Origin of the sequence: Streptomyces sp. NPDC127197, from assembly GCF_042672405.1 — a bacterium.
Taxonomy (GTDB): domain Bacteria; phylum Actinomycetota; class Actinomycetes; order Streptomycetales; family Streptomycetaceae; genus Streptomyces; species Streptomyces flavusporus.
In genome coordinates, this window is the sequence record NZ_JBHXVG010000004.1 from 400,394 (window position 1) to 452,413 (window position 52,020).

The following is a 52,020-nucleotide window of genomic DNA, read 5'->3' on the forward strand; positions in this document are numbered from 1 at the left end:
CGCGGCCGCCGGGCCGGGGGGTCCCGCCATGTTCTTCCTCGGGGCCCCCTTCGCCGCGGCCGCCAACTCCCCTCGCCACAACCCCGGGGGCCCGGCGGGGCCGCGCGCCCCGCCCGGCCGGTCAGCCGAGGGCCTTGTCCAGGTTGAAGGCCGCACTGATCAGGGAGAGATGCGTGAACGCCTGCGGGAAATTGCCCTGTTGCTCGCCCGTGTGGCTGATCTCCTCGGCGTACAGGCCCAGATGGTTGGCGTAGGTGAGCATCTTCTCGAACGCCAGCCGCGCCTCCTCCACCCGTCCGGCGCGGACCATCGCCTCGACGTACCAGAACGAGCAGATGGAGAACGTCCCCTCGTCGCCGCGCATACCGTCGGGGCTGGCCTGCGGGTCGTAGCGGTAGACCAGGGAGTCGGACACCAGCTCGTTGGTGAGGGCGTCCAGGGTGGACAGCCACTTGGGATCGGTGGGCGCGATGAACTTCGACAGCGGCATCATCAGCACGGCCGCGTCGAGCACCTCGCCGCCCTCGTGCTGGACGAAGGCCTGGCGCTGCTCGGACCAGCCGCGGCGCATGATCCGGCGGTAGATCGTGTCGCGGCACTGCCGCCACCGGGGGAGATCGGCGGGCAGTCCGCGCCGGTTGGCCATCCGGATGGCCCGTTCGATCGCCACCCAGCACATCAGCCGCGAGTACAGGAAGTCCTTGCGGCCGCCGCGGGTCTCCCAGATGCCCTCGTCCGGCTGGTCCCAGTGGCAGCACACCCAGTCGACCAGCGCGCAGACGTCGTCCCACTGGCCGCTGGAGATGGGCTGCGCCCACTTGTCGTACAGGTAGATCGAGTCGATGAGCGCGCCGTAGATGTCGAGCTGGAGCTGCTCGGCGGCGTCATTGCCGACCCGCACCGGCGCGGAGCCCTCGTACCCTTCCAGATGGTCGAGCTCGCGCTCGGGCAGGTCGGTGCGCCCGTCGATGCCGTACATGATCTGCAGCGGGCCGGCGTGGCAGCCGGCGCCCGGACTGATGTGCCGGGTCACGAACTTCATGAACGCCTCGGCCTCGCCGGTGAAGCCCAGCCTCAGCAGCGCGTACACGCAGAAGGCGGCGTCGCGCACCCAGACGTACCGGTAGTCCCAGTTGCGTTCGCCGCCGAGCTGTTCGGGCAGGCTCGTCGTCGGCGCCGCCACGATCGCGCCGGTGGGCGCGTAGGTGAGCAACTTCAGGGTGAGCGCGGAGCGGTGCACCATCTCCCGCCAGCGGCCCCGGTACTTCGATGCGGACAGCCAGCGGCGCCAGTAGGCCACCGTCTCGCCGAACTGCTCCTCCGCCTCCATGCTCGGGCACCGGCGGGGCGTCACGTCGCCCCCGACCCGGTCCAGCGCGAACACCGCCGACTCGCCCTCGGCGAGCTTGAAGTCCGCCCACGCGTCGAGACCGTCGGCCTCGAGCGGCACGGTGGCGGTCAGCGCCAGGGACAGGTCCTCGGAGTCGAAGACCGCCACGTCGCCGACCATCCGCAGGGTGTGCGGCCGGGCCCCGTAGTCGAACCGGGGCGCCACACGGGCCTTGAACGGGAGGGAACCGCGCACGCACAGCACCCGCCGGATCAGCCGGTGCCGCTCGGCCTCGGTCGACTCGCCGTTGATCGGCATGAAGTCCTGCACCTCGCCGACGCCGTCCTCGGTGAAGAACCGGGTGATCAGGACGTTGGTGTCGGGGAAGTAGAACTGCTTGGTCCGCCCGGGCACGCTCGCCGCCAGCTCGAAGGCGCCGCCCCGCTCCGCGTCCAGGATCGAGGCGAACACGCTCGGCGCGTCGAAGGCCCCGCAGCAGTACCAGTCGATCGTGCCGTCGGTGCCCACCAGGGCCACGCTCCGCAGATCGCCGATCAGCCCGTGCTCGGCGATCGGCAGATACCGTGAGCGCCCGAACCCCTCGTCCCTCGGTGTCTCGGCCATCACAGCCTCCCTCGCCCGGTCCGGCCGGCGCGGTTCCAGCTTAGGCGGGATCGAACACACGGGCCCCATGAATCGAGAACCCGGCCGATCACACTGTGACGACCCCGACGCCCGCCTCCTCGAACCGCCGCACCGTGTGCTCGTCCACCGCCGTGTCCGTGACCAGGGTGTCCACCGTCTCCGCGGCGCAGATCCGGGCGAACGCCCGGCGGCCCAGCTTGCTGGAGTCCGCGGCGACGACCACGCGCTCGGCACGCTCGCACAGCAGCCGGTTGATCGCCGCCTCCGCCTCGTCGTGCGCCGCCGCGCCGTGCACCACGTCGAGGGCGACGACGCCGAGCACCGCCACGTCGAGGGTGATCTGGCTGAGCACGCCGTCGGCGAGCGGACCGATGAGCTCGTACGACTGCGCCCGCGCCACCCCGCCCGTCACCACGATCTTGAACTGGGGGCGGACGGCCAGCTCGTTGGCGATGTTGAGCGCGTTGGTGACCACGGTGAGCGCGGGTGAGCCGGCGGCGAGGTCGCTGCGCACGGCCAGGGCCCGGGCCACTTCGGTGGTGGTCGTGCCGCCGGTCAGCCCCACCGCCTCGCCGGGGGCGACGAGATCGGCCACGGCCTTGGCGATGCGCTGTTTCTCAGAGGCGTGCCGGGCCGTCTTGTAGCGCAGGGGGAGCTCGTACGACACGCCGTGCACGACTGCGCCGCCCCGGGTGCGGACGAGCATCTGCTGCTCGGCGAGCTGGTCGAAGTCCCGGCGGATCGTCGCGGCCGAGACCGCCAGCTCGGCAGCCGCCTCCTCGACGTCCAGCCGGCCGCGCTCGACGAGCAGCTCCAGCAGCGCCTTCCAGCGGGCGTCGCGCGACATCCGCACCCTCCGTCCGTTCCTCGTTCTGCGGCGACCCTAGCGCACCGGACCTGCGGCCGAGATGCTTGATTGTGCTTGAAAGAGGGCAGTAACTTGCAAGAATAATCAGCAAGGGAGGGGTGTCGCATGACGCACGTCGAGGACGAGCTGCGCAGCCAACCGGAGTGCTGGACCCGCGCCGCGTCCCTGGCGGCGCGGCACGGGGACGCGCTGCCCGCACCGGGGGAGCGGGTCGCGATCGTCGGCTGCGGCACCTCGTACTTCATGGCACAGGCCGCGGCGGCCCTGCGCGAGGGTGCGGGGGAGGGCGAGACGGACGCCTTCGCGGCCTCGGAGTTCCCGTACGGCCGCCCGTACGACCGTGTCGTCGCCGTCACCCGCTCCGGCACCACGACCGAGGTGCTGGACCTGCTCGGAAAGGTGAACGGCCCCACCCGGACGACCGCGATCACCGCCGACCCGAGCACGCCCGTGACGGACGCCGCCGACGACGTCGTCGTGCTCGACTTCGCAGACGAACGGTCCGTCGTGCAGACGCGCTTCGCGACCACCGCGCTGACCCTGTTCCGCGCCCGCCTCGGACTGCACACCGAGTCCGTCGTCGCGGACGCCCGCACCGCGCTGGCCGCCGAGCTGCCCGAAGGCCTCGTGGACTGCGGCCAGTTCACCTTCCTCGGCCGCGGCTGGACCGTGGGTCTGGCGCACGAGGCCGCCCTGAAGCTGCGGGAGGCGGCCCAGGCGTGGACCGAGTCCTACCCGGCGATGGAGTACCGGCACGGCCCCATCAGCATCACCACGCGCTCCACCGCGACCTGGATGCTCGGTGCGGCGCCGGAAGGGCTCCCCGAGCAGGTGCGGGCCACCGGCGGCCGATGGGTGGCGGGCGGCCTCGACCCGCTCGCCGAGCTGGTCCGCGCACAGCGGCTCGCGGTCGCCGTGGCCCGAGCCCGAGGCCTGGACCCGGACCGGCCCCGCCACCTCACCCGCTCGGTGATCCTCTGAGCCGCCCGCAAGGAGCAGCCGTGCCCCTCGTGACCACCGGTGCACTCGTCACCCGCGCGGCCGCGGCCCGAGCCGCCGTCGCCGCCTTCAACATCATCACCCTGGAGCACGTCGAGGCGGTCGTCGCGGGTGCCGAGTCCGTCGACGCACCCGTCGTCCTCCAGGTCAGCGAGAACGCGGTCAGGTTCCGCCACGGACGACTGCTCCCGCTCGCCCGCGCGGCCGTCGCCGCCGCCGAACGGGCCGCCGTACCCGTCGCGTTGCACCTCGACCACGTGCAGAGCGACGCCCTGCTGCGGCAGGCACCGGACGCCGGGTTCAGTTCCGTGATGTACGACGCGTCCCGGCTGCCGTACCAGGAGAACCTGGCCGCGACCCGGGCCGCCGCCGACTGGGCGCACGCCCAAGGGCTGTGGATCGAGGCCGAGTTGGGCGAGGTCGGCGGCAAGGACGGACGGCCGCCGCTGGACGCCCACGCGCCCGGCGCGCGCACCGACCCCGCCGAGGCCCGCGCCTTCGTCACCGACTCCGGCGTGGACGCCCTGGCCGTCGCCATCGGCAGCACGCACGCCATGACCACCCGCACCGCCACCCTCGACCACGCCCTCCTCAAGCGCCTCTCCGGCACCCTGGACGTCCCCCTCGTCCTGCACGGCTCCTCGGGCGTCCCGGACGACGAACTGACGGAGGCGGTCGGCGGCGGCATCGCCAAGGTCAACGTCGGCACCGCACTCAACATCGCCATGACCGGTGCGATCAGGGAGTTCCTCACCGCCCACCCCGAGGCGGTCGACTCGCGCAGCTATCTGAGCGTGGGCCGGGAGGCGATGGCCCGGGCGGTGGCACGGATCATCACCACGCTCCGCCGGCCCACTACCGCTTGACGGCCTTCAGGACCACGAACTTCGGATCACTGGCGACCAGCGAGCTGTTGCCGAACAGCCGCCGCAGCTTGACGTGATACCCGAGGTGCCGGTTGCCGATCACCCACAGCTCGCCGCCCGGCCGCAGCGCGCGCCGCGCGCCGGTGAACATCCGCCACGCCGTCGCATCGGTCGTCGCCTGGTGCGAGTGGAACGGCGGATTGTTCAGCACCAGGTCGACACTGCCGGAGGGCACCCCGGCCAGCCCGTCCCCGACCCGGAACTCGGCGTGCCCGGGCACGCCGTTCGCCTTGTACGTCGCCTCCGCCGACGCCGCGGCCTGGAACGACTCGTCGACGAACAGGACCTCGGCCTCGGGGTTCGCCACCGCCACCGCCGTACCGACGACACCGTTCCCGCAGCCCAGATCCACGACCCGCCGCGGGCCGCGCGTGTCCGGCAGATGCTGCAGGAGGAAGCGGGTGCCGATGTCCAGCCGGTCGGCGCAGAAGACGCCCGCATGGTTGACGACGGTGTGCCCGGACACCGGACCGATGCCGCCGGGCAGCACGTAGCTGTACGGCCACGGGTTGGCGGGCCGGACGAGGGACGGATCCGGCGTGCAGAAGATCAGCCGGGCCTTCTTCTCGGCGAGCGAGGTACGAGTCGGGCCGAGGATCCGCTCGAACAGGTTCAGCGTCGAGGTGTGGATCTCCTTCACCATGCCGGTGCCCACGACGACCGTGCCGGGGTGCACGGCGGGCGCCAGCCGCAGCAGCTGGTCCTCCAGCAGCGCCAGGCTCTTCGGCACCCGCACCAGCAGCACGTCCACCCGGTCGGGCGGCGGATCCTGGGTGGTGAGCAGACGCACCGTGCCGGGCTCCACGCCGCCCCGGGCGAGGTTCGCGCGGGTCGCCTCCTGCGTCAGGAACGAGTCCGTGATCTGCACCGGCCCGTGCGCCGCCAGCGCGGTCACCAGCGCGCCCCAGCGGTCGCCGAGCACCACGACCGTGCCGGACAGCGGCACGCCCTCGCTCGCGAGGTGCCGCAGCAGGTACTCGTCGGAGGCGTCCCAGGCACGCAGGCGGTCGCGGGGGTCCTCGGGAAAGCGAGCCAGCGCGAGCTCGCCCCAGGGCGTCGTCATACGGTCGTTCATCGTGCGGTCAAGGCTAACCGAGCCGCAGCTCAGGGCCGCTGCGGGAGGATGGACGGCATGGAGGCCGAGCTGTTCCCCAGGGACCGTACGGAGATCGCACCGGGCGCGGTGCACGTGCCGGACTGGCTCGACGCGGAACGCCAGCGCGAGCTGCTGAGCGCCTGCCGGCAATGGGCGCGCCCGCCCGCGGGGCTGCGCACGGTCCGCACGCCCGGCGGCGGCACGATGACCGCCCGCCAGGTCTGTCTGGGCCGGCACTGGTACCCGTACGGCTACGCCCGCACGGTCGTCGACGGAGACGGCGCCCCCGTGAAGCCGTTCCCGGCGTGGCTCGGTGAGCTGGGTCGGCGCGCGGTGGCCGACGCGCTCGGCGCGGAGGCGGCCACGGGGGCCGCGTACGACATCGCGCTGATCAACTTCTACGACGGCGACGCCCGCATGGGCATGCACCGCGACAGCGACGAGAAGTCCGCCGCGCCGGTGGTGTCCCTGAGCCTCGGTGACACCTGCGTCTTCCGGTTCGGCAACACCGAGACCCGGGCCCGGCCCTACACGGACGTCGAGCTGCGCAGCGGTGACCTGTTCGTGTTCGGCGGGCCGTCGCGGATGGCGTACCACGGGGTGCCGCGGGTGCAGGCCGGCACTGCGCCGCCCTGGCTCGGCCTGACCGGACGGCTGAACATCACCCTGCGGGTCAGCGGCTTCCCGGCGGACGCCGGCTGACGTGCGGATCATGGGAGACTCGCCCTCATGAGCGGCAAGGCGGACCCCCGGCCGGCGGGGGAAGGGACCACCTCGAGGACGCGACTGGACCGGGGGCGCGGTGCGCTCGGGCCCGCGTTGGAGCTCGTGCACACCGGGCGGGCCCCGACCCGGGCCGTGCTCACCGCCGAACTCGGCGTCACCCGGGCCACGGCCGGCGCGGTGGCTGCCGAGCTGGAGGCGTTGGGGCTGATCCGGGTCGACGCCCGGCCGGGTGCCGCCGCCGGTTCCCAGGGCCGCCCCTCGCACCGGCTGGAGCTCGCAGAGGACGGGCCCGTGGCGCTGGCCGCGCAGGTGCACGCCGACGGGTTCCGGGCGGCACTGGTCGGACTCGGCGGGCGGATCGTGGCGACCGCGCCCGGCTGCGAGGTCGTCGACGCCGATCCGGCGAAGGTGCTCGGGTCGGTCGTGGAGGCCGGTGCGGAGCTGCTGCGCGAGACCGGGCGGCGGTGCGTGGGCGCCGGTCTCGCGGTGCCGTCGGCGGTTGCGGAGCCGGAGGGCCTGGCACTGAACCCACTGCACCTGGCGTGGCCGGCGGGCGCGCCCGTGCGGGAGATCTTCGCCGAGTGCGTCCGCGCGGCCGGCGTCACCGGACCGGCCTTCGCGGCCAACGACGTCAATCTCGCCGCGCTCGCCGAGCACCGGCACGGCGCCGGGCGCGGCTCCCGCGACCTGCTGTGCGTGGCCACCGGGCACCGCGGGGTCGGCGGTGCGCTGGTGCTCGACGGGCGGCTGCACTCGGGCAGTTCGGGCCTCGCCCTCGAAGTCGGCCACCTCACCGTCAACCCCGAGGGCCGCCCCTGCCACTGCGGCAGCCGCGGCTGCCTCGACGTCGAGGCCGACCCGCTGGCCTTCCTCACGACGGCGGGCCGCGAGCCGGGCCCCGAGGTGTCCCTGCTCCAGCAGGCCAACGAACTGATCCGGCACGAGTACGACGACCCCGGCGTGCGCGCTGCCGCAGAGGCCCTCATCGACCGCCTCGGCCTCGGACTCGCCGGCCTGGTGAACATCCTCAACCCCGACCGGATCATCCTCGGCGGCCTGCACCGCACCCTCCTGGACGCCGACCCCGACCGGCTGCGCGCGGTCGTCGCCGACCGCAGCCTGTGGGGCCGCAGCGGCGGCGTCCCCATCCTGGCCTGCTCCCTCGACCACAACAGCCTGGTCGGCGCCGCGGAGTTGGCGTGGCAGCCGGTGCTGGACGATCCGCTGGGTGCGCTGGCGACGGCGTGACGCCTACGGGGTCCGCTCCGTCAGACTCCACAGCGCCGCCACCGCCGGGCGGCGCAGATCGGCCCGCCGGACGCACAGCCCGATCGGCAACGGCTCCGGCGGCGGACCAGGGGCGGGGATCGCCGACAGCCGGTCGTGCATCGAGCTGTGCTCCAGTACGAGGCGGGGAACCACGCCCGTGCCGCAGCCCAGGGCGACCAGCGTCAACAGCCCTTCGTGACCGTCCGGTTCACCGGCCACGTCGGGAACCCGGCCGCGCGCCCGGAACCAGCGGTCGGCCGCCTCCCGGACCAGGCCCCGGTGCGGCAGTACGAAGGGCCCTTCCAGACCGGGGTCCGGCCGGTCCCGGGCGGTCACGAAGACCAGCTCGGTGACCGCTACCGTCCGGCTCACCAGCGGCTCCGGCAGCCGCGCCGGGATCCCCGCGACCGCCACGTCCACCTCCCCCTCGTCCAGCCGGGCCAGCGCGGCCGCTGCGTCCCCGGTGCGCAGATCCAGCCGTACCTGCGGATGCGCGGCGCGAAACGGCCCCAACAGGTCGGCCAGCAGCGCCTGACAGGCGGTCACCGTGGCGAACACCGTGAGACGGCCGGTGAGTTCGGCCGGGTCGGGATGCTCCTCACGGTAGGCACGCCACAACTCCAGTGCCTGGACGGCGTAGGCACGGAAGCGATGCCCCTCCGCCGTCAGCGACACCCCCCGCGGACCCCGGTCGAACAGCCGGTGCCCGAGGTCTGCCTCCAGCCGCTGCACGGTCCGGGTCAGCGTCGCGGGACTCACATGACAGTCGAGGCTCGTCCGCCCGAAGTTCAGCGTCTGCGCCAGATGGAGGAAGAGGCGCAGCTCCCGATGGTCGTCTCGCACACCCTGACCTCAGCCTTTCATTTCGCGCAACACCCCGCTGCACAAGTTGCGCTTGCCGCAACACTCGGCCGGAGCCTACAACTCGGGCATGACCTCGACCACGTTCACCTCCCGCGTCTTCCCCCTCGAGACGATGGCCGTGCCCGGCGGCACGGAGACCGTCCTGCGCGGCGGCCGGCACCTCTTCCCACTGCTCCCGCAGGCCTTCGACGGCGTCCGCCGTATCGGCGTCATCGGCTGGGGACCGCAGGGCCGCGCCCAGGCCCTCAACCTCCGCGACTCCCTCGCCGGCACCGGCATCACCGTCGCCGTCGGCCTGCGCCCCGGCTCCCGCTCCGTCGCCGACGCCCGTGCTGCAGGCTTCACCGAGGAGGACGGCACGCTCGGCGACTGGCTCGCCGTCGCCGCCGACAGTGACCTGGTGATCCTGCTGATCGCGGACGCCGCGCTCGCCGCCCACCACGGCGAACTCTTCGCGGCCCTCAGGCCCGGCGCCGTCATCGGCCTCTCCCACGGCTTCCTGCTCGGCCATCTGCGGGAAACGGGTGGGGAGTTCTCGCCGGGGCACGGGGTGATCGCCGTGTGCCCCAAGGGGATGGGCGACTCCGTGCGGCGGCTGTATCTGCAGGGCGCGGAGATCAACGGTGCCGGGATCAACAGCAGTTTCGCCGTGCACGCCGACCCCGACGGCCGTGCCGCGGACCTCGCCCTCGGCTGGTCGGTCGCGCTCGGCTCGCCGTACACCTTCCGCACCACGCTCGACAGCGAGTACCGGTCCGACATCGTCGGCGAACGCGCCATCCTGCTCGGTGCGGTGCACGGCATCGTCGAGAGCCTGTACACCCGCTGCCGGCTGGCCGGCGACGACGAGGTGACGGCGTACGAGAGGTCCTGCGAGAACATCACCGGCCCGATCGCCCGCACCATCTCGCGTGCCGGACTGCGTGCCGTGCGCGAGAACCTCGATCCGGTCGGCCGGGACGTCTTCGACCGGGCGTACACGGCGACGTACGGACCGGCGCGCGAGATCGTCGCCGAGATCTATGACGAGGTCGCCGACGGCACCGAACTGCGCAGTGTGCTCCTCGCCGAACGCCGGCTCGGCGCCCGACCGATGAGCGAGATCGGCGGTTCACCGATGTGGGCGGCCGGGGAGCAGGTACGCGCCCGGCGGGCCGAACGGGCGCCGGACGTCGACCCGTTCACCGCCGGTGTGTTCGTCGCGACGATGACTGCCCAGGTCGATGAGTTTGCCGAGCGCGGCCACCCGTGGTCCGAGATCGTCAACGAGTCCGTCATCGAGGCTGTCGACTCCCTGCTGCCCTACATGCACGCCCGCGACGTGGCGTTCATGGTCGACAACTGCTCCCGCACGGCCCGCCTCGGCGCCCGCCGCTGGGGCCCGCGCTTCCAGGCCGCGTACGAGCAGATCGCCTTTCCGGCGGCCGAACACTCGGCGGACGACGCCCTGTTGACGGCCTTCGACACTCATCCCGTGCACGAGGCGCTGTCCACGGCCGCCAAGCTCAGGCCGACCGTGGACATCTCCGTGGGCTAGGGCCCGGGCGTCTACGGCGTGTGACGCCGAGTCACACGCTCGGAGAGTCGGCCTGCGCGTACTGCGCCAGCCCGTTGCCGAGCGACCAGTCGATCGACTCGTTCTCGGTCAGGGTCACGAAGACGTTCCGGGGCTCGGTTCCCGCGTAGGCCTGGGCGAGTTCGGCGATCCGCCGGTACAGCGCCCTCTTCTGCGCGGGGCCGCGCCCGGAGCGCAAGGTGATGGAGACGTACACGATGCCGTCGTCGCGGTGCACGCCCAGATAGTCGCCGTGGCGCAGAGCGCCGTGGACGCCGTCGTGGCCGACCAGCACCTGGAACCGGTCGTCGGGCGGGATACCGATCGTCTCCATCAGGGCCTCGTGCACGGCGCGACCGAGTGCGTCGAGACGATCGGGGTCGGCTCCGAGGGCGTCTATGCGGACGAAGGGCATGTCGGCGTCTCTCCTTTCATGTGCGGCGCGGCCTCGGGACGAGTTCACCACCGCAGTTGGGGCAGATGCCCTGCATCGCCTCGGTGCACGGGACGCAGAAGGTGCACTCGTACGAGCAGATGCGGGCGGGGGCGTCGGGCGGCAGCGACGCGGTCTCGCAGCGTTCGCATCGGTCGCGCATCTCCAGCGCCATGTCCTCACCTTTCCTCGCTGCACAGGGCCAGGTCCGTCACCTCCCATCCTCCTTGCGCTGCGCGTGGCCGAAAGGGTGTGCAGGGTCAAAGATCACCACGATCGGGCCACGCCCCGGCCGGACCTCAGCGCCAGTCGGCGGCGAAGGCCCGTCCGGGATTGTCGGTGAGAATGCGTGCCACCAGCTCCTCACCGAGGGCGAGCGAGAGCCGCGGCCGCACGCGACGCAGCAGATACGGCATTCCGGGACCGCCGTCGACCGACCGCGCACCGGCGACGACGGTGTCCCCGCCGAGCAGCAGCCGGTGCCCGAACCCGGCCTCGGCCAGCGCCCGTACCGCGTCCGGCATCCGCCAGTCGGTGGCGTGATGCGCGCGCGAGGGCCCGTCGAAGGCCAGCCAGCAGCCCGCCTCCGCGGCCCGGCGGTGGAGCGGGAGGTCGGGGGAGCGGTTGAGATGGCCGAGGATCACCCGGTACGGAGGGACGCCCAACTCGCCGCACAACAGCTCCAGTACGTCGAGTACGCCCGTCCCCATCTCCAGGTGCACGGCGATGGGCGCGTCCGTCGCGTGGTGGGCCTCGGCCGCGGCGGTCATCGTCCAGCGGGCGTGCGCGTCGAGGGCATGGAAACCGCCGGCGACCTTGATGAGCCCGGCGCGGACCCCCGAGGTGCCGATGCCCTCCGTCAGTTCGGACGCGAAGAGGTCGGCCAGCTTCCCGCGCAGTTCGTCGAGCAACTCCGGGCTGTAGTGCGCCGCTTGATGCAGTCCCGTCGCGCAGACCAGGTGCACCCCGGCGACCCGGGACAGCGGCGGCAGGTCGGCGGCCCGGCGCCCCATGCCGTACGGCGTCCACTGCACGACGGCCGAACCGCCGACCGCGCGGAACGCGTCCAACTCGGCCCGCGCGGCAAAGGTGTCGTCGAGCTCCTGGCCGGGCAGTTGCGGGGTGCTCAGGAAGAGGTGGTCGTGCGCGTCGCACACGCCCAGATCCTCAGGCCGTACATCCCCGAGGACCGTACGGACCGCACTCACCACTGCCGCCCCCGCGGCAGTGCGCCGCGCCCTGGGGCCGACAAGTGCAGCACCTGGTACACATCGCCGTCGGCCTTGGGCATGCCGTGCTCCCAGAGCGAGAAGTGGGCCAGCTCCCACGCGCGCGTGTCGACGACGGCCGCCGCCAGCACGGCGCCGTCCTGCGCCGCCAGCCGCTCGGTCTCGCCCGCCGCGTCCGCCATGAACCCGGCCAACTCGGCACCCTCCGGAACCGGTTGGCGCCGACGCACGGCGTACCCGGCGGGGGAGCCGGCGGCGCTGCCCTCCTCGTACGCGAGCCCCGTCCACTGCCGCACCCGCGGCCGCCCGAAGTCGTTCACGGGGCCCTGGAAGGCGCCTCCCCACAGGAAGGTGTTCATGCCCTCCATGGTGTTCCAGAGGTAGAACGGCCCGTACTGGTTGACCGGCGAGCCGTGCATCCCGCGCTCGCGCAGCAGATACGTCTTGATGCCGAGGCCGTCCCAGTCGTCCAGCAGATGCCCGACGCGCGCGACGCGGGAGCGGATGACGTCCATGTCGTAGTCGGCCGGCAGGGTGAACTCGTACTGCATGGCATGCATGTCAAGGGCCCTTCTCAGGCGGGATAGTCGGCCACGTGGTCGTGCCACTCGGCGGTCGTGCCGTCTTCGGCGGCTCGACGACCGCGAGGCGCGTCATGAAGGTGCGCGGCCCGGCCCCGTGCCAGTGCCACTCGCCCGGCTCGACCCATACGGTGTCGCCCGCCCGGATCACCTCGACGTCGGTGAAGTTCTCCGCCGGACCTGCCGGCTGGCGGGGCGCTGCCGGGTGATGTGCACGTGCGTGAACTCCTTCAAGGAGTACGGGCGTTGGCTTGCGGTGCGAGCAGCGAGAGCAGCCCCCGCACCCCCGCGTCGAAGGCGGCGGGCGAACCGGACGCGCGGGCGAGGACGTAGCCGCCCTGGACGGTCGCGACGATCGTCGCCGCGATCGACTCGCCGTCGAGCCCGGCCGCGAACTGGCCCTGCTCCTTGCCCTCCTCGACGATCCCGGCGAGCCGCTCACGCAGCCAGTCGAGCGTCTCGTCGACGGGCGCGCGCAGCTCGTCACTCGCGATGACGTCCGGGTCCATCGTCAGCCGCCCGATCGGACAGCCGCGCAGCACATCGCGCTCGCGCCGCAGATACGCCTCGATGCGTTCGTACGGTGTTCCCGGACCGTCGAGTACTCCCCCGGCGGTAGCCCGCATCTCCTCGGCGGTCCGCCGGATCGCGGCCAGCGCGAGATCCGGCTTCCCCTTGAAGTGGTGGTACATGCTGCCCTGTCCGGCCCCCGCGCGCTCCAGGATCGCCTTGGGGCTGGTGCCCACATAGCCGCGCTCCCACAGCAGTTCACGGGTGGACTCGATCAGTCGGTCCGAGGTGTTCATGCCACTACCGTACATACTAGTAGTTACAGAAGTCGAGCCCCCCGGAGCAGTGGAACCAGCCCTCCGTACTCCCCGCGAGGTACACGCACTGCCGCTGGCCGTACGACGACCCGGCCCCCTCCCGGCGCGAGTCTCGAGGCATCACCGAACGACCCGACCGAACCGACTCGGGAGATGACTCGAGATGCAGACCCTGGCACACTTCGCAGATGGCGGCCCCGGCCCGTGGATCCTCCTCTTCCCGCTCATCTGGGCGGCCGTCGTGATCGGCGGCATCGCGCTGCTGCGCCGCACGGTGTGGCGCGGACGCCGCGGCCCCTGGCGGCCCGCCGCCGACGACAACTCGCCCATCACCGTGCTCGGCCGCCGCTTCGCCTCCGGCGAGATCGACGAGGACGAGTACTGGCGCCGGCTGTCCGTCCTGGACGAGCAGTTCGGCCGTACGGGCAAGGGCGGCGCGGCATGACGACCACGACCGCCACGACAATTACGCCGACGGCCGCCCGCGTCGTCGACGCCGTGAAGGTGTACGGCAGCGGCGACACCAGTGTGAGGGCCCTGGACGGGGTGAGCGTCGACTTCCCGGCCGGCCGCTTCACCGCGATCATGGGGTCCTCGGGCTCGGGCAAGTCCACGCTGATGCACTGCGCGGCCGGACTCGACACGCTCACCTCGGGTACTGCCCACATCGGCGACACCGAACTGGGCTCCCTCGACGACCGCCGCCTGACCCTGCTGCGCCGCGACCGCGTCGGCTTTGTGTTCCAGGCGTTCAACCTGGTGCCCACGCTGACCGTCGCCGAGAACATCAGGCTGCCCCTGGACCTCGCGGGCGGTCGCGGCGACACCGAGTGGATCGACGCACTGATCGACGTGGTCGGCCTGCGCGGTCGGCTCCACCACCGGCCCGCCGAACTCTCCGGCGGTCAGCAGCAACGCGTCGCGGTGGCCCGCGCGTTCGCCGGACGCCCGGACGTCGTGTTCGCCGACGAGCCGACCGGCAACCTCGACTCCCGCTCCGGCGAGGAGGTACTGGGGCTGCTCGGCCGGGCAGTGCGCCAGATGGACCGCACGGTCGTCATGGTCACCCACGACCCGGTCGCCGCCGCCCACGCCGACGAGGTCGTCTTCCTCGCCGACGGACGCCTGGTCGACCGCATGGAATCCCCGACCGCCGACAAGGTCCTGGACCGCATCAAAGCCTTCGAGGTGCCGTCATGAACGCCTCCGTACGCCTGAGCGTGTCCTCACTGCGCGCCCACAAGCGCCGCTTCGCCGGTACCTTCCTCGCGGTGTTCCTCGGCGTCGCCTTCCTCGCCGGGACGCTCGTCATGGGCGACACGCTGCGGGCGAGCTTCGACTCGATGTTCGGCAACGCGACCAGCGGCACGGACGCCGTCGTCCGCAGCGCCGACGCCATCACCACGCCCGGCGAGAGCCAGGGCGTGCGCCGACCGGTCGACGCCGACCTGGTGGAGGCCGTCGAGCGGGTTCCCGGCGTCGCGGCCGCCGTGCCCAACATCGAGGGCGCGGGCCAGCTCCTCGGCGCGGACGGCGAGCCCATCGGCGGGCAGGGCCCGCCCACCCTCGCCGGCAACTGGATCACCGACCCGCAGCTCAACCCGTACGAACTCGCCGAAGGCCGCGCCCCGGAGAAGTCCGGCGAGGTCGTGGTCAACCGTGGCACGGCCGAGCGGGGCGACCTGAAGATCGGAGACACCACGACCCTGCGCATCCCGGAACCGGTCGAGGTGACGATCGTGGGCCTGGCCACCTTCGGCGGCGAGGACGGCATGGCGCAGGTGACCTTCACCGGCATGACGCAGGCCGACGCGGAGAAGTACCTCACCGCACGACCGGGCGACGCGGCCGGCATTCTGGTGCGGGCCGGTCCCGGGGTCGGCGAGCAGGAACTGGTCGACCGGCTGACGCCCGTGCTCCCCAAGGGGGTCGAGGCACTCACCGGGCAGGAGTCGGCCGAGGAGAACACCGAGATGATCTCCAGCCAGTTCCTGACCGTCTTCACGACTTTTCTGCTGGTGTTCTCCGGCGTCGCCCTGCTGGTCGCGACCTTCTCCATCCACAACACCTTCGCGATCGTCGTGGCCCAACGCACCCGTGGGAACGCCCTGTTGCGGGCGCTCGGCGCCTCCCGCCGCCAGGTCACCGCGTCGACCCTCGTCGAGGCGGGCGCCGTGGCGGTGACCGCGTCGGCCGCCGGTCTCGCGGGCGGCATCGGGATCGCCACCGGGTTGCAGGCGCTGTTCCCAGCCATCGGATTCCCCTTCCCCGAGGGCGATCTGGTGGTCAAGGCGCTCTCCCTGGTCCTCCCACTCGCCGTCGGGATCGTGGTCTGCCTGGGCTCCGCCCTGCTGCCCGCCGTACGCGCCGGCCGCACCGCACCCCTGGCCGCGCTGCGCGAGACGGCCGTCGACTCCTCCGGTGCCTCCCGGGTCCGCGCCGTCACCGGCACATCACTCGCCGCCCTCGCGTTGGCCCTGACGCTCACCGGTGTCCTGGTGTCGCCGTCCGTGTGGCTGGCGGGCAGCGGTGCCGTCCTGGCCCTGGTCTCCTTCGTGGTCCTCGGCCCGGTCGCCTCCACCACCGCCGTACGTGTCCTGGGCGGCCCCCTCGACCGGCTGCGCGGCGTCACCGGCTCCCTCGCCCGGCGCAACGCCCTGCGCAGCCCGAAGCGGACGGCCGCCACGGCGAGCGCGTTGATGATCGGCGTGGCCGTCGTGTCGCTGTTCACCGTGTTCGGAGCGTCCCTGAAGGCGACGATGGACCAGACGGTGTCGCGGTCCTTCGCAGGTGATGTGGCGATCAGCACCCCGTCGTTCGGCGGGGGCGGCAGCGGGCTCAGCCCGGAGCTGGCCGGCGCGATCGTGCAACTCCCCGAGGTGGACACGGCCGTGGGCCTCGGCAGCGGCGTCGCCGAGGTCGACGGACAGGGGCGGGCACTGACCGTCACCGACCCCGCCGCCCTGGAGCGCACCTTCGACCTCGGCGCCGTCCGGGGTTCCCTGGACGCCCTCGGCACCGACGGCATCGCGATCACCGGGAAGGAAGCCGACAAGCAGGACCTCACCATCGGAGACACGGCCCGGCTCACCTTCACCGACGGTCGGAGCGAGACCTTCACCGTCCGGGCCGTCTACGGCCAGTCCGAACTGGCGGGGGACTACGTCATCACCCGCGCCGCCTGGGCACCGCACCGCATCCAGGACTCCGACAGGCTCGTCGCGGTCTCCTTCGAGGACGGTGTGAGCACGGACGCGGGCAAGGCGGCGGTGGAGGGTGTCGCGGCCCAGTACGGCAACCCCGACGTGCAGACCCGCGACGAGTACGCGCAGTCATCGGCCGGAGGCATCGACATGATGCTCACCCTTGTCTACGCGCTGCTCGCCCTCGCGGTGCTCATCGCCCTCCTCGGCATCGCGAACACGCTGACGCTGGCGATCCACGAACGCACTCGCGAACTGGGCCTGCTGCGGGCCGTCGGCCAGACGCGTCCCCAGCTGCGGGCCATGGTCCGCTGGGAATCCGTCCTGGTCGCCGCCTTCGGCACGGCCGGCGGTCTCGGCCTCGGCGCCTTCCTCGGCTGGGTGCTGGTGGAGGCCTCCGACGGTGCGAGCGACAGCGCCTTCGCCTTCGCGATGCCGCCCGTGCAACTCGCGGTGGTGGCGCTGGTGGGCCTCGCGGCCGGGGCTCTCGCGGGCCTGCGGCCGGCCCGGCGTGCGGCCCGCCTGGACGTGCTGCGCGCCATCGCGACGGAGTGACGGGCCTCGGCCCTGCGGTGACTTCGCCGAGGCCCACTCACCGCCCGGTCAGCCGACAACGGCCGACCGGGCGGGAGCGTGTTCGGGCGTACGGCCGACGGGTTCGGCCTCCGCGAACCTGGGTGCGGGCTCCGAGGCCGTGCGGCGGGCCGGGCGTGGGGGTGCCTTCACCGCGGGCGAGGCCGTCGGCAGTGTGAACCAGACGACCTTGCCCTGGTCACCGTCCGGCCGCACACCCCAGCTCTCGCTCATCGCCGCCACCATCGCGAGGCCGCGCCCGCAGGTGGCCAGCGGATCCGCGTCCGCCACCACCGGGAGGCGGGGGTCGCGGTCGCGTACCGACACCATGAGCCGGTCGAGCAGCAGCTCGATCTCCACGGTGCACGTCTTGTCGGGTTGGGCATGCCGGTGGACGTTCGAGAGCAGTTCGGTCACACCGAGCGCCGCTCGGTCTATCAGGGCATCCAGGTGCCAGTAGCGCAACTGCGCAGATACGATTCTGCGGACCTGGCCGATCCGCGACGGCAGGGCTTGGAGCTCCACCGTGCAGTGCCTGCGTGGGTGACTGATCACGGCTGCGACTCCCCGACGTGAGGTCCGGAAGAACACGGAGTTCGAATCCAGCAGCGCGCCTGCGTGAAACGGCCGCCTGCTGTCGTGACCGGCGGCTGGTTCGCAGCGTTATCGCCGGTAAACCCAGAGTGACGTGAGACCAGAGTGACGCAGGGGGTCCGGCCGCGCAACTCGCGGCTGCGCGGCGGCCATGGCTCGTCCGAGCGGCCTGCACGGCTCACGTCGATGTGGCCTGCACGACTCAGGTGGGCGTGGCTGTCACGGCCCACCGCCGCCGGTCGGCCACCGCGGGCCACCACGGCTCGGCCGCCCCGCGCCCCCTCGCCTCGCTCGCCCGGCGCCACCGCGGCTCGGCCGGCCGCCGCCACCCCCGCCGGGCCGCCCCGCCCCGGCGGCGCTCAGCCGTCACGGCGTGCCGCCCTGCGTACGGCCTCGATGAAGCGGCGTGCCGCGGGCGGTCCCGGCTCGCCCGGCGCGGGGTCGTGCTCGCCCAACGTCAGTGAGTAGCGCTTGCCGTTGAGGTCGGCAAGCGCGCGTGCCCCGGAAGCGAACCAGGGCTTCGACGCCCGCACCGCCTGCACCGGTGCGCTGTCGATCTCGCTTCCGTAACTGGTGAGCAACTCCAGCCTGCCGTCGCTGATCCGGACCTGTCCGGCCCGGGTGAGGGAACGCAGGCCCTTACCGATCCGCACCCCCATGGCCGTGAACTCCGGCTCCGCCATACCCTCCTGCCCCCTCGTCGTGTGTGGCTTCCCGTCCGGCGTTTTCGTCCCGCGCGGTGCAGTCTGCCCGTCACCGAAGTCGCGCACCAGTGCGCACGTCACCCGGGCATAGGCCACCCGGAGCACTCGCGCGAATGCGCCCCCGAGGGCTTCCGCCGGGGGTGGCGCGCAACGGTCCGCTGCGCCCCCAGGGTCGTCTTTGAGCTGCTCAAAGATGCGTTTATGCAGGTGAGAAGCGTGCGGAAGCCTGTTTATGATCGGTGTACCGGCCGCGCCACCCGCCGTCGGCGCGCAGCCCAAGGAGCCCCGCCGTGACCACCCCCCAGCAGACCAGGACCGGCGCCACCCTCGACGTCGACCACAGCGACACCGTCTACCGCGGCTGGCTGAAAGAAGCCGTCCGCAAGGTGCAGGCCGACGCCAACCGTTCTGCCGACACCCACCTCCTCCGTTTCCCGCTGCCGGACCACTGGGGCATCGACCTGTACCTCAAGGACGAGTCGACCCATCCCACCGGCAGCCTGAAGCACCGGCTCGCCCGCTCGCTCTTCCTCTACGGCCTGTGCAATGGCTGGATCCGACCGGGCCGCCCGGTGATCGAGGCCTCCAGCGGCTCCACGGCAGTCTCCGAGGCGTACTTCGCGAAGCTGATCGGCGTGCCCTTCATCGCCGTCATGCCCCGCACGACGAGCGCCGAGAAGTGCCGCCTGATCGAGTTCCACGGCGGGCAGTGCCATTTCGTGGACGACCCGCGCACGATGTACGAGGAGTCCGCCCGCCTCGCGGCCGACACGGGCGGCCACTACATGGACCAGTTCACCTACGCGGAACGCGCCACGGACTGGCGCGGCAACAACAACATCGCCGAATCCATCTTCCGTCAGCTGGAGTTGGAGCGGTTCCCGGAACCCGCGTGGATCGTCGCCACGGCCGGCACCGGCGGCACCTCCGCGACCATCGCGCGCTACGTCCACTACATGCAGTACGACACGCGCGTGTGCGTCGCCGACCCGGAGAACTCCTGCTTCTTCGAGGGCTGGACCACCGGCGATCCGGACGTCACCTGCGACTGCGGCTCACGCATCGAGGGCATCGGCCGGCCACGTATGGAACCGAGCTTCGTGCCCGGTGCCATCGACCGGATGATGAAGGTGCCCGACGCGGCCGGCATCGCCGCCGTGCGCGCCCTGGAGCAGGCCATCGGCCGCAAGGCGGGCGGCTCGACCGGCACCGGTCTGTGGAGCGCCCTGAAGATCGTCGCCGAGATGGTGGCGGACGGGCGTACGGGCAGCGTGGTCACCTTGCTCTGCGACCCCGGGGACCGCTACCTCGACAAGTACTACTCGGACACCTGGCTCGCCGAACAGGGCCTGGACATCACGCCGTACACGGCGGCGATCGGGACACTGCTCGCCACGGGCCGCTGGCCGGACTGAGCCGTCACCGTGCGAGCCGCCGGTCCAGCGCCGTCACGGCGTCCTTGAACGCGCGCCCCAGGCCCGCCCGCGCCAGCTCGAGCACGAGGCGGAACACCGGCGTCCCGTCGGCGGCGAACGTCCACTGCACGCGCGTGCCGGCGCCGGCCGGCGTGAGCCGCCACTCCTCGGCGAGCGCACGGACCCCCGGCGTGTTGGTCTCGTCGACGCGGTACGCGTACACCTCGGGCTCCTCGGCCACCAGGATCGTCTCCGCGAACCGCGTACCGCCCTTGAGCCGTATCTCCCGTCCGGCGCCGTCGTCGGTGGGCCGGGCCAGCGTCACCGCCGAGAACCACTGCGTCCAGCCGGGCACGTCCTCGGCGAGCGCACGGAAGACCGTCTGAGGGGGAGCGGTGATCTCGCGGGCGAAGACCAGCCGTACGGGCGCGGCCCGGACGAAGTCGACCTCCACCGGACGCAGACGGCGAGCCATGCGAAACCCCCTGTACGGCGGGCAGGGACAGGGCAGCCCACCATAGCTGGCGGCCCGTCAGATGTCTGCGCCGCCGACGCGGTCAGAGGTCTTCCGCGTCCTCCTCCTCGCCCGCCACCACCAGGTGTCGCAGATGCTCCGAGATCTCGGCCCGGGCATCGGCAGGCAGCCCCGAGTCGGTGACCAGCGTGTCGACCTGTTCCAGCGTGGCGAAGGAACTCAGGCCCACCGTGCCCCACTTGGTGTGGTCGGCGACCACCACGACCCGCCGCGCCGACTGCACCAGGCGCCGGTTGGTCTCCGCCTCCGCGAGGTTCGGTGTCGACAGGCCGGCCTCCGTCGATATCCCGTGCACTCCGAGGAACAGCACGTCGAAGTGGAGCGTCGCGATCGCCTGGTCGGCCACCGGCCCCACCAGCGAGTCGGAGGGGGTGCGGACGCCGCCCGTCAGCACCACCGTGGCCGCGCCCTGGCGCTGGCCCGAGGAGCGCTGCGCCGCGTGGAAGACGTCGGCGACCCGCACCGAGTTGGTGACGACGGTGAGATCGGGCACCTCGATCAGGTGGTGCGCCAGCGCATACGTCGTCGTACCGCCCGACAGCGCGATCGCCGAGCCCGGCGCGACCAGCTGCGCCGCGGCCTTGGCGATGTCCTCCTTGGCCGTGAGCTCCAGACCCGACTTGGCCTCGAAGCCCGGCTCGTGCGTGCTCGCCTCCGCCACCGGGACCGCGCCGCCGTGGACCTTCTCCAGAACGCCCTGGCGGGCCAGCGCGTCGAGATCGCGGCGGACCGTCATGTCCGACACGCCGAGCTTGCGAGTCAGCTCGTTGACGCGGACGCCGCCGCGGCGCCGCACCTCGTCCAGGATCAGGGCGCGCCGCTGCTCCGCGAGGAGGTTCTGATTCTCACTCACGTACGCTCCGGTCCTTTCCTCAATCCCGTCCGAATGCCCTCGCACCCGCTCCGACAAGGACATTCTCCCGGTCCCGGTGCGTTGGCGTCTCATGTTCGCACGGGTCGGCCCAGGACGCGTCACCGGCTGCCCCGACGCGAACATGCCACTGTGGCCTTGTCCTTTTATCCTTTGCCATCCTTGCCTGTCTGTCACATGGATCGGGGAGATTCGGTGACGAGAGGTGTGGGCGGGGCGTCCAGCGGAGATCCTTGAGCCCGCACCGACAGATGCCAACGGCACGTCTCGGGGGAAGTGCAAGAAGTGGAACGTGCGCAGGAACGTGCGTGGAGCGACGGGGCGGCCGGGCCCGCCGAGCGGCCCGATCATGCCGGGGCCGCCCTGGAACTGCTGGTCCACGGGGTGGGCGGCGCCACGCCCGAGCACATGCTGGACGACCCGCGCACGGTGCGGATCTCCGGCGACGACACCGCGGCCGTCTTCCGGCGCGCCGACGACGTCGAGGTCGAAACCCGCGCCGACACGGCCGAGCCGGACGAACGGGTCGGCCATGCCGCCGGGCGGCCGGTGCCCGAGGCGTACGTCTGGTCCAACCTCACCTCCGGCAACAGCGCCCGCGCCCTGTGGCTGCTGTTACTGCCGTTCATGGTGGCCAACCTCGCGCACTGGATGCGCCCGACCGCGCGGGGCCGCGTCCGGACGGTGCGGCTCTACGGGCTGCTGGTCCGACTCGTGGGACTGACCCTGACGGTGCTGCTCGTCGCGGCCGCCTGCGAGGTCGCCCTGGACCTGACCGCCTGGCAGTGCGCGGGCACGCCCGCCTGCGCCGAGCGGCATTCCTGGCTGGGCTTTCTGTCGCCCACGGAGTCCGACGGCGGCTGGTGGAGCCCACCGGGCCGCAGGCTCGCCCTGGCGTCCCTGGTGCCCGCCGCCCTGGTCGGCCTGCTGTGGTACCTCTCCCTGCGGACCTGGGCCGCGTACGAGTCCGAGCAGCCGCTGTCGCGCACCCCCGAGGACGACGAGGACACCGGCCGCACCTCACTGGGCCGCCCCGGCTTCTGGTACGGCCGGCGCCTGGTCGCCCGGCTGCGCGGCGCGCACACCGCCGCGGGCCTGCTCACGGTGGCCGCCGCGGTCGCCGGCGCCGCCGCCCGGCACGACCGTGAACCCGGCGGACCGGCCGTCCTGGAGACGCTGGGGTGGCTGCTGGAGGCGGCACTGGTGACCGGCGCGGCCCTCGTCGTGTGGGTGGTCTGCCGACGGGGCCGCAGCGAGCAGCACCTCGACCAGGGACTCGACGCGCCCCTCGTACGACACCTCCCGCTCGCCGCCCTCGTCCTGTTCGCCCTCACCCTGCTCTATGCCGGGTGGGAGCGCCCCGAGTGGGCATCGGACGGGCGGCTGCCGGGCGACGCGACCTTCGGCGGCATCGCCCTCGTGCAGGGCCTGCTGGTGATCGTCCTCGGCGTGGTCGCCCACCTCCTCCACCGCAGCGATCCCGACCCGCGTGCCGCGATGCGCGGCCTGGCCGGGCCCGCCGTCGCAATGCTGGCCTGCGCCCTCGGCGCCGTGATGTCCGGCGGCGTGTCCCAGCGGGTGGCCGACTGGCTGGACGGCACCCGGGCCGCCATCCCCGGTGCGCCGGTCCTGCTGACCTGGCAGGCGTCCGTGATCCCACCGCTGCTGGTGGTCCTGCTCGTCCTGTGCGGCTGGCAGGCGTGGCGCACGCTGGGGCTGGCCCGCGCGGAGCGCGCCGTGGTGGAACGCACCTACCCGGGGGAGTCCAAGGACCCCGAACGCACCCGCCGGATCGCGCGCACCCGCGCCATGGCCACGCTCACCGACCGCGGGCCCCTCTTCGTCGCCGCGATCTCCACCGTCGGCCTGCTCCTGGGCACCGGGGCCCTGGTCGGTGCCATGGCCACGGAGCAGACCCCGAGCCAGGCCGCCGAGCACACGCACCCCTTCGTCCACGGTGCCGCGGAGACCGCCCAGGCCCTCGGCTCCTGGCTGATCGGGCTCGGCTTCATCCTCTTCGTCACCTGGGGCCGGCGCGCCTACAAGGACGCCTCCGCCCGGCGCACCATCGGCATCCTCTGGGACGTCGGCACCTTCTGGCCGCGCGCCGCGCACCCCTTCGCCCCGCCCTGCTACGCCGAGCGGGCCGTGCCCGACCTGACCTGGCGGATCACCACCTGGACGCGCACCACGGGCGGACGCCTGGTGATCTCCGGCCACTCCCAGGGCAGCGTCCTCGCCGCCGCGGCGGCCTGGCAGCTGACCCCGACCGTGCGCAAGCGGGTCGCCCTGCTGACGTACGGCTCTCCGCTGGAGCGCCTGTACGGCCGCTGGTTCCCCGCCCACTTCGGCCCGGCCGCGCTCACCGCCCTGCACCACGACGTCGACTGCTGGGCCAACCTGTACCGGCTCACCGACCCGATCGGCGGCCCCGTACGGCTGCCCGACGACAGCGAACCCGAGGTCGACCGCGAGCCGTTGCAGGACCCGCTGGCCCACGGCCGCACCGACCTTCACCCGCTGCCCGCCCCCATCCTCGGCCACTCCGAATACCAGGCGGACCCGGCCTTCGGCGCCGAACGCGCCCGCCTGCTGGCCCGACTGCGCCCGGAGGTGCCGGCGCAGCGCCTGGAGGCCGACTCCTAGGTGGTGTGCCCGGCGGTCACCTGATTCTTGCGAGGATGCCCCGGCGTGCACGACTCCGTTGGGATATGGGGGTTGAGGGACATCCGCGTCAGATCGTGCGCTAAGCCGACGTCGGCCCTGGTGGGCGGCTGACGGAGCGCCGGCGAAGCGCCGGCTCGGAGAGGTAGCGCAGCAGCTGCACGGTGCGGATCACGCGGCCGACCTCACGGAACGCGGCGTAGGTGGCGTTCTTCTTGGAGCCCGAACGCAGCCGCTTGAGCAGCGTGGACGAGGAGATCGCCCCCTCCCGTACGGAGACCGCGACCTTCATCAGGTGCCGGAACTGGGACTCGATCAGGTCGAAGTCGATTGAGTTCTTGCCCGGCTCCCCGAACAGCGCGTCGATGTGCACGTACTCGGTCTGCTTGCTGGGCCGGTAGAAGGTCAGGCCCTTCCAGTTCCTGATCCTGGGCATGAGATCGAAGCCCAGCAGGTGCGCGAGCGCGAACACCGGCTGGGACGAGGCGGTGTCGGTGACGATCATCTCCGGGCGCTTGCCGCCGTCGCGGTCGTAGAGCACGTCCAGCACGTACAGGGAGTCGCACGGGGTGCCGGCCACGACCTTCCCTCCGAGCCCGGCGGCCTGGTCGTTGATCATGTTGAGCCAGGTGGCGCCGCCCCGGCGGCCGAAGAATTTCGGGTTCGGCCGCGCGTACACGCTCGGCACCGGGACGACGAACCGCATCCCGTCGACCGAGGCGACGAGGCCGCAGCCCCACGCATTCGCGAGGCCGATGGACGCTTGGTGCTCGATCAGGGTGACGTTCGCGGCTCGGTAGGTCGCGAGCCGCAGATAGGGCTGGTCGACGTGGGACACCCGTCCGTACTTCAGCGCGTCGATCCCGCCGATCACGGGGGTGTAGCCGACGTTGCAGCCGTGGGCGACCAGGAGCGCAGCGATCGTCACGTGCAGGTCCTTCAGCCGGGCCTCGCCGTCGGTGACCGAGGTGAACGCCTGGTCGGCGCCAGTCCAGGAGAACACCTCCAGCAGCACCTCGGGCAAGTCCACGCGGGGCAGCATCGCGTTCACCGCGGCCCGTAGGTCCAGCAGCGAGGCCGGTTCGGGCTCCGGCTCCAGCGCGGCGAAGTGCAGCCGCCCACATCGTCACCGCCCGCGACGACCATCGGATCGATCTGCTGGGACCCGTGGGGCTGGACACGGTCCATGAGTGCCACGACGGTGAGCACCTCGCCCAGAGTGCCTTCAGCGTCGACTGGGACACGAGGAAGGTCACGTGCCCGCACGGAGCGGTGAGCGCAAGCTGGTCCGACCAGCACAAAGCCGGCGGCACGCCGATCTTTCGCGTGCGCTTCGCGTCCCAGGGCTGCGAGCCGTGCCCGCTGCGATCCCGGTGCACCACGGCCGCGAACGGCACGTGGGGCCGTCAGTTGACGCTTCTGCCCCGCGAGCAGCAGCAGGTCCTGGAACAACAACGGGCCGAGCAGCAGACCACGCAATGGAAGGCCCGCTACGACGTCCGGGCAGGCGTCGAAGGAACGGTATCGCAAGCGGTGCGACGCACCGGAATCCGCCGCACCCGCTACACCGGACTGCCCAAGACCCATCTCGGCAACGTCCTTGCCGCCGCCGCGATCAACCTCATACGCCTCGACGCCTGGCTCAACCACACACCCTCGGCAAGACGAGAACCTCACACCTCGCCACTCTCGGACTGACAGCCTGATCCCCACACCGGTTTGCGCATTCCCCAACGGAGTCGTGAACGCCGGGGAGGAATCGCATCCCGTGACGGCGACGCGGAGCGTCGCCGTGTCCGGTCTGCTGGGGCGTGGAGCGCCCGCAAGGCCGCCGGTGGAGCCGAAAAAGCGAACGAGCGTGCCCGTGTTCGCCGGTTGTGGTGACTGTGTCGTGATGAGGGTACGGGTGTGCGCATGTCGTACGTACGGTCTCCTCGCGGAAGCCGGGGTGGTCGGCCGGGGCGTGGGAGGGGGGTGATGGCGTGTCGGTGGTGAAGGAGGGCGGGCATGCCCGGTACGCGTACCGGCTTCGCGTGTCGTCGACCGCCCGCACCGCCCTCCTGGCGGAGTGGGACCGGTGCCGTTGGATCTGGAACGAGTGCGTGGCCCGGTCGAAGAAGGCCCACGCCGAGAACGAGAAGTGCGGCCCCGCGATCCTGGACAAGATGCTGACCGAGGCCCGCGCCATCACGCCGTGGCTGGCCGAGGGCTCGTCGGTGCCGCAGCAGCAGCTCATCCGGGACTTCGGCACGTCCCGCGCGAAGGCGTTGAAGGACATCAAGGAACGCCTGCCCATGGCACGCCGGGCCGGGATGCCGACGTGGAAGACCAAGCGTGAGGCGCTGCCGACGCTGAACTACACCCGGCGCGGGTTCCGCCTCAGGGATGGCCGTCTGCACCTAGCCGGGGGCGTCGCGGTGACGGTGGTGTGGTCGCGGGACCTGCCCGCCGACCCGTCCAGCGTGCGGGTGTACCAGGACGTCCTGGGACGCTGGTACTGCTCGTTCGTCGTGCCCGCCGAGGTGCAGCCGCTGCCGGAGACCGGCCGCGTGATCGGGATCGACTGGGGCGTGAAGGAGACCGCGACTACCACCTCGGACGCCCACGACCTCCCGCACGCCGAGCACGGGAAGAAGGCCCGGGCGAAGCTGTTGCGCTACGACCGGATGATGGCTCGCCGCAAGCCCGCCAAGGGGCAGGCGGCCTCCAGGGGCTACCGCGAAGCGAAGAAGCTGCGGGCGAAGACGTACCAGAAGATCGCCCGGCAGCGGCAGGACACCGGCCGCAAGTGGGCCAAGCGTGTCGTGACCGACCACGACGCCCTCGCCGTGGAGGACTTCCGCCCGAAGTTCCTCGCCAGGACGTCGATGGCCCGCAAGGCGGCCGACGCCGCGATCGGCGCCACGAAGAAGGCCCTGATCGAGATGGGCCGCAAGCACGGGCGGGACGTCCGCCTGGTGCACCCCGCGCACACCACGATGGACTGCGCGTCGTGCGGAGCGAGAACGAAGCACGCACTTCCGCTGTCGGAACGTACCTACACCTGCACCGCATGCGGAGCTGTGTCCCCCAGGGACAAGAACTCCGCCCGCGTGATGCTCGTCCGGGCTGGTCTCAACCCGGCTGGTGCCGAGGGCGTAAGACCTCCCGGGCCGCTGGCCCAGGCGGCGGCCTGAGCCAGGAATCTCCTCCCCTTCAGGGAGGGGAGGATTCAAGAGGGGGAGCAGTCAAAGCAGTTCCGGCAGATCCTCCGCGTACAGCAGGGTCAGGTCGTCCGTGCTCGGTTCGTCGAGCTGGGCGACCCGGCTCGCGTGGCGCTCCACCATCGCCTCGAAGGTCTGCCGGGCGGTGCGGCCGTTGCCGAAGGCGGGGCCCTTCGGGATCGCGGTGAAGTACTTCAGGACGGCCTCCGCCGCACCCGGCGCCAGCCGGTACTCATGCTCGTCCGCCTGTTGCTCCACGATCCGCAGCAGCTCGTCGGGGGCGTAGTCGCTGAAGGTGATGGTGCGTGAGAAACGGGATGCCACACCGGGGTTGACGGACAGGAACCGTTCCATCTCGGCCGTGTAGCCCGCGACGATCACCACCACCGCGTCCCGGTGGTCCTCCATCAGCTTCACGAGCGTGTCGATGGCCTCCTTGCCGAAGTCACGGCCCGCGTCCTCCGGCGACAGCGCGTACGCCTCGTCGATGAACAGCACGCCGCCACGGGCCCGTTCGAACGCCTCCTGCGTGCGGATGGCGGTGGAGCCGATGTGCTCGCCCACCAGGTCCACGCGGGACACCTCGACCAGATGGCCCTTGTCCAGGACGCCGAGCGAGGCGAGGATCTCGCCGTACAGCCGCGCGACCGTGGTCTTGCCGGTGCCGGGGGAACCCGTGAAGACCAGGTGCCGCTTGACCGACGCCGCCTTGAGTCCCGCTTGCTGCCGGCGCCGGCCCACCTCGATCATGTCGGTGAGGGCCCGCACCTCGCGCTTGACGCTCTCCAGGCCCACCAGCGCGTCGAGTTCACCGAGCACGGCCTTCGAGGTCCGGGCCGACTGCTCCGGCTGCGTGGCCGCCACGAGCGGCTCCTGCTCGGTGGTGCGCTGCCCGGGGATCGCGCCGAGCAGGGACGTCGACCCACTCGCCGTCTGGACGACGGGTTCCGGGGGAGCGGGCGTGCGCAGGCTCGCGCTCTCGTCGCTGGTGCAGTCCTCCACGACCGGTCCCGCACCGGACCCCGCGTCGGGACCGGGGTCCGCGAACTCGTAACCCCCGCGTGCGCAGCGCTCCGTACGGCACTTCCTGAGCGTCGTACGGCACCCGTCGATCACATGGAAGCCGTAGCCACCGCTGCCCCGCACCCGGCAGTTCAGGAAGCTGCCGCGGCCGCCCGCCGACACATAGAAGCCCGCTTCCGCGGGGGAGTCGACCGTGCACCGCTCGATGGTGGGGTCGGCGCCCTTGGTCACGATCACGCCGGTCTGGGTGCCGGCCATCGTGCAGTTGCTGAGGGTGCCGCCGCTGCCGTGGTCACGGAACCATGCGCCGGTCGCGGCGTCCTTGATGCGGCAGTCGTCGAGCTGTGCCGTCGCTCCGTCGCTGACGGACACCGCCGTGTTGCGCACCTGGGACAGGTCGCTGTCGACGACGTCCGCACGGGAGCCGCGGTCGAGCACGAACAGCGCGTCCGGCACGTCGTGCACCCGGCAGGAGTCGAGCACCACCGTCGCACCGTCGCTGACCCACACGGCCGGGTAGTCGCCCGTGCTGTCGAAGATCTCGCACTGGTTGGCGTCGACGCGTGTGCCCGGGTCCCACACCGACAGGCCGTTGCGGCCGAACTGCCGCACGCTGGTGCGGGCCATCGTGAGGACGGAGCGGGAGCGCAGGTCGACCGCGTTCTCGGGGATGTCGTGGATTCGGCAGTCGGCGAGGGTGAGCACGGCGTCGGTGTCGAGGGTGACGCCGTCCGCAGTGGTGCGGTGCACATCGCAGTCGGTGAGGTGTGCGGTGGCCCGGCCGGTGATCTGCACGCCGCTGCCACGGACCTCGTACACCTCGCAACCCACCGCCTCCAGCCCGGAGTTCTCACCGGTCGCGGTCAGACCCGAACCCGAGGCGTGGTGCACCCGGCAGCGCTCCAGGCGCGGACGGGCGCCGCCGCGCACCGCAACGCCGGCCTGTCCGGCCGCGACGACCTCGCAGTCCTCGAACACCCCGCCCCCGCCGTCGACGACGGCGATGCCGATGCCCGCCGGATTGTCGACGGTGCACCGCCGCACGGTCGGGCGCGCGCTGCCGCGCACCTCGATCCCGGCGGCGGACCGGGTGACGACCCGCACGTCGGTCAGCTGCGGCGTGCCCTTTTCGACGAGCAGCGCGGGCGCGGCCGCGTCCTGCCCCTCCACGTGCAGGTCCTGCACCACCGCCGAGGCGCGCACGGTCAGCGGCACCCCGTCGACGGGTGCGATGCGCACGGAGCCGGGCGAGCCCTCGGGTCCGCGCAGGGTCACCGCCCGCTGCACGACGAGGTTCTCCCGGTAGGTCCCGGGGGCGATGGTGAGCACGTCACCGTCGGCCGCGGCCTCCAGGGCGGCGGCGAGCGATGCGTACTCACCCGTGCGGCGCCGCCACCGCGATGTACCGGTGTGCGTCACCTGGACCGTGCCCTGTGCCATGGCGTTGCTGTGCCCCCACCTCGGTCGTACTGATGGCTCGTTCGCCTGCGAGGCGTCACAGCCCCTACGGCTCGCTCGCACGCGGGTTGATGCCGAAGTTCGGCCGGTCCACCGTAGCGTGCGCACGGACGGTGGGTTGACCGGAGCCGGAAGGCCGTCAGCTGCCGGTGCCGGTCCTGCCCCAGTCCGGGCCCGCCCGGTCCCAGGCCTGGTCCCAACGGGCGTACCGGCGACGGACCATGTGCCAGACGATCATCCGTCTGGCACCCTCGACGAGGCCCGCGGTGAGCACGGCCGCGCCGAACCCGGCGAGGACGGCGTGTGTCGTCGCCGTGGCCGGGTCCAGCGGGCGGGCCGCGGTACGGCCGTGCCCGTCGGTCCATATCGTGAAGTGTTCGCCGGGCTCGGGGGTGCCGAGGTGCGTCATGACCGGTGCCCGGTGGTCGGTGCCGTCCGGTGCGGTCCAGTGCGCGAGCACGCGGGTGCGGGTCTCCCGCGAGGCGGTCTCGGCGTCGAGGTCCAGGGGGGAGCGCTCCAACTCGCGGACGACGGTGGCCGTCACGAGATGACGGGACTGGCGCTGCTCCCGGACGGACCGCTGCATGGAGTCCTGCGCGACGGAGCCGACGAGGGAGCCGATCACGGGTGCGACGAGGAGGATGGCCAGCAGGGCGCCCAGGGCCACCCAGGCCTCGACCAGATCGGTCGTGCGGCGCAGCGGATTGTGCCGCCAGCGCCAGAGCCCGCCGATAGCTCGCACGTCCCGCACCCCCTTCCCGCTCCGTGATAACCCCCGATGGAGCCGTTCACCCGCGGGCCCGGTCGAAGAGAGAGCGAAATCACCTGTGCCCGAGGTGTCTCATGAACTTCTCACGATGGCTCAACGCGCAGGTTCCGCCCCGGGGTTCCCGCACGGCCGCGGTTCCCGGCGACTGTCACTCATTCGATGATCCGGACCGGGTCCCCGACCCTGATCGTGCCCACGGACTGAGGTACGAGGTTCTGTCCGAAGACCAGCTTGCCGCCGATGCGGCGGTGCCGTACGAGGGTGTGCAGGGGCTCCCGGCCGCGCTCGGCGGTGGACTGGTCGGTCGTGGTGACGACGCACCGCCCGCACATCTTGGCGACGCGGAAGGTCACCTCGCCGATGGCGATGCGCCGCCAGGCGTCCTCGGCCCAGGGCGCGGCGCCCGCGACGACCACGTTCGGCCGGAACCGGTTCATCGGCAGCGGGCCCTCGTCGGCGAGTCCGTTCTGCGCGATCAGCGAGTTGAGGGCGTCGAGGGAGGCTGCAGAGGTGAGGAGCAGCGGGTAGCCGTCGGCGAACGTGACCGTCTCGCCGGGCAGCGCGTAGTCCGGATCGACGGGCCGGCGTACGGCGGGGTCGTCCATGTGGACGAGGCGGACGTCGGCACCGACGAACTCACTGCACCAGGCGTGCGCCGCGGCGTCGGCGAGGACGCCCTCCACCTTGTCGCGGAAGATCTGCAGCGTGAGCGTGCCGACCGGCTCGGGGACGGCCACGGTCAGTGGGTCCAGTCCGGGTGCGGACAGCCGGATGCCGCCGGGCACGAGCTCGGCGGCGGCCAGCGCGAGGCGCGGTTGCTGGCGTTGCGTGACGACCTTTCCCCCGTCGTCGATCAGCACCCAGCGTCGGTCTCCGGCCAGCCCCCAGGGCTCCACGACGGCCTGCCGGGGCGCAAGACCCCGGAACGCCTTGACCGGATGGACATGAATCGACTGCAGCACCGCGTTCCCCATGGGGCCATCGTGCCAGGCGACACCGACAGCCCGGGGGTGGGCTCAGTAGCCGCGGTACTGCTGGTTGTTGTACGGGTCCTGGTGCTGAGCCGGGGCGGGCCGGGGGGCCGCGGGGCGCATCGCCTCGTAACCCGTGCCGCCGGGCGCCGCGGGGCGCGGCTGCTGGTGCTGCGGGCCGGGGTACCCGCGCGGCGCGGCGGCCTGTTGCGGGATGTACGCCGTGGGCGCCTGCTGCAGCGGCGTGGGCTGCGGCGCCTGCGGGTAGCCATAGGCGGGCTGGGACGGGGCCGCCGGCAGGGCGGGCAGCGCCGACGGGAGGGCGGGCAGGTGGCTGCCCGGCGTGTCGTACGCGGCGGGGACCCGGATCGGGGCGATCTGCGGGGTGCCCCGCTCGGCCACGAGCGAGTCGTAGATCGGGGTGTCCGGGAAGGAGGCGGAGTAGTAGCCGCCGCCATAGGTGGAGCGGGGGGAGGTCATGGCACATAAGTTAAGCCCACGATGTGCTGGTTGGGGAGACCGATAAGAGGGTTGTTTTCCGTGTCCGCGGTGACGTGGGATCCCCAATGCGAGCGAACTTGGGAAAAAGGGGCACCGAGCGGCGCTCGGATCGTGTAAAGGCTCAGTTCCCAGGGGGTTACCGGCGGTTGACCACTCGTCTTTCCGTACGCGCGCATGGGCGTTCGTCGTCGGTGGCAATAGGTTGTGGCGCATAGAGAAAATCGATGGCTGCCGGGGTGCGACCTTGGCGCGGTGACACGTGATGGGGGCGGACATGTCAATGCCGAAGGGATCGAATGTTCCGGTGCCGACGACGGCACTGCGGGTGGAACTCGGGTGGCGTTCCGGACCGGGCGTGCCCGACACCGACGCCTCGGCCCTGCTGCTGGCCGGTGGCAAGGTGCGCTCCGACGCGGACTTCGTGTTCTACAACCAGCCGCAGCACACCTCCGGAGCGCTCCGGCACGAGGGCAAGCGGGAGGCCGGCGGAGGGGTGACCGACACCCTCCACGTCGACCTCGCGCGCGTGGAGCCCGCGATCGAGACCGTGGTGGTCGCCGCCTCCGCGGACGGCGGCGCGTTCGGTCAGGTGCCCGGCCTGTACATCGAGGTCAAGGACGCCGCTCGGGGGACGGTGGTGGCGCGGTTCGACAGCGAGGGAGCCACGGTCGAAACGGCCTTCGTGCTCGGCGAGTTCTACCGCCGCCAGGGTGCCTGGAAGTTCCGTGCGGTGGGACAGGGCTACAGCAGCGGCCTGGAGGGCCTGGCCACGGACTTCGGGATCACCGTGGACGAGCCGCAGCACACGGCATCCACCGCGCCGCCGGCCACCGCGCCCAGGCCTGCGCCGTCCGCGCCGCCCGTCACCGTGCCGGCCTCGCCGCCGGCCGCTCCACCCGCGCCGCCGGTCCAGCTCACCAAGGTCACGCTCACCAAGGCAGCCCCGTCCGTGTCGCTGACCAAGCAGGGCGGAACGTCGGGTGCCATGCGCGTGAACCTCAACTGGCAGGTGCGCAAACAGTTCTCAGGGTGGGGCGGCAAGCGCGGCCGGGCGGTCGCGATGCACTCCGACCTGGACCTCGACCTGTGTGCCCTGTACGAACTCACCGACGGCAGCAAGGGCGTCGTCCAGGCCCTCGGCAACGCCTTCGGCGCGCTGCACCAGCCGCCGTACATCCACCTCGACGGCGACGACCGCACCGGAGCCGTGGCGAGCGGTGAGAACCTCACCGTCAACCTCGACCACAAGCACAAGTTCCGGCGCATCCTCGTCTTCGTCACCATCTACGAAGGCGCCCGCTCCTTCGCCGACCTGCATGCCACGGTCACCCTGCAGCCGCAGCACGGCGCCCCGATCGACTTCTCCCTGGACGAGTGCACCGTCCCGTCCCCGGTGTGCGCCCTCGCGCTCATCACCAACACCGGCCAGGACCTGGTCGTCCAGCGCGAGGCCCGCTATCTGGTGCCGGAGCGCGGCGTCAGCCCGCAGCGGACCGTCGACTACGCCTATGGGTGGGGCATGAACTGGACCCCGGGCCGGAAGTGAGCCCGCCGGACATCGGCGCTCACCCCTCGTCGGGGACGGCGCCGGGACGGGCGTAGGTGCGGCCCTTCCAGGCCGCACCGCGCCCCCTGTAGTGCTGCACCGCGGAGTCGACCGTCATGAGGAGGTACACGAACGCGGTGAACGGCAACAGGGGAGCGAGCCACAGCGGCTGGCGGTAATAGCGGAGCATCGGGACGTACGTGCCCGTCATCACCAGCCAGGCCGAGCCGCCCAGCACCGCCGCAGCCGTACCCCCGCCGGCTGCACCGACGACCAGCGCCACAGGCGGCACCAGATACACCACCGCCAGTCCCGCCACGGTCCCGGCCAGCAGCAGCGGACTGTGCCGCAGCTGGGCGTAGGCACTGCGCGCGACCATCCGCCACAGATCGTGCAGGCGCGGATAGGAGCGCACGCTGTCCACCCGTTCGGCGAGCCCCAGCCACAGGTGGCCGCCGATGCTCCGGACGGCCCGCGCAAGCGCCACGTCGTCGATGACGGCGTGCCGGATGGCGTCCGGGATGCGCGCCCGCTCGGCGGCCTCGGTGCGCAACAACACGCAGCCGCCGGCCGCTGCGGAGGTCCGTGCGCCCTTCCTGCCGATCCGGCGGAAGGGGTACAGCTGCGCGAAGAAGTAGACGAAGGCCGGCACCACGAGCCGTTCCCACCGGCTCTCCACCCGCAGCCGGGCCATCTGCGAGACGACGTCGAAGCCTCCGGTGCGGGCCGCCGCGACCAGCACCCGCAGACTGTCCGGTGCGTGGGCGATGTCGGCGTCCGTCAGCAGCAGGTACTCGGGGCCACGCGCGCGTGCCAGGCCGATACCGTGCCGCACCGCCCACAGCTTGCCGGTCCAGCCCGCGGGCGGCTCGCCCGGCGAGTCCACGGTCAGCGGCAGCCCGCCGTGCCGTCGGGCCAGTGCGCGGGCCAGCTCACCGGTGCCGTCCGTGCTGCCGTCGTCCACCAGGATGACCTCCGCCCGCCCCGGATAGTCCTGCGCGAGCAGCGACGGCAGACTGGCGGGCAGCACCTCCGCCTCGTCGCGCGCCGGTACGACGACACAGACGTCCGGCCACACGGCGGGTTCGGTCCGGGGCGGCAGCCGGACATCCGTACGCCAGAAGAAGCCCTGACCGAGCAGCAGCCACAGCCAGGCGACGAGTGATCCGGCAGCAGTCCACGCGATGGCGCTCACCCGCGCAGTCTGCCCCACCCGATCGGCCCGGAGGGGCCCATCGTCTATCGTGGCCGGGTGAAGATCGCGCTCATGGACTCCGGAATCGGCCTGCTGGCGGCCACCGCCGCGGTACGGCGCCTGCGCCCCGACGCCGATCTCGTACTCTCCCTGGACCCCGAGGGCATGCCCTGGGGACCGCGCACCCCGGAAGACCTCACCGAGCGCGCCCTGGCCGTCGCCGAGGCGGCCGCCGCGCACCGGCCCGACGCCCTCATCGTCGGCTGCAACACCGCCACCGTGCACGCCCTGACCGCCCTGCGTGCCCGCCTCGAACCGGCGCTGCCGGTCATCGGGACGGTTCCGGCGATCAAACCGGCCGCGGCCGGCGGAGGCCCCGTCGCGATCTGGGCCACGCCCGCCACCACCGGCAGCCCCTACCAGCGCGGACTCATCCGGGACTTCGCCGACGGGGTGGAGGTCGCCGAAGTGCCGTGCTGGGGACTCGCGGAAGCGGTCGAGCGCGCGGACGAGGCCGCCATCGACGCCACCGTCGCCGCGGCCGCCGAGCTGACCCCGGCCGAGGTCACCACCGTCGTCCTGGGCTGCACCCACTACGAGCTGGTCGCCGAGCGCATCCGTGCCGCCGTGCAGCGCCCCGGCGCCCCGGCCCTCGTCCTGCACGGTTCCGCGGGGGCCGTGGCCGCTCAGGCCCTGCGCCGGATCGGGTCGCGCCCCGATCCCGTGGCCGAGCCCGGCGGCACTGTGACGGTGCTGCTGAGCGGTCGTGAGGGCCCGCTGCCCGCATCCGCCCTGGCCTACGCGGAAGGTCGGCTCCTGTCGGCGGTCAGCCCCGTCCGGTGACCCACGGTCACTGACCGGAATCCCTCGGTCCGCCGGGCCGTCCGCCGGCCAGTCACTCTGCGCAACACCCTCCCCGCGCAGCGAAACCTGAGTAACCTCGAAACCATGAGGGACCACCCCCGCGGCGAGCACGGCTCGCACCCCGACGTCTGGACCGGTCGGGCCACCAACCGGGTCCAGTGGCTGCTGGCGCTGGGCGGCGCCGCCTGCCTGGCACTGGGTATCGAGCTCGCCGTCGACTCCACGTGGACCGACGGCATCATCGCCCCGCTCGTCATGGCCGTCGTCGGCTGCATCGCGGCCGGACTGCTGGTGTTGTTCGGCACCCTCGCGTTCGTGCACGTCGCGCTGAAGGTCGACGAGGAGTCCCTCGAAGTGCGGTGCGGCCACATCGGCGTGCCGCGCCGCCGCATCCCCCTGTCACAGGTGGTCGGCGCCGAGTTCGCCCCGCACGTCACTCCTCGCCAGTGGGGCGGCTGGGGCTATCGCTGGCGCCCCGAGAAGGGCACGGCGGTCGTCGTACGGTGCGGGGAGGGCGTGGTGCTGCGGCTCTGGGACGGCCACACGTTCACGATCACCGTGGACAATGCGGAGGCGGCCGTACGGGTCATCAAGTCGCGCCTGCGGGCCGGCACACCCGGCACGGCCCACTGAGTCACGGCGCCGGACGGTCTCCCTGCGCGACGCTCTCCCGGCGTGGCGACTCCTCGGCCAGCGGGCGTGCCGTGGCCAGGCCCGCGAGCAGCCCTGCCCCGGCCGACACCGCGGTGAAGCTCAGCGCGTTGCCGACCGCGGCGATGGCCGCGAGTGCCGTCAGCGCCGCGCCGGCGGTGAGGACGACCGGCGTGGGCCGCGCGGTGCGCCACAGGGCGTACAGCACCCAGCAGAACGCCGCCGCCAGCAGAACCACTCCGACGACTCCCTGTTCGGCGGCCTGCTGCAGGGGCGCGGAATGCGGTTTGCCGTCGGACAGCGGCGACCCGACGACGGTGGGGCTGAGTTCTCCGAAGCGCCCTGGGCCGACCCCCAGGGCGTCCCCACGGGCCATGGCCAGCGCGTCCTGCCACAGCTCGACCCGGTGCCGGGTCAGCGGGCCCTCCACGGATGTGGCGAGTCCTTCGGGGAGCACGTGTGCGGCGACCGCCCAGCTCCCGGCGGTCACCAGCGCCGCCGCCAGGGCCAGGCCGGCGATGCCGAGGCCGCGGTGGTTCATCCGGCCCGCCGCGAGGGAGCACAGCAACACCGCCGAACACGCCACGACGCCGATGACCGAACCGAGCGCGGCCGCGGTCAGCGCGATCCCGGCGGCCAGCAGCCGCAGGGCCAGCCGCATCGCCGGTACGGCGGTGGACCAGGCGGCGCAGCAGGCGGCGCCGGCGGACAGGGCCAGCAGCGCGGCGGTGGCGCCCGCGTTGCCGAGGGGCGCGCCGGGCTGTGGCCCCGGGGCGAGATGCGGAACGGTGAGGGTCAGTCCGAGTCCGGCCAGTGCCCCGGCGCAGGGAGCGGCGACCGGCGCGAGCGCCCCGCAGATGCGTCCCGCGGCATAACCGGCGGCGACGGCCAGTACGGCGAGGAGCACGCCTTCCGGGCGGCCGTCGTGCACGGCTGCCGTGATCAGCGACCAGCCGGCGCAGGCCCCCAGCACGACCATGCCCACCGCGTCAGAAACGTTCCGTCTACCGCCGTCCGCATCCGGACCGGCCACAGACGCCATCCCCGTGGACCCCACACGTCCCCCCGAACCCGGCCGCCCCCGACCTGACGGGCCCCAGCCGTCCCGTCTCACGACCCGGGGCCCGGGCACACGGTAACGGCTGATGGGCGGTTTGTGGATGACTGGTACCGAGTTGTGCAGGAACGATGCGGCAATGGTTCAGGAGGAGGCCGTCGTAGGCCGGGCCACCGCGTTCTCGGCTTCGAAGTCGGCCGCCGTACACTCCCGGAGTGACCGTCACCGCAACCTCCGTGGACGAGTCGGACGGCGTACAACCGCGGACCGCGCCCGAGTCGCGCGGCGCGCGCCTGCTGCGCCGCCTCGTCCCGGCCGCCGCCGCAGCGCTCTCCGGAGTGCTGCTCTACGTCAGTTTCCCGCCCCGCACCCTGTGGTGGCTGGCCCTGTCGGCCTTCGCCGTCCTCGGCTGGGTGCTGCGCGGCCGGAACTGGAAGGCGGCGCTCGGCCTCGGCTACCTCTTCGGACTCGGCTTCCTGCTGCCGCTGCTGGTGTGGACCGGCGTGGAGGTCGGCCCGGGCCCCTGGCTCGCCCTGGCCGCGATCGAGGCAGTCTTCGTCGCCCTGGTCGGCGTCGGTGTCGCAGCGGTGTCGAGGCTGCCCGGTTGGCCGGTGTGGGCGGCCGCGGTGTGGATCGCCGGTGAGGCGGCACGCGCGCGCGTGCCGTTCCACGGCTTCCCCTGGGGCAAGATCGCCTTCGGGCAGGCGGACGGCGTCTTCCTGCCGCTCGCCGCGGTCGGCGGCACTCCGGTACTCGGCTTTGCGGTCGTCCTGTGCGGTTTCGGCCTGTGCGACATCGTCCGCCTGGTGGCGGAGGGCAGGCGCACGGGCGCGGTACGACGGGGAGCCGCGGCCGTCGCGCTGCTCGGCGTGGCCGTGCCAGTGGTGGGCGCGCTCGCCGCCCGGCCGCTGGTCAGCGACCGGGCCGAGGACGGCACCGCGACCGTCGCCGTGATCCAGGGCAACGTGCCCCGCGCGGGGCTCGACTTCAACTCCCAGCGGCGGGCGGTGCTCGACTATCACGCCCGCGAGACCGAACGCCTGGCCGCCGAGGTCGAGGCGGGCAAGGTGGCACGGCCCGACTTCGTGCTCTGGCCGGAGAACTCCTCCGACATCGACCCCTTCGCCAACCCCGATGCGTACGCTGTCATCGACAGCGCCGCCAAGGCGATCGGCGCGCCCATCTCGGTCGGCGGTGTCGTCGAGCGCGACGGCAAGCTCCTCAACGAGCAGATCCTGTGGGACCCGGACAAGGGACCGGTCGACACCTACGACAAACGGCAGATCCAGCCGTTCGGGGAGTACCTCCCGCTGCGCTCGCTGCTGGACGCGATCAACAAGAACTGGACCAGCATGGTCCGCCAGGACTTCAGCCGCGGCAGCGAGCCGGGCGTCTTCACACTGGACGGCGTCAGGGTCGGCCTCGCCACCTGCTACGAGGCGGCCTTCGACTGGGCCGTGCGCGACACCGTCACCGACGGCGCGCAGATGATCTCCGTGCCGAGCAACAACGCCACCTTCGACCGCAGTGAGATGACCTACCAGCAGCTCGCCATGTCGCGCATCCGCGCCGTCGAGCACAGCCGCACCGTCACGGTGCCGGTCACCAGCGGCGTCAGCGCGATCATCCTGCCGGACGGAACGATCACGCAGAAGACGGGGATGTTCGTCGCGGACTCGCTGGTCCAGGAGGTGCCGCTGCGCTCCTCCCAGACGCCCGCCACCCGGCTCGGCATCCTGCCGGAGATCGCCCTGGTGCTCGTCGCGGCGGGCGGCCTGGGCTGGGCCGTCGCCGCCGGTGTGCGTGGGCGGCGCGCGGATGACGTGTAGCCGTACGCCCGGGAAGCGCCCTGGGGCTGGTGGATCTTCCCGTTAGGGTCGGCGCATGGCTACTCCTGACTTCATCCGCAGTCTGCGGGCTTCCGCCGGGCATCAGCTGTTGTGGCTCCCCGGCGTCACCGCCGTCGTCTTCGACGACGACGGCAGAGTGCTGCTGGGCCGCCGCTCCGACACCGGCATGTGGTCGCTGATCGGCGGCATCCCGGAGCCGGGGGAGCAGCCCGCGGCCTGCGCTGTGCGGGAGGTCCACGAGGAGACTGCCGTGCACTGTGTGCCCGAGCGGCTGGTGCTGGTGCAGGCGCTGAAGCCCGTCACCTACACCAACGGCGACACGTGCCAGTACATGGACATCACGTTCCGCTGCCGTGCCGTCGGCGGCGAAGCGCGGGTCAACGACGACGAGTCGTTGGACGTCGGCTGGTTCGACATCGACGCCCTGCCGCAGCTCAACGAGTTCGGGCAGCTGAGGATCAAGCAGGCCCTGTCGGACCAACCCACATGGTTCGACTCCACGAGTTTCGAATGAAGTATGGGCTTTGACCACATGGGGCGGGGTGCGCGAACTGCCTAGGGTCGAGCCATGAGCCTGCCCAACAGCCTCCCCGGCCCCCACGCCCCCTCGCTCGATCTCGGCGGCCGCACGGCCCTGGTCACCGGAGCCGCCGGTGGCATCGGCCGCGCCTGTGTGCTGCGGCTTGCGGCCGCCGGGGCCAAGGTCAGAGCGGTCGACCGGGACGACGCGGGTCTGGAGTCGCTCGCCGGGCAGGCGGCGGGCCTGCTGGGCAGCGTCGAACCGCACGTCCTCGACCTCACCGACCTGGACGCAGCCGAACAGGCCGCCGCGGGCACCGACGTCCTCGTCAACAACGCCGGGCTGCAACTGGTCCGGCCCATCGAGGAGTTCCCGCCCGACGTGTTCCACACCGTGCTCACCGTGATGCTCGAGGCGCCGTTCCGGCTCATCCGCGGTGCCCTGCCCCACATGTACGGGCAGGGCTGGGGCCGCATCGTGAACATCTCCTCCGTCCACGGACTGCGTGCCTCGGCCTACAAGGCGGCCTACGTGGCCGCAAAGCACGGCCTGGAGGGGCTGTCCAAGACCGCCGCCCTGGAAGGCGCACCCCACGGCGTCACCTCCAACTGTGTGAACCCCGCCTATGTGCGCACTCCCCTGGTCGAGAAACAACTCGCGGACCAGGGCCGGGCGCACGGTCTGCCCGAGGACCGGGTCCTGTCCGAGGTGCTGCTGCAGGACAGCGCACTCAAACGGCTCATCGAACCGGAGGAGGTCGCCGAGGCGGTCGCCTACCTGTGCAGCCCGCAGGCGTCCTTCATGACCGGGACCTCACTCGTCCTCGACGGCGGCTGGACCGCGCACTGAGCGATCCGGCGCCCCGCGCGCCCGGAGTTTTCCACAGGGCTGACGGGGCGCCCGGGCAATGAGGAATCCTGTGAGCATGTCCCGCGATCACGTGCACTCCGCCGAGCGTGCCGACGCCGACCCGCCCCCGAACAGTTCCACGGCGTCGGCGAGTGGCTCCGCCGCAGCGCCCGAGAGCAGCGCCGAGGCGCCGTTCCTGGAGCTGCTGGCCCGCGGTGCGTCCGCCGACGCCTTCGAGGAGCCGCTGCTGCGCGCCCGCACCGAGGGTCGGCCGGCCGACCGGCTCGCGGCGCTCGAACACGCCAAGCTGCTCGCGCTGCGCGTGCGGTCGGAGCTGGAGGGGCGCCGCCGCCGGGAGGCCGAGCTGTCGGCGCTCTTCGAGACCGCCCACGACCTGGCCGGACTGCGCGATCTGGACGCCGTGCTCCAAGCGATCGTGCAGCGTGCCCGGTCGCTGCTCGGCACCGACGTCGCCTACCTCAGCCTGAACGACCCCGCCCGCGGCGACACCTACATGCGGGTGACCGAGGGCTCGGTCGCGGCCCGCTTCCAGCAGCTGCGGCTCGGGATGGGCGAAGGGCTCGGCGGCCTCGTCGCCCAGACTGCCCGCCCGTATGTCACCGACGACTACTTCAAGGACGACCGCTTCCAGCACACCGCCACCATCGACGCGGGCGTGCGGGACGAGGGGCTGGTGGCCATTCTCGGGGTCCCCCTCATGCTCGGGCACCATGTGATCGGGGTGCTCTTCGCGGCGGACCGGCGCGCGCGGGTCTTCGAGCGGGCGCAGATCGCGCTGCTCGGCTCCTTCGCGGCGCTGGCCGCGGCCGCCATCGACACCGCCAACCTGCTCACCGAGACCCGCTCGGCCCTCGCCGGCCTGGAGCGTGCCAACGAGATCATCCGGGACCGCAGCGCCGTCATCGAACGCGCTTCCGACGTGCACGACCGGCTCGCCGAACTGGTGCTGCGCGGAGGCGGAGTCCACGACGTGGCCGCCGCCGTCTCCGAGGTACTCGGCGGCACGGTCGAGTTCACCGACGCCACCGCCGCACCGGCGCAGGCCCTGGAGGCCTTCCGTACGGAAGGACATGCGGTACGGCACGAGGACGACTGGATCGCCGCGGTCGCCGCGGGCGGTGAACTGCTCGGCGCGCTCGTGCTGCGCGGACAGCCCGGGCTCGACCCCGTCGACCTGCGCACCCTGGAGCGGGCCGCGATGGTGACGTCGCTGCTGCTGCTCGCCCGACGGTCCGCCGCCGAAGCCGAACAGCGTGTCCGCGGCGAACTCCTGGACGACCTGCTCGACGCCCGCGACCGTGACCCGCGCCTGCTGCGGGAACGTGCCGCGCGGCTGCATGCCGACCTCGACGCCACCCATGTCGTGCTCGCGGCGCGCATCGACGGCCAGGCGGCCGACGCCGACCAGGAGGCGGACGCCCGTCGACGCCTGTGGTCCGCCGCGTCCCACCTCGTCGCCACGCGGCACGGACTGGCCGCCGCACGCGACGGCGGCACCGTCCTGCTGCTGCCCCTCGACCCCGGCGACACGGCCACCGACCTGGCCCGCCGCACCGCCCGGCACCTGGGCACCGCCGTCCACGAGGCGGTCACGGTCGGCGCGTCCGCACCGGTCGAGGACCTCACCGCCCGCCCGGACACCGTCCCCGCCGCCTATGAGGAGGGCCGCCGCTGCCTCGACGCCCTGCGTCTTCTCGGCCGCGCCGGGGACGGTGCCGCCGCCGAGGACTTCGGCTTCCTGGGGCTGCTGCTGGCCGGCGACCGGGACATCGCGGGCTTCGTGACCCGCACCATCGGCCAGGTCGTCGCCTACGACGAACGCCGCGGCACCGAGTTGGTGCGCACCCTCGACGCGTACTTCGCCTGCGGGATGAGCCCCGCCCGCACCAAGGACGAACTGCACGTCCATGTCAACACGGTCGCCCAGCGCCTGGAGCGGGTCGGCCGCCTGCTGGGGGACGACTGGCAGAGTCCCGCCCGGGCCCTGGAGATCCAGCTCGCCCTGCGCCTGCACTGTCTGGCGGCCGCCCCGACACGCCAGTGACCCCCGTACGCACGGGCGTACGGGGGTCGTGGCCGGCTGGATCAGACCCGGTGTGCGTCCGGTGTCCGGTCGGCCGTGGACTCCGTCCCGCCAACGGATTCGACGTCGGCCAGGTCCCGGTTGCGGGTCTCCTTCGCCGCCGCCACGGCGACGACGGTCAGGAGCGCCGCGGCGATCACGTACAGGGAGATGGGCGTCGAGCTGTCGTAGCTGGACAGCAGCGCGGTGGCGATCAGCGGGGCGGGCGCACCGGCCGCGACCGAGGCGAACTGGGCGCCGATGGAGGCACCGGAGTAGCGCATCCGGGTCGCGAACATCTCGGAGAAGAACGCGGCCTGCGGCGCGTACATCGCACCGTGCATCACCAGACCCACGGTGACGGCGAGGATCAGGTTGCCGAAGCCGCCGGTGTCGATGAGCGAGAAGAACGGGAACATCCACAGACCGACGCCGACCGCACCCAGCAGATAGACGGGACGGCGGCCGATCCGGTCCGACAGCGCGCCCCACAGCGGGATGACCGCGAAGTGCACGGCGGACGCGATGAGCACCGCGTTGAGCGCCGTCTGCTTGGAGACCCCGGCGGAGGTGGTGGCGTAGACGAGGATGAACGCGGTGATGACGTAGTAGCTGATGTTCTCGGCCATCCGCGCACCCATCGCCACCAGGACGTCACGCCAGTGGTGGCGCAGCACCGCGACCAGCGGGAGCTTCTCGGCGGCGGCGGTGCTGTCCGCCTTGCGTGCCTCGGCCTGTGCCAGAGCCTGCTTGAACACGGGCGACTCGTCGACGGACAGCCGGATCCACAGGCCGACGATCACCAGCACACCGGAGAGCAGGAACGGAATGCGCCAACCCCAGCTGACGAAGGCGCTGTCGGAGAGCAGAGCGGTCAGCAGGGACAGCACACCGGTCGCCAGAAGCTGCCCGGCCGGCGCCCCGGTCTGCGGCCACGAGGCCCAGAAGCCGCGCCGTCGCGCATCCCCGTGCTCCGACACGAGCAGAACGGCGCCGCCCCACTCACCGCCGAGCGCGAAACCCTGCACGAGACGCAGCACGGTGAGCAGCACCGGCGCCGCCGTGCCGATCGTCGCGTGGGTGGGCAGCAGCCCGATCGCGAAGGTCGCCCCGCCCATCAGCAGCAGGCTCAGTACCAGCAGCTTCTTGCGCCCGAGCCGGTCGCCGTAGTGCCCGAAGACCAGGGCACCCAGCGGCCTGGCGGCGAAGCCGACCGCGTACGTCAGGAACGAGAGCAGCGTGCCGACGAGCGGGTCGGACTCGGGGAAGAACAGCTGGTTGAAAACGAGCGCGGCGGCAGACCCGTACAGGAAGAAGTCGTACCACTCGATGGTGGTGCCGATGAGGCTGGCGGCGACGATGCGCTTGAGGTTGCCGGGCGTTGGGGGAGCGGATGCTGCGGAGGCCATGTGCGCCACTTCCTCGTGTGCGGTGGGGACGGGTACGTGTGGGCACACGGTAGAAAGACGCAGGTCAGGCGCACATGTGGTGGAGCACCATACTTCTGGGGTGGGCTATGCGTGCTCCCACCATGTCGGCTTGCCAAGGCGCGCTTCGGCCGCTCGGATAGGGGGGCGTAATGAGTGGTGCCTGTGATGCACCGTTAGGGGTGTTTTGACGGTGGCGTGCTGGCTCCCGTGCTGGTTCGGTGCTGACTGAAAGCCCACGTCATCACCCGTCTTCACCCCTCCCGTGCTGACTTGGTGTTGACTACGCTGCGTTGAATTCGGGCGTACGGTGCTGGTCGGATGCGGCTGCGCGGCTGGCGCTGGTGCCGCGTCAGGCAACGTTCGCTCCGTCCTGGATACGGTGTGTCCATGCGTGGCGCTGACCAGCCGGACCTGGATGAGATCAGGTCCAGGATTCCGTCGAAGGCGCCCTCGCCGAACGTCTCGACCATGCCCTTGTAGTCGCTCGGCAGTGCGGTGCCCAGACGTGACTCCACCTCCGCCCAGTCCACGTCCGGCCGCTGTGCGGGGTGTGTCCAGCCGGTGATCCGTATGAGCCGCTCCACCCAGTCGACGTCCTCGTCCGGAGCGACCGCCAAGGGTTTGGGCACCTCCCGGTGAGCGACCACCAGCACCGGCCGCTCGATCCCCTCTGGGTCCCGCGCCCTACCCGTGGCGACCCACTGATCCCCGTACACCCACGCCCGTATGGTCACGGCCCGGCCCTCGAGGGGGACGAGGAGAGCCGCGCCTTTGGACTCGTCGACCGTCGGATCGGTGAAGCCGTCGAGGACGAGGGTGCGCGGCGCGCCGTAAACGCCGGCGAGCAGGTCGATCAGGTCCTGCGGGTCCAGGTCGCCGGGCAGGTACATGTAGCCGTTCCCCGGGCCGAGTCGGGCCAGCAGGTCGTTGACGGTCGCGTGCGTGAGCTCCATGGCGGACAGTGAAGCGCACCGCACTGACAACGGACGTACTCACAGACGTATCTGACGTCAGACCGAGAGGTGGTGGACCCCACCCGAGGAGACCGCTACTGGACATAGCCATTGTCAACGGGATCGCGGATTTGCTCATCCGCTGCTGATGAGCCGCCTTCATTGCTAACGAAGTCGCGGATCCTAGACACCTGATGTAGGATCTCGCGCTCCGCTTCATACGAAGGCCCCGCGACCTGCGGCTTCTCCGGCTGTCGCACGCTGCTTCACCGAGATCTGTCTCAACTCCCGCTGCATTTCCCCGGGGAGAACAGTGTCCCGTCTCAAGTGATCTGGTCCGAAGCCGCGGCTGTGACCTGGGGCGACCAGAACGGTTGAGACACCTGGGTGGCCGACAACCTCAGTTGATCTGGACCCTGGCGTATGAATACTGGCTGTCGTCTCAGTTGATCTGGTCTGCTTCCGGCGTTTCGAGTTGGACTAGTGGAAGAGCATGCGAGAGATGACCATGCACGATGACCAAGTGGACGTGACCACCGAAACCGTTGCGACTTTGATCCAGGAACAGTTCCCTCAGTGGAGCGGCAAGGCGATCCGACTCCTGCCGTCGACCGGGACGGTCAACGCCATCTTCCGCATCGGGAACGACCTCTCGGCGCGTTTCCCACTGCGTCTGGCCGATGCCGCCGAGGCGCTGGCGTTTCTGAAACAGGAAGCCCAGGCGAGCGCGGAGCTGGCGCAGGTGTCTCGGTTCCCCGCCCCGGAACCCGTCGCCTTGGGAAAGCCTGGAGCGGGTTACCCCATGCCGTGGTCGGTCCAGACATGGCTGCCGGGAACGGTCGCCTCGGATGCCGACCCGAGTGGGTCGGACGCTTTTGCCGAGGACCTTGCGGCCTTCATCGCAGCCCTCCGGGAGGCCGAGACGCGGGGGCGGCTCTTCAGCGGCGAGGGTCGTGGCGGCGTTCTCGCTCACCACGACGATTGGATGGCGAAGTGCTTCGAGGAGAGTAAGGAGCTGCTCGACGTGCCCCGGCTGCGCCAGGTGTGGAGCCACCTTCGGGAGTTGCCACGCACGGGTGCCGACGTGATGAGCCATCGTGACTTGATCCCCGGCAATGTACTGGTCGCGGGAGACCGGCTCAGCGGCGTACTCGACACCGGCGGCTTCGGCCCGGCCGACCCCGCGCTGGATCTGGTCAGTGCCTGGCACCTTTTGCAGCCAGGTCCGCGGGAAGTGCTCCGGCGGACACTGGACTGTGACGATCTGGAGTGGGAGCGCGGCAAGGCATGGGTGTTCGAACAGGCGATGGGTGTTGTCTGGTACTACGTCGAGAGTAATCCGACGATGAGCAGAATGGGGCGCCGGACACTCGACCGCATTCTGGAGTCGATGGAGTGATGTCGCCCCGGTTATAGGCCGTGATAAAGACGATCGCTTGCCGCCCCCACGACAGCAGCACCAACGGGAACAGATCATCTGAGACGACGAGCGAATCGGGCCAGATCATTTGAGACAGGGATCAGATCGGCTGAGACGGAACAACAGAGAGGACGCCGAACCGGCAGGCCGCTGATGGCCCGTCCCAATCGATCTTGCCGCCGGGCGACGCCCTGGCCTGCGGAGAGACACAGTCGGGTGAGACACCGGAACCTTGCTGTCTCACTTGAACTTGTCGGCAGAGCGGGAACGGCGGTCTCGTCTCCGCGCGAGGCTTGTGCTGAACTGCGCAAGACAATCCGTAAGCGACGACAGGGCGACCGCGATGCCTCTTGAGGGCGAGTACGAGCCGAGCCCGGCGCAGTGGGTGCGCGAACAGGTCGAGCTCTATGAGAGTTCGGGCGGCACGCAGGGCGCGACGCTGTGGGACACGGGCCTACCCGTCGTCATTCTCACGACGCGCGGCGCGAAGAGCGGCAAGATCCGCAAGATCCCGCTGATGCGCGTGGAGCACGCGGGGCAGTACGCGGCCGTGGCCTCGAAGGCCGGCTTCCCGCGTCACCCGGTCTGGTACTTCAACGTCAAGGCCAACCCCCACGTGGAGCTCCAGGACGGCTCAATACGCCAGGACATGACGGCCCGCGAGATCACCGGGGACAAGAAAGCCCAGTGGTGGGAGCGCGCGGTCGCCGCGTATCCGCCCTACGCCGAATACCAGGAAACGACTGACCGTGTGATCCCCGTCTTCGTGCTGGAACCCGTGTACGTGGCGGACGCCTGACCTTGTCCCCGGAACGAGACAGAGGCGAGGTCTCGTGAGACGGGACAGTTGACCTGCACAGTCTCACGCGCGCTGCACATGTGCAGCGGATATGAGGCGGGCTGTGAGACTGTGCAGCGCGATTCGAGATCCCACACGCGTTGTAGGTTTTCGCCGCTTGCTTCCTGCGCCGACGCTGTGACCTGCGGCTGCGATCGGCGTCTCACGCCGCGGCCCGGGCGGTCAGTCTCACACTCGCATGCGAACCCGCCGGCAGGGCCGTGCGAGACGAGCGGCGGACCTGCGACAGGTGGCGCCTGTGCGGCTGGCATGGTGCCAGATGCCGGCGGTAGCCGGGGATTCAGTCCGTGAGCCAACCGGGGCTGACCATGCGGTATTCGTAGGCCATGACCACGACTTGGGATCTGTCGCGGGCGCCGAGTTTGGCCATGATGCGGCTGACATGGGTCTTCGCGGTCAGCGGGGAGACCACCAGTTGTGCGGCGATTTCGTCGTTGGTGCATCCGGCGGCGATCAGCTGCATGACTTCACGTTCGCGGCTGGTCAGGGCATCGAGGCGGTTGTCGGGCTTGGGGGTGCTGTCCGGGCGGTTGGCGAATTCGGCAATGAGCCGGCGGGTGATAGAGGGGCTGATGAGCGCGTCGCCTCGCACGGCGACGCGCACCGCGTGCAGGAGTTCCGCCGGTTCGGTGTCCTTGACGAGGAAGCCGGTGGCGCCGGCGCGCAGGGCCCCGTACACGTACTCGTCGAGGTCGAAGGTCGTCAGCATGACCACCTTCACCGACGCCAGTTGCTCGTCGGCGGCGATGCGGCGAGCGGCTTCGAGACCGTCCATGCCGGGCATGCGGATGTCCATCAGCACCACGTCGGGCCGCAGCTCGCGGCAGGCGGCGAGCGCGGCGTGCCCGTCGGCGGCCTCGGCGACCACGTGCAGGTCGTCCTCGTCGTCGAGGATGCCGCGGATCCCCGCGCGCACGAGGCGCTGGTCATCCGCCAGCAGGATCCTGATCATCAACTGCTCCGCCGATCGGCTCGTGGTGGTCTGAGAACGGTAGCCGGGTCCGGACGACGAACCCGCCCGCGCTGCCGGGCCCGGCGTTCAACGTTCCGCCCAATGCGCGCGCCCGTTCCCTCATGCCCGCGATCCCGCTGCCGACTCCGTGCCCTGCCGGGGGCGCACCTTCCCCGTCGTCCTGGACGCTGAGCGTCAGTGCCCGGTCACCGTGGTGGAACCGGACGACGACGTGCCGGGCGCCGCTGTGCCTGACGGCGTTGGTCAGGGATTCCTGCACGATGCGGTAGGCGGCCAGGTCGACCGCCGCCGGCAGCGGTGAACCGGTCCCGCTCTGCTCGATGCGCACGTCCAGGCCGGCCCGGGCGGCCGAGGAGACCAGCTCGTCGATCCTGGACAGCCCTGGTGAGGGTGTGGTGGGGGCCTCTTCGTCGACCTGACGCAGTACACCGAGGGTGGCGCGCAGTTCCTTCAGGCCCTCCTTGCTGCCCTGCTTGATGGCGGTCAGCGCTTCCTGTGCCTGGCCGGGGTCCTTCTGAAGCCGGTGCAGGGCGGAGGACGCCTGCACGTGGATCATCGACATGTTGTGGCCGATTACGTCGTGCACTTCACGGGCGATGCGCAGTCGCTCCTGCGTGGCGCGCAGCCTGGCCTCCTCCTCGGCGTAGGCGACCCGGCCGTGGCGCATCCCGCCCAGAGCCACCACCGCGACCAGCCAGCCGGTCAGCATGAACACAGCCGTGCCGTTGACATCACCGGTGCCGGCCAGAACCCCCGCGCCCACCCCGATGACCATCACGGCCGCCATGGCGACCGCGGCCTGGATCCGCCCGTGGGCCGCCAGCGCGTACAGCGCGGCGATCGGGATCACGACGAGCGGACCGTCGACCGTGCTCAGCAGGTGGTAGACGCCCGTGCCGAGCACCGTGAACCAGCCCACCGCCACCGGGCGACGGCGGCGCAGCGGCAGCGCCGCACACACCGCCGCTGCCAGGAGCCAGGAGACGATCACCGAGGTGGTCGCGTCCCAGTCCGGACCCAGCCGCTGCCCCTCGGCCACCCCTGCCAGCACCAGTACGACCCCGGCGAGCGCCAGATCGGCACGTGGCCCTGTGGGCAGGCGGAGGCGGGTGACATCGAGGCGCGGCATTGCTTCATTCTGCCTGCGGCGCGGCTGCACCCAGACCCTTGTGTCCGCATTTGTGTCGAGGGTGCGTGCCGGAGGAGTACGCGGCGGCCGGGGCGTACATCTGCTGGTGTACGGCGCGGACGACGCCTCCCGCCGCTGGTGCAGACCGACTGTCGGCCGTGGGCCGACGCCCGCGCCCGGGGTGCGCGAGCAGGCTCAAGGGCATGTCGTCGTCCCGTACTCCCACGCGGATCACCGCTGCCGTCGTCGGCGCACTCGTGGGCACCGCCGCCGGAATTCTGCTGGTCACCGCTGTCGGATCGTTCTCGATCACGGTCAGTGGCGCGGTCGTCGGTCTGGCGCTCGCCGTGCCCGCACTCGCCGGCGCGGTCGTGGGCGTGGCGGTGACTCCAGGCAACACTCGCTCGAATTCGAGGTAGGCATCATGTCTTCCCCCCGCGGCTCGGCCGCGTCCCTCGCCCCGCCCCCGCCACAGAACGACACGTCCGCGCCCGTCGGGCGGTTCGGTTCCCTGGCCGACTGGGCGCAACGTCATCGCTGGGCCGCCCTCGTGCTCTGGGTGGCTGTCGTGGCCGCCATCACGCTCGGCTCCACCGCCGCCGGCTCGGCGTACAAGAACGACTTCACCCTGCCGGGCACCGATTCCCAGGCGGCCACCGACCTGTTCAAGAAGCACGGCAGTGACCAGGCGGGCGACAGCGTCGAGATCGTCTTCAAGGACGCCGCCGGTGTCCGGAGCGCCAAGGCCGGCGTCGAGTCGATGCTGGCCGAGGTGAAGCGGATGGCGGGGGTCGCCGACGTGCGCAGCCCGTTCTCCGATGCCTCGGCGGTGTCCAAGGACGGCACGATCGCCTACGCGTCCGTCACGCTGGACGGCAAGACGGAGGAGGTCCCCAAGGAGGACGTCGCAAAGATCATCGACACCGCGCGGAGCATCGCCACCGAGCACCTCCAAGTCGAGATCGGCGGCGAGGCCGCGCGCAACGCGCAGGACAAGGAGGCACCGACCGCCGAACTCGCCGGGATCGTGGCCGCCTTGGTCATCCTCGTGCTGCTGTTCGGTTCGCTGCTGGCGGCCTCGCTGCCGCTGATCACCGCGCTGTTCGCGGTGGGCGGCGCCATCGGCCTGATCGCCCTGGCCTCGCACATCTTCACCGTCGCCGATTTCACCCCGCCCATCCTGATGCTCGTCGGCCTCGGGGTCGGCGTCGACTACGCACTGCTGATCTTCTACCGCTACCGCCATGAACTCCTGGCCGGTGTCCGGCCCGCGGAGGCCGGCCGAAAGGCCCTCGACTCCGCCGGCCGCACGGTCTTCTTCGCCGGCTGCACGGTCATCGTCGCCCTGCTCGGCCTGGTCGCCCTCGGGCTCGGCTCCCTCCAGGGCATCGCCCTCGCGGTGGCCATCACCGTCCTGATCACCATGGCCGCCTCCCTGGTGCTACTCCCCGCGCTGCTCGCCCTGTTCGGCAGGCGCATCCAGCGCCATGTCCTCAAGCAGCAGGCCAAGGCCACCGAGAAGGGCAGGACCGAGGGCAACCGCTGGCGCGCCATGGCACGCGCCGTACAACGACGCCCGATCCCGACCCTGCTGGCCGGCGTGATCGCGCTCCTCGCCCTGTCCGCACCGGCCCTGGGCATGCGCCTGGGCTTCGCCGACTCCGGCAACGACCCCGAGGGGACCACGTCCCGGCACGCGTACGACCTGCTCGCCGAGGGCTTCGGACCCGGCTTCAACGGTCCACTCATCGTCCTGGTGAAAGGTGATCAAGAAGCCGGCAAGATCGTCCAGGCAAAGCTCGCCACCACCGACGGCGTCGCCGAGGCCAGCCCTGCGCTGCCCTCCGAGGACGGCGCCCTGTCCACCGTCTTCGTCTACCCGAAGACCTCACCGCAGGACGAAGGGACCGTGGACCTCGTGCACCACCTGCGCGAGGACGTCGCCCCGCCCCTGGAGCACACCACCGGCGCGGAGGTGTTGGTCGGCGGTGCCACCGCCGCCTCCCAGGACGTCTCCGAGACACTCGCCAACCGGCTGCCCCTGTTCGTCGCCGTCGTCGTCGGCGTCTCCTCGCTGCTGCTCCTGCTGGTCTTCCGGTCCATCTGGATCCCCGTCAAGGCAGCCATCCTGAACCTGCTGTCCATCTCCGCCGCGCTCGGCGTGATCACCCTGGTGTTCCAGCACGGCTGGTTCGGAGCACAGCCGGGCCCCATCGAAGCCTTCATCCCCGCACTGATCTTCGCGATCGTCTTCGGGCTCTCCATGGACTACGAGGTCTTCCTCATCTCCCGCATCCACGAAGAATGGACCCGCACCAAGGACCCCGCGCAATCCGTACGCGAAGGGCTCGCTTCCACCGGCAAGGTCATCACCGCCGCCGCGGCCATCATGATGTTCGTCTTCGGGGCATTCGTCCTCAGCTCCGACCGCATGCTCCAGCAGTTCGGACTCGGCCTGGCCGTCGCCATCCTGCTCGACGCCGTGGTCATCCGATGCCTCATCGTCCCCGCCGTCATGCAGATGCTCGGCAAACGGGCCTGGTGGCTCCCCGCATGGCTGGCCCGGAAACTGCCCAAGGTGTCCATCGAACGCCCTGAGCACAGCTGACCAGCGCACCGCCCCAGCTCGGATCACTACCAAGCCCACGTCACCTCCGCAGTGCGTGGCGGAGCCGGCGAGATCGCAGCGGCGCGGGGGGGGGGGGCCCCCCCCGCCCCCCCCCCGGGGGGGGGGGGGGGGGGGGGGGGGGGGGGGGGGGGGGGGGGGGGGGGGGGGGGGGGGGGGGGGGCCGGAAGAGAAGACCCGCGG

The 52,020-nt window shown here is 71.7% G+C and carries 46 protein-coding genes and 2 pseudogenes; 23 read left to right on the plus strand and 25 right to left on the minus strand.

The features are described from left to right. Nucleotides 1–121: 121 nt before the first annotated feature. Nucleotides 122–1,954, minus strand: a complete 1,833-nt coding sequence (locus ACFVJQ_RS09320; protein ID WP_385782179.1) for a glycoside hydrolase family 15 protein — start codon at nucleotides 1,952–1,954, stop codon at nucleotides 122–124. Nucleotides 1,955–2,042: 88 nt separating this feature from the next. Next, the gene (locus tag ACFVJQ_RS09325) at nucleotides 2,043–2,822 is read right to left on the minus strand and encodes a DeoR/GlpR family DNA-binding transcription regulator (protein WP_385508809.1); all 780 of its coding nucleotides are present in this window, start codon (nucleotides 2,820–2,822) and stop codon (nucleotides 2,043–2,045) included. 126 nt (nucleotides 2,823–2,948) lie between these two features. Between ACFVJQ_RS09325 and ACFVJQ_RS09330 the strand changes: the two genes are divergently transcribed. Beyond that, complete coding sequence (locus ACFVJQ_RS09330) at nucleotides 2,949–3,824, plus strand: SIS domain-containing protein (protein ID WP_385782182.1); 876 nt, start codon at nucleotides 2,949–2,951, stop codon at nucleotides 3,822–3,824. A 20-nt stretch (nucleotides 3,825–3,844) separates the two neighbouring features. After that, on the plus strand, nucleotides 3,845–4,708 hold the full coding sequence (locus ACFVJQ_RS09335; protein ID WP_385508807.1) for a ketose-bisphosphate aldolase: 864 nt from the start codon (nucleotides 3,845–3,847) through the stop codon (nucleotides 4,706–4,708). Here the strand turns inward: ACFVJQ_RS09335 and ACFVJQ_RS09340 are convergent. Next, nucleotides 4,698–5,831, minus strand: coding sequence for a methyltransferase (locus ACFVJQ_RS09340; RefSeq protein ID WP_224740342.1), 1,134 nt, complete (start codon nucleotides 5,829–5,831; stop codon nucleotides 4,698–4,700). The genes ACFVJQ_RS09335 and ACFVJQ_RS09340 overlap by 11 nt on opposite strands. A 69-nt stretch (nucleotides 5,832–5,900) precedes the next feature. On the opposite strand from ACFVJQ_RS09340, the gene ACFVJQ_RS09345 reads away from it, so the two are divergent. Beyond that, entirely contained in the window at nucleotides 5,901–6,566 is a 666-nt protein-coding gene (locus ACFVJQ_RS09345; protein WP_385782185.1) for an alpha-ketoglutarate-dependent dioxygenase AlkB family protein, read from the plus strand. Between the two features lie 27 nt (nucleotides 6,567–6,593). Continuing rightward, nucleotides 6,594–7,838, plus strand: a complete 1,245-nt coding sequence (locus ACFVJQ_RS09350) for an ROK family protein (protein WP_385508804.1) — start codon at nucleotides 6,594–6,596, stop codon at nucleotides 7,836–7,838. Between the two features lie 3 nt (nucleotides 7,839–7,841). Here the strand turns inward: ACFVJQ_RS09350 and ilvY are convergent, their stop codons facing one another. After that, nucleotides 7,842–8,702, minus strand: coding sequence for an HTH-type transcriptional activator IlvY (ilvY, locus tag ACFVJQ_RS09355; protein ID WP_385782188.1), 861 nt, complete (start codon nucleotides 8,700–8,702; stop codon nucleotides 7,842–7,844). A gap of 88 nt (nucleotides 8,703–8,790) precedes the next feature. Between ilvY and ACFVJQ_RS09360 the strand changes: the two genes are divergently transcribed. After that, nucleotides 8,791–10,260 (plus strand): ketol-acid reductoisomerase, encoded by a 1,470-nt coding sequence (locus ACFVJQ_RS09360; protein ID WP_385782191.1) that lies wholly within the window; start codon nucleotides 8,791–8,793, stop codon nucleotides 10,258–10,260. 31 nt (nucleotides 10,261–10,291) lie between these two features. Here ACFVJQ_RS09360 and ACFVJQ_RS09365 read toward each other — a convergent pair whose 3' ends face one another. The 6 genes and pseudogenes from ACFVJQ_RS09365 to ACFVJQ_RS09390 form a co-directional block, all read right to left on the minus strand. Then, nucleotides 10,292–10,693, minus strand: coding sequence for a tautomerase family protein (locus ACFVJQ_RS09365; protein ID WP_385508801.1), 402 nt, complete (start codon nucleotides 10,691–10,693; stop codon nucleotides 10,292–10,294). Nucleotides 10,694–10,709: 16 nt separating this feature from the next. Then, complete coding sequence (locus ACFVJQ_RS09370) at nucleotides 10,710–10,886, minus strand: DUF1272 domain-containing protein (protein ID WP_385508800.1); 177 nt, start codon at nucleotides 10,884–10,886, stop codon at nucleotides 10,710–10,712. Nucleotides 10,887–11,010: 124 nt separating this feature from the next. Beyond that, nucleotides 11,011–11,919 (minus strand): phosphotriesterase, encoded by a 909-nt coding sequence (locus ACFVJQ_RS09375; protein WP_385782194.1) that lies wholly within the window; start codon nucleotides 11,917–11,919, stop codon nucleotides 11,011–11,013. Further along, nucleotides 11,916–12,500 carry a DUF4865 family protein gene (locus ACFVJQ_RS09380; protein WP_385782196.1) on the minus strand — a complete coding sequence of 195 codons (585 nt, stop codon included), beginning with the start codon at nucleotides 12,498–12,500 and terminating at the stop codon, nucleotides 11,916–11,918. Before ACFVJQ_RS09380 ends, ACFVJQ_RS09375 begins: the two co-directional genes overlap by 4 nt. Nucleotides 12,501–12,514: 14 nt before the next feature. Next, nucleotides 12,515–12,678: pseudogene (locus ACFVJQ_RS09385) on the minus strand (cupin domain-containing protein); the annotation flags it as partial. A gap of 73 nt (nucleotides 12,679–12,751) precedes the next feature. Next, complete coding sequence (locus ACFVJQ_RS09390) at nucleotides 12,752–13,342, minus strand: TetR/AcrR family transcriptional regulator (RefSeq protein WP_385508797.1); 591 nt, start codon at nucleotides 13,340–13,342, stop codon at nucleotides 12,752–12,754. Nucleotides 13,343–13,511: 169 nt separating this feature from the next. On the opposite strand from ACFVJQ_RS09390, the gene ACFVJQ_RS09395 reads away from it, so the two are divergent. The 3 genes from ACFVJQ_RS09395 to ACFVJQ_RS09405 are packed head-to-tail and all read left to right on the plus strand — an operon-like array spanning nucleotide 13,512 to nucleotide 17,106. Continuing rightward, nucleotides 13,512–13,793, plus strand: coding sequence for an SHOCT domain-containing protein (locus ACFVJQ_RS09395; RefSeq protein WP_385508796.1), 282 nt, complete (start codon nucleotides 13,512–13,514; stop codon nucleotides 13,791–13,793). Beyond that, nucleotides 13,790–14,548: an ABC transporter ATP-binding protein gene (locus ACFVJQ_RS09400; protein WP_385782199.1), complete on the plus strand. Its 759-nt coding sequence runs from the start codon at nucleotides 13,790–13,792 to the stop codon at nucleotides 14,546–14,548. Before ACFVJQ_RS09395 ends, ACFVJQ_RS09400 begins: the two co-directional genes overlap by 4 nt. Then, complete coding sequence (locus tag ACFVJQ_RS09405) at nucleotides 14,545–17,106, plus strand: ABC transporter permease (RefSeq protein ID WP_385782202.1); 2,562 nt, start codon at nucleotides 14,545–14,547, stop codon at nucleotides 17,104–17,106. The genes ACFVJQ_RS09400 and ACFVJQ_RS09405 overlap by 4 nt, the downstream gene beginning before the upstream one ends. Nucleotides 17,107–17,154: 48 nt before the next feature. On the opposite strand, the gene ACFVJQ_RS09410 is transcribed toward ACFVJQ_RS09405, so the two are convergent. Further along, on the minus strand, nucleotides 17,155–17,679 hold the full coding sequence (locus ACFVJQ_RS09410; RefSeq protein ID WP_385508793.1) for an ATP-binding protein: 525 nt from the start codon (nucleotides 17,677–17,679) through the stop codon (nucleotides 17,155–17,157). A 398-nt stretch (nucleotides 17,680–18,077) separates the two neighbouring features. Then, entirely contained in the window at nucleotides 18,078–18,401 is a 324-nt protein-coding gene (locus ACFVJQ_RS09415) for a hypothetical protein (RefSeq protein ID WP_129796417.1), read from the minus strand. 311 nt (nucleotides 18,402–18,712) lie between these two features. Here ACFVJQ_RS09415 and ACFVJQ_RS09420 point away from each other — a divergent pair, with 311 nt between their 5' ends. Further along, a complete protein-coding gene (locus ACFVJQ_RS09420; protein ID WP_385508792.1) occupies nucleotides 18,713–19,837 on the plus strand; it encodes a PLP-dependent cysteine synthase family protein in 1,125 nt (374 codons plus the stop codon). A 4-nt stretch (nucleotides 19,838–19,841) separates the two neighbouring features. Here ACFVJQ_RS09420 and ACFVJQ_RS09425 read toward each other — a convergent pair whose 3' ends face one another. Together ACFVJQ_RS09425 and ACFVJQ_RS09430 are read right to left on the minus strand one after the other, a co-directional pair. Further along, complete coding sequence (locus tag ACFVJQ_RS09425) at nucleotides 19,842–20,312, minus strand: SRPBCC family protein (RefSeq protein ID WP_385782205.1); 471 nt, start codon at nucleotides 20,310–20,312, stop codon at nucleotides 19,842–19,844. An 82-nt stretch (nucleotides 20,313–20,394) separates the two neighbouring features. Further along, nucleotides 20,395–21,225, minus strand: a complete 831-nt coding sequence (locus tag ACFVJQ_RS09430; protein ID WP_224735291.1) for a DeoR/GlpR family DNA-binding transcription regulator — start codon at nucleotides 21,223–21,225, stop codon at nucleotides 20,395–20,397. Between the two features lie 303 nt (nucleotides 21,226–21,528). Between ACFVJQ_RS09430 and ACFVJQ_RS09435 the strand changes: the two genes are divergently transcribed. Then, nucleotides 21,529–23,889: a hypothetical protein gene (locus tag ACFVJQ_RS09435; protein WP_385782208.1), complete on the plus strand. Its 2,361-nt coding sequence runs from the start codon at nucleotides 21,529–21,531 to the stop codon at nucleotides 23,887–23,889. A 100-nt stretch (nucleotides 23,890–23,989) separates the two neighbouring features. Here the strand turns inward: ACFVJQ_RS09435 and ACFVJQ_RS09440 are convergent. Beyond that, nucleotides 23,990–25,027 (minus strand): annotated as a pseudogene (locus tag ACFVJQ_RS09440) (Tn3 family transposase); the annotation flags it as partial. A gap of 152 nt (nucleotides 25,028–25,179) precedes the next feature. Here ACFVJQ_RS09440 and ACFVJQ_RS09445 point away from each other — a divergent pair. Beyond that, nucleotides 25,180–25,605 (plus strand): transposase, encoded by a 426-nt coding sequence (locus ACFVJQ_RS09445; protein WP_385508789.1) that lies wholly within the window; start codon nucleotides 25,180–25,182, stop codon nucleotides 25,603–25,605. A 290-nt stretch (nucleotides 25,606–25,895) separates the two neighbouring features. Then, the gene (locus ACFVJQ_RS09450; RefSeq protein WP_385782252.1) at nucleotides 25,896–27,083 is read left to right on the plus strand and encodes an RNA-guided endonuclease InsQ/TnpB family protein; all 1,188 of its coding nucleotides are present in this window, start codon (nucleotides 25,896–25,898) and stop codon (nucleotides 27,081–27,083) included. A gap of 51 nt (nucleotides 27,084–27,134) precedes the next feature. On the opposite strand, the gene ACFVJQ_RS09455 is transcribed toward ACFVJQ_RS09450, so the two are convergent. The 4 genes from ACFVJQ_RS09455 to ACFVJQ_RS09470 all read right to left on the minus strand — a co-directional run bounded on the left by ACFVJQ_RS09455 (nucleotide 27,135) and on the right by ACFVJQ_RS09470 (nucleotide 31,811). Beyond that, nucleotides 27,135–29,573, minus strand: a complete 2,439-nt coding sequence (locus tag ACFVJQ_RS09455) for a right-handed parallel beta-helix repeat-containing protein (protein WP_385782211.1) — start codon at nucleotides 29,571–29,573, stop codon at nucleotides 27,135–27,137. A gap of 157 nt (nucleotides 29,574–29,730) precedes the next feature. Next, on the minus strand, nucleotides 29,731–30,333 hold the full coding sequence (locus ACFVJQ_RS09460) for a hypothetical protein (RefSeq protein WP_385508787.1): 603 nt from the start codon (nucleotides 30,331–30,333) through the stop codon (nucleotides 29,731–29,733). Between the two features lie 179 nt (nucleotides 30,334–30,512). Beyond that, entirely contained in the window at nucleotides 30,513–31,334 is an 822-nt protein-coding gene (locus tag ACFVJQ_RS09465) for an MOSC domain-containing protein (RefSeq protein ID WP_385508786.1), read from the minus strand. 42 nt (nucleotides 31,335–31,376) lie between these two features. Then, nucleotides 31,377–31,811 (minus strand): DUF6643 family protein, encoded by a 435-nt coding sequence (locus ACFVJQ_RS09470; RefSeq protein ID WP_385782215.1) that lies wholly within the window; start codon nucleotides 31,809–31,811, stop codon nucleotides 31,377–31,379. Nucleotides 31,812–32,112: 301 nt separating this feature from the next. On the opposite strand from ACFVJQ_RS09470, the gene ACFVJQ_RS09475 reads away from it, so the two are divergent. Further along, nucleotides 32,113–33,378 (plus strand): TerD family protein, encoded by a 1,266-nt coding sequence (locus ACFVJQ_RS09475; protein ID WP_385509072.1) that lies wholly within the window; start codon nucleotides 32,113–32,115, stop codon nucleotides 33,376–33,378. Nucleotides 33,379–33,397: 19 nt separating this feature from the next. Here ACFVJQ_RS09475 and ACFVJQ_RS09480 read toward each other — a convergent pair whose 3' ends face one another. Next, nucleotides 33,398–34,573 (minus strand): glycosyltransferase, encoded by a 1,176-nt coding sequence (locus ACFVJQ_RS09480; RefSeq protein ID WP_385782217.1) that lies wholly within the window; start codon nucleotides 34,571–34,573, stop codon nucleotides 33,398–33,400. A gap of 57 nt (nucleotides 34,574–34,630) precedes the next feature. On the opposite strand from ACFVJQ_RS09480, the gene ACFVJQ_RS09485 reads away from it, so the two are divergent. Both ACFVJQ_RS09485 and ACFVJQ_RS09490 read left to right on the plus strand, forming a co-directional pair. Beyond that, nucleotides 34,631–35,416 (plus strand): glutamate racemase, encoded by a 786-nt coding sequence (locus ACFVJQ_RS09485; protein WP_385508783.1) that lies wholly within the window; start codon nucleotides 34,631–34,633, stop codon nucleotides 35,414–35,416. Nucleotides 35,417–35,521: 105 nt separating this feature from the next. Continuing rightward, nucleotides 35,522–36,070: a hypothetical protein gene (locus ACFVJQ_RS09490; protein ID WP_385508782.1), complete on the plus strand. Its 549-nt coding sequence runs from the start codon at nucleotides 35,522–35,524 to the stop codon at nucleotides 36,068–36,070. 1 nt (nucleotide 36,071) lies between these two features. Here the strand turns inward: ACFVJQ_RS09490 and ACFVJQ_RS09495 are convergent, their stop codons facing one another. After that, nucleotides 36,072–37,067, minus strand: a complete 996-nt coding sequence (locus ACFVJQ_RS09495) for an O-antigen ligase family protein (RefSeq protein WP_385508781.1) — start codon at nucleotides 37,065–37,067, stop codon at nucleotides 36,072–36,074. A gap of 293 nt (nucleotides 37,068–37,360) precedes the next feature. Here ACFVJQ_RS09495 and lnt point away from each other — a divergent pair, with 293 nt between their 5' ends. From lnt to ACFVJQ_RS09515, 4 genes are all read left to right on the plus strand, one after another. After that, nucleotides 37,361–38,974 (plus strand): apolipoprotein N-acyltransferase, encoded by a 1,614-nt coding sequence (gene lnt / locus ACFVJQ_RS09500; protein WP_385782220.1) that lies wholly within the window; start codon nucleotides 37,361–37,363, stop codon nucleotides 38,972–38,974. A gap of 55 nt (nucleotides 38,975–39,029) precedes the next feature. Then, nucleotides 39,030–39,509: an NUDIX domain-containing protein gene (locus ACFVJQ_RS09505; RefSeq protein ID WP_385508779.1), complete on the plus strand. Its 480-nt coding sequence runs from the start codon at nucleotides 39,030–39,032 to the stop codon at nucleotides 39,507–39,509. A gap of 54 nt (nucleotides 39,510–39,563) precedes the next feature. Next, entirely contained in the window at nucleotides 39,564–40,364 is an 801-nt protein-coding gene (locus ACFVJQ_RS09510; RefSeq protein WP_385508778.1) for a 3-hydroxybutyrate dehydrogenase, read from the plus strand. 76 nt (nucleotides 40,365–40,440) lie between these two features. Next, entirely contained in the window at nucleotides 40,441–42,429 is a 1,989-nt protein-coding gene (locus ACFVJQ_RS09515; RefSeq protein ID WP_385782223.1) for a helix-turn-helix domain-containing protein, read from the plus strand. A gap of 41 nt (nucleotides 42,430–42,470) precedes the next feature. Here ACFVJQ_RS09515 and ACFVJQ_RS09520 read toward each other — a convergent pair whose 3' ends face one another. Together ACFVJQ_RS09520 and ACFVJQ_RS09525 are read right to left on the minus strand one after the other, a co-directional pair. Beyond that, entirely contained in the window at nucleotides 42,471–43,856 is a 1,386-nt protein-coding gene (locus tag ACFVJQ_RS09520) for an MFS transporter (protein ID WP_385508776.1), read from the minus strand. A gap of 272 nt (nucleotides 43,857–44,128) precedes the next feature. Continuing rightward, the gene (locus ACFVJQ_RS09525) at nucleotides 44,129–44,830 is read right to left on the minus strand and encodes a hypothetical protein (RefSeq protein WP_385782226.1); all 702 of its coding nucleotides are present in this window, start codon (nucleotides 44,828–44,830) and stop codon (nucleotides 44,129–44,131) included. A gap of 502 nt (nucleotides 44,831–45,332) precedes the next feature. Between ACFVJQ_RS09525 and ACFVJQ_RS09530 the strand changes: the two genes are divergently transcribed. After that, nucleotides 45,333–46,229 carry an aminoglycoside phosphotransferase family protein gene (locus tag ACFVJQ_RS09530; RefSeq protein WP_385782229.1) on the plus strand — a complete coding sequence of 299 codons (897 nt, stop codon included), beginning with the start codon at nucleotides 45,333–45,335 and terminating at the stop codon, nucleotides 46,227–46,229. A 364-nt stretch (nucleotides 46,230–46,593) separates the two neighbouring features. Then, nucleotides 46,594–47,049: a nitroreductase family deazaflavin-dependent oxidoreductase gene (locus ACFVJQ_RS09535; RefSeq protein ID WP_385508771.1), complete on the plus strand. Its 456-nt coding sequence runs from the start codon at nucleotides 46,594–46,596 to the stop codon at nucleotides 47,047–47,049. Between the two features lie 340 nt (nucleotides 47,050–47,389). Here the strand turns inward: ACFVJQ_RS09535 and ACFVJQ_RS09540 are convergent, their stop codons facing one another. Both ACFVJQ_RS09540 and ACFVJQ_RS09545 read right to left on the minus strand, forming a co-directional pair. Continuing rightward, complete coding sequence (locus ACFVJQ_RS09540; RefSeq protein ID WP_385508770.1) at nucleotides 47,390–48,061, minus strand: response regulator; 672 nt, start codon at nucleotides 48,059–48,061, stop codon at nucleotides 47,390–47,392. Then, nucleotides 48,036–49,211: a sensor histidine kinase gene (locus tag ACFVJQ_RS09545; protein ID WP_385782232.1), complete on the minus strand. Its 1,176-nt coding sequence runs from the start codon at nucleotides 49,209–49,211 to the stop codon at nucleotides 48,036–48,038. The genes ACFVJQ_RS09540 and ACFVJQ_RS09545 overlap by 26 nt, the downstream gene beginning before the upstream one ends. A gap of 203 nt (nucleotides 49,212–49,414) precedes the next feature. On the opposite strand from ACFVJQ_RS09545, the gene ACFVJQ_RS09550 reads away from it, so the two are divergent. Together ACFVJQ_RS09550 and ACFVJQ_RS09555 are read left to right on the plus strand one after the other, a co-directional pair. After that, entirely contained in the window at nucleotides 49,415–49,630 is a 216-nt protein-coding gene (locus ACFVJQ_RS09550) for a hypothetical protein (protein ID WP_385508768.1), read from the plus strand. Between the two features lie 5 nt (nucleotides 49,631–49,635). After that, nucleotides 49,636–51,819, plus strand: coding sequence for an MMPL family transporter (locus ACFVJQ_RS09555; protein WP_385782235.1), 2,184 nt, complete (start codon nucleotides 49,636–49,638; stop codon nucleotides 51,817–51,819). Nucleotides 51,820–52,020 lie beyond the last annotated feature (201 nt).

What these genes read in the sequence shown, in the direction of transcription:
- ACFVJQ_RS09320 (WP_385782179.1), bottom strand. Translation starts at nt 1,954, where the DNA reads ATGGCCGAGACACCGAGGGACGAGGGGTTCGGGCGCTCACGGTATCTG.
- ACFVJQ_RS09325 (WP_385508809.1), bottom strand. Translation starts at nt 2,822, where the DNA reads ATGTCGCGCGACGCCCGCTGGAAGGCGCTGCTGGAGCTGCTCGTCGAG.
- ACFVJQ_RS09330 (WP_385782182.1), top strand. Translation starts at nt 2,949, where the DNA reads ATGACGCACGTCGAGGACGAGCTGCGCAGCCAACCGGAGTGCTGGACC.
- ACFVJQ_RS09340 (WP_224740342.1), bottom strand. Translation starts at nt 5,831, where the DNA reads ATGACGACGCCCTGGGGCGAGCTCGCGCTGGCTCGCTTTCCCGAGGAC.
- ACFVJQ_RS09345 (WP_385782185.1), top strand. Translation starts at nt 5,901, where the DNA reads ATGGAGGCCGAGCTGTTCCCCAGGGACCGTACGGAGATCGCACCGGGC.
- ACFVJQ_RS09350 (WP_385508804.1), top strand. Translation starts at nt 6,594, where the DNA reads ATGAGCGGCAAGGCGGACCCCCGGCCGGCGGGGGAAGGGACCACCTCG.
- ACFVJQ_RS09360 (WP_385782191.1), top strand. Translation starts at nt 8,791, where the DNA reads ATGACCTCGACCACGTTCACCTCCCGCGTCTTCCCCCTCGAGACGATG.
- ACFVJQ_RS09365 (WP_385508801.1), bottom strand. Translation starts at nt 10,693, where the DNA reads ATGCCCTTCGTCCGCATAGACGCCCTCGGAGCCGACCCCGATCGTCTC.
- ACFVJQ_RS09370 (WP_385508800.1), bottom strand. Translation starts at nt 10,886, where the DNA reads ATGGCGCTGGAGATGCGCGACCGATGCGAACGCTGCGAGACCGCGTCG.
- ACFVJQ_RS09380 (WP_385782196.1), bottom strand. Translation starts at nt 12,500, where the DNA reads ATGCATGCCATGCAGTACGAGTTCACCCTGCCGGCCGACTACGACATG.
- ACFVJQ_RS09390 (WP_385508797.1), bottom strand. Translation starts at nt 13,342, where the DNA reads ATGTACGGTAGTGGCATGAACACCTCGGACCGACTGATCGAGTCCACC.
- ACFVJQ_RS09395 (WP_385508796.1), top strand. Translation starts at nt 13,512, where the DNA reads ATGCAGACCCTGGCACACTTCGCAGATGGCGGCCCCGGCCCGTGGATC.
- ACFVJQ_RS09400 (WP_385782199.1), top strand. Translation starts at nt 13,790, where the DNA reads ATGACGACCACGACCGCCACGACAATTACGCCGACGGCCGCCCGCGTC.
- ACFVJQ_RS09405 (WP_385782202.1), top strand. Translation starts at nt 14,545, where the DNA reads ATGAACGCCTCCGTACGCCTGAGCGTGTCCTCACTGCGCGCCCACAAG.
- ACFVJQ_RS09415 (WP_129796417.1), bottom strand. Translation starts at nt 18,401, where the DNA reads ATGGCGGAGCCGGAGTTCACGGCCATGGGGGTGCGGATCGGTAAGGGC.
- ACFVJQ_RS09425 (WP_385782205.1), bottom strand. Translation starts at nt 20,312, where the DNA reads ATGGCTCGCCGTCTGCGTCCGGTGGAGGTCGACTTCGTCCGGGCCGCG.
- ACFVJQ_RS09455 (WP_385782211.1), bottom strand. Translation starts at nt 29,573, where the DNA reads ATGGCACAGGGCACGGTCCAGGTGACGCACACCGGTACATCGCGGTGG.
- ACFVJQ_RS09465 (WP_385508786.1), bottom strand. Translation starts at nt 31,334, where the DNA reads ATGGGGAACGCGGTGCTGCAGTCGATTCATGTCCATCCGGTCAAGGCG.
- ACFVJQ_RS09470 (WP_385782215.1), bottom strand. Translation starts at nt 31,811, where the DNA reads ATGACCTCCCCCCGCTCCACCTATGGCGGCGGCTACTACTCCGCCTCC.
- ACFVJQ_RS09475 (WP_385509072.1), top strand. Translation starts at nt 32,113, where the DNA reads ATGCCGAAGGGATCGAATGTTCCGGTGCCGACGACGGCACTGCGGGTG.
- ACFVJQ_RS09490 (WP_385508782.1), top strand. Translation starts at nt 35,522, where the DNA reads ATGAGGGACCACCCCCGCGGCGAGCACGGCTCGCACCCCGACGTCTGG.
- ACFVJQ_RS09495 (WP_385508781.1), bottom strand. Translation starts at nt 37,067, where the DNA reads ATGGTCGTGCTGGGGGCCTGCGCCGGCTGGTCGCTGATCACGGCAGCC.
- ACFVJQ_RS09505 (WP_385508779.1), top strand. Translation starts at nt 39,030, where the DNA reads ATGGCTACTCCTGACTTCATCCGCAGTCTGCGGGCTTCCGCCGGGCAT.
- ACFVJQ_RS09510 (WP_385508778.1), top strand. Translation starts at nt 39,564, where the DNA reads ATGAGCCTGCCCAACAGCCTCCCCGGCCCCCACGCCCCCTCGCTCGAT.
- ACFVJQ_RS09515 (WP_385782223.1), top strand. Translation starts at nt 40,441, where the DNA reads ATGTCCCGCGATCACGTGCACTCCGCCGAGCGTGCCGACGCCGACCCG.
- ACFVJQ_RS09520 (WP_385508776.1), bottom strand. Translation starts at nt 43,856, where the DNA reads ATGGCCTCCGCAGCATCCGCTCCCCCAACGCCCGGCAACCTCAAGCGC.
- ACFVJQ_RS09525 (WP_385782226.1), bottom strand. Translation starts at nt 44,830, where the DNA reads ATGGAGCTCACGCACGCGACCGTCAACGACCTGCTGGCCCGACTCGGC.
- ACFVJQ_RS09530 (WP_385782229.1), top strand. Translation starts at nt 45,333, where the DNA reads ATGACCATGCACGATGACCAAGTGGACGTGACCACCGAAACCGTTGCG.
- ACFVJQ_RS09535 (WP_385508771.1), top strand. Translation starts at nt 46,594, where the DNA reads ATGCCTCTTGAGGGCGAGTACGAGCCGAGCCCGGCGCAGTGGGTGCGC.
- ACFVJQ_RS09540 (WP_385508770.1), bottom strand. Translation starts at nt 48,061, where the DNA reads ATGATCAGGATCCTGCTGGCGGATGACCAGCGCCTCGTGCGCGCGGGG.
- ACFVJQ_RS09545 (WP_385782232.1), bottom strand. Translation starts at nt 49,211, where the DNA reads ATGCCGCGCCTCGATGTCACCCGCCTCCGCCTGCCCACAGGGCCACGT.
- ACFVJQ_RS09550 (WP_385508768.1), top strand. Translation starts at nt 49,415, where the DNA reads ATGTCGTCGTCCCGTACTCCCACGCGGATCACCGCTGCCGTCGTCGGC.
- ACFVJQ_RS09555 (WP_385782235.1), top strand. Translation starts at nt 49,636, where the DNA reads ATGTCTTCCCCCCGCGGCTCGGCCGCGTCCCTCGCCCCGCCCCCGCCA.